The organism is Streptomyces sp. NPDC054932 (genome assembly GCF_053610205.1).
The window spans coordinates 1-54,150 of record NZ_JBSGXU010000037.1 but is presented as its reverse complement, the minus strand read 5'-3'; the positions used below and the strand labels follow the sequence as shown (position 1 = coordinate 54,150).

The following is a 54,150-nucleotide window of genomic DNA, read 5'->3' as shown; positions in this document are numbered from 1 at the left end:
AGCCGCCGTCCCAGTCGCCGGGTACGGTCGCGCCCCGCGCGGCAGCCGTGCTCAGGGCCGCCGGTGCCGGTGCCGGTGCCGGTGCCGGTGCCGCGGTCGCGGTCGCGGCGTCCGGCACGGCGGCGCGCCGACGCAGCCTGTCCCGCCATGCCATGCGTTCAACCGCCTTCGTTCACACGGGTGTTGATGCGAGCTATCTCGTTGACCCACTCCTGGCGCTCGCCGTGGGTCAGGTCGAGGATCTCGTCGCGTTGCCAGTGGAAGTGGTAGGCGATGTACGCGATCTCCTCCCTGAGCCGGGGGAGGGCGTACGTCACGATTCCCCCAGGCGCCCACCGGACAGGTCGACCTCGAAGCCGCCTTCGCAGTGCGGGCAGGTGACCGCAGCGCGGGTGTGCCCCTCGCTGTTGACGCGCCGGTAGAAGTCCTGGAGGAACGCGACGTCGGTCGCGTACATCCGTTCCACGATCCCGGCGTGCACGTCGGTGATGGTGCCGAGCCGGGTGATCACCTGGCTGAGCAGCACCACGCTCAGGTACGCCGGGTTCTCCTTGACCCGCAGGTCGATCTGGGGGCGCAGTTCGTCGCGGGCGGTGGCCAGGCGCATCGAGCCGTGCCGGTGCACCGTGCCCGCTTCGTCGACGTACCCGCGCGGCAGCTCGAACTCGAATTCCGTCCGCAGCCCGTGGTCCTCGCGACCCGCCGGAGCGGCGGCGGCCGGGGGTGCCGCCGCCTGCTCCGGGGCCGCCGCGGGCGCAGTGACCTGGAGGATCTCCTCCAGGCTGCCCGCCGTCACCGTACGGCGCCTCATTCGACGATGATCTCCTCGAACACGATGGTCACGGACTCGGTGGCCGCAGCGGACTCGCCGGCCTTCAGGGAGGGTCCCTCCCACTTGGAGGCCCAGCCCTGCATCAGCTGGATGCGGCGGACGGTCGCGCCCGTGGAGTCCTTGATCTCGATGGTGAGGTTCTGCCGAGCGGTGTCGACGGCCCCGTTGTTCAGGGTCTCCTTGATCCACTTGGTGAACTCGCTGCTCTTGTCGAGTCCCCGGGTGATCGTGACCTCGCCCGCCTGGCGTGCGCCGGGCTGCTTGCGGATGATCTGCTTGCCCTCCGCGCTGACCTGGCGGACCTCGACGACCTCTTCCTCGACGGTCAGACCGCTGATCTCCTGGATCGATTCGACCAGGTAGCCGCCGAGCTGGACGCCGAAGATATGGGTGGAAAGAGCATCGCCCTCTGCCATGACTGTCCTTCACCTTTCCTTGCTGCTGCCCCGGAGGGTCACTCGTCGATGAGGCTGGTGCTGTCGGAGAACTGGGCCAGCCGGAACACCACGAACTCGGCCGGCTTGACGGGCGACACACCGATCTCGCAGACCACGCGGCCCTGGTCGATCGACTCCTGCGGGTTGTTGTCCCGGTCGCACTTGACGTAGAACGCCTCCGCCGCCGTGCGGCCGAACAGTGCGCCGCGGCGCCATTCCTCGGTGAGGAACGCGGTGACGTTGCGCCGGATGCTCGACCAGAGCCGGTCGTCGTTGGGCTCGAAGACCACCCACTGGGTACCCAGGAGGATGGACTCCTCCAGGTAGTTGAAGAGGCGGCGCACGTTCAGGTAGCGCCAGGCCGGGTCGGAGGAGAGGGTGCGGGCGCCCCAGATCCGGATGCCCCGGCCGGGGAAGGCCCGTACGCAGTTCACACCGATCGGGTTGAGCAGGTCCTGCTCGCCCTTGCTCAGGCGCAGTTCGAGGTCCACCGCACCGCGGATCACCTCGTTGGCGGGGGCCTTGTGCACACCGCGCTCGGCGTCGCTGCGCGCCCACACGCCGGCGACGTGGCCGCTCGGCGGGACGGTCGTGTTGCGCCCGGCGGCCGGGTCGAAGACCCGCACCCACGGGTAGTAGAGGGTGGCGTAGCGGGAGTCGTAGCCCGCCTCGTCGTTGCGCCAGGTGCGCACCTGCTGCGCGGAGAGTCCGGGCGGGGTGTCCAGGACGGCCACCCGGTCGCCCATCTGCTCGCAGTGCGAGATCACCGCGAGCTGCACGGTGCGTACGCCCTCGGAGTCGATGTCGCCGCGCTGGTAGGCGCTCATCAGGTCCGGCACCGCGACCATGGTGATCTCGTCGATGGTCTCCAGGCCGGCGAACCCGGTGCGGGCGGCGGAGTCGCCGACGTACTCGGCCGGGTCGAGCCGGGCCACGCCGCCTCCGACGGCCGGTGCGGGCGACGCGGCGAAGGCGTCGGGCACGGCGACGGTCTGCCCGGCGGGCCGGGTCTGGGCGGCGCCCCGCTGCTCGGTGACCTCGATCAGCTTCGAGGCGCGGGCCTGGGTGACGAGGTAGCCCTTGACGTTCTTGCGGGCGGACACCTCGTAGGTCTCGGCCACCTGCTCGCCCTGGCGGACCAGGATCTTGAAGCGGTCCTCGGGCGGGTTCTCGCCGTCCGCGTCGGCGATCTCCACGGAGACTCCGGTGACGCCCGGCCGGGCCGCGATCAGGAAGCCGCCGAGCTCGACCGGCTGCGCGGCGCGGGGCTGGGGGACGGCGCCCGCGGCGGCCGGGGCGGAGGCGTCCTGGGCCGGCCCGCCGATGCGGACGACGTACGCGGCGCCGCCGCCGTTGGCGAAGTACCCGTAGACGGCGTGCGGCAGGTAGGTGCCCTCGGCGAACCCGCCGAACCGCTGGGAGTACTGGTCCCAGCTGGTGACCAGCGTCGGCTCGTGGAACGGGCCGCTCTGGGCGAATCCCACGAACGCGGCGACGGCGGTGCCGACCCCTTCGATCGGGCGAGCACCGGACTGCACCTCCTCCACGTACACGCCCGGGGTGAGGTACGTCGGCATGCTCGCTCCTTCGGGTTACGGCTTCGCAATCAGGTCTGACCACAGCCTTTCCGGCGGCCGCCGCCCGGGACAAGGGCGTTCGGACCTGGCCGGGGGCAAGTGCGCTGCCCTCCCGGTCGTCCCCGCCGGACCGGCCAGGCACCGCGCCCGGCCCGCCGGCGGCCGCCCGCCCGGGGCTCACACGTCGGTGACCCGGCCCAGGTACGGCCCGAACTCGCCCTCCAGGACCAGGCGGCCGAGCTTGCGGTACTCCTGGGCGACGGCCGTCACCACCTGGCCCATGGTCAGCGGTTCACCCGACGCGGCCGCGGAGTAGGCGGCCGTCACGGCGCAGGCCCGGATCGAGCCCCCGGCCAGTTCGAACCGGTCCGCGCAGAAGCCGAGATCGAGGTCGCCGGCCCGGGGCAGCCGATCGCCCAGGCACCGCTCCCACAGGGCCAGGCGCTGGGTGGCGTCGGGCACGGGGAAGTCCGCGACCACGTCCAGGCGCCGGGTGAACGCCTCGTCGAGGTTGGCCCGCAGATTGGTGGTCAGGATGGCGATGCCGTCGAACGACTCCATGCGCTGGAGCAGGTAGGCCGATTCCATGTTGGCGTGCTTGTCGTGGGCGTCCTTGACCTCCGAACGCTTGCCGAAGATCGCGTCGGCCTCGTCGAAGAGCAGCACCGCGTTGACGGCCGATGCCTCGGTGAAGATCCGCTCCAGGTTCTTCTCGGTCTCGCCGACGTACTTGTCGACGACCGTGGACAGGTCCACCACGTACAGGTCCATGCCCAGGTCGGCCGCCACCACCTCGGCGGACATGGTCTTGCCGGTGCCGGAGGACCCGGCGAACAGCGCGATCACCCCGCGCCCGCGCCCGCCGCCGGGCCGCATGCCCCACTGCCCGAGCACCTGGTCGCGGTGGCGGGCGCGCACGGCGAGTTCACGCAGCCGGCGGTGGGTGGGGGCGGGCAGCACCAGGTCGTCCCAGCCCACCGCGGGCTCCACCCGGCGGGCGAGGCGGGCCAGCCCCGCGCCGTTCTGGGCCCGTACGGCGGTGCGCAGGCCGTCGGGGGAGAGCGGGCGGCCGTCGAGCGCCGCGGTGCGCACCGCGGTGTCGGCGGCGCGCCGCAGCTGCCCGGCGTCGAGGCGGTGCGCGGCGACGGACCGGGCGAGCGCATCGGCGTCCGCGCCCGCGCCGTGTTCTCCGGCGGCCTCCTCCAGCGCGTGCCGCCAGCGGGTGACGTGCCGGTCGGGGGTGGGGGCCGCCACGGTCAGGGTGACGGGGGTGTCGGCCGCCCAGGCGGGTTCCCAGCCGCTCGTCCCGTAGGTGAACAGGGGGATGCCGCGCAGCGCGGTGCACAGCGTGCGCAGGACGCGGGCCCGTTCGTCGGGCCGGTCGGGCAGTTCCTCCAGCGGGCCCAGCAGCACACCGGCACCCGTCAGGCGGGCCTCGCGGGCGGTGGCGCGGGCGAGTTCGGGCAGTGCGCGGACGTGCTGGGCCAGTGCCGCCGCGTCCAGGGCCAGGGGGCCCGGCCCGCACGCGTGCAGTGCGGCGGCGGCCAGGCCCTGCGGATCGCCGCCGCGGGCCCGCAGGTGGACGTGGCGGGTGCCGCTGCCGGCCGCGGCGACGGCCCGGCGCAGCTCGGCCGGGTCGACGGCCGGGTCCTGGTGGGCCTGGCCGAGCACATCGGCCAGCCGCGGGTCGGGCGAGGGGTCGCCGAGCAGATGGGCGGTGACCCGGTCCGGGACGGCCAGCACCCGTGACAGGGGCGGCCGTTCGGGCTCGGTGACCTCCACCAGACCGCCGGTGACGAGCGGTGCGGTGGCGGAGAGCCGGAACCGCCCGGCGGCCGACCCGGTGCGGCCGCACAGTTCGAGGGCGAGGCCGACGGTGGGCCGGCGGCGGGTCAGGTCGTCGTTGAGGTAGCCGTAGAGCCGTTCGAACCGGGCGTCCAGGTCCGGTGCCACGGCCACCAGGAGCAGGTCCACGTCGAGCGGCTCCAGCGCGAAGCGCGTGGCGAGGACGTCGAGCGGCGAGCCGGGCGGTGGCGCGGCCGGTGCGAGCGCGGGCAGGTCGGGGCCGTGCGGTGCGTCCAGGATGCGGGCGACCGCCGCTGGCGTGAGGTACTGGCCCAGGTAGGGGTCGTCCGGGTCGGGATGGGCGGCCCGCCGGAGCTCCACGGCCAGGCGCACCCGCTCCTCGACGAGTCGCAGCCGCGTCCACAGGTATGGGGCGGTGTCGGCCGGGACCGCGGGTGCGGTCGCCGGCCGGACGGTGTGCGTCACGGCTGTCGTTCCCCCCGCCGGCGGCGCGCGGGGGCGCCCGGCCGTTCCCTGGATCCGCCGAAGCCCTCTGCTCCCGGCTCGCCCGTCCCGGTGTAGCGCAGCCGACGCCCGCCCGCGGCCCCGTCCGGTGCGGCCCGCGGTACGGAGTTCACGACGAGCCCCTCGGTGACCGGCGGGGCCGCGGCCCTGCTGATGCCCGCCAGCGGTGCCTTGACGCGCAGCCCGAGGGACGGCTTCAGTTCGCCGCCGAGCGCGGACCACACGTCGGAGGCGGCCGGTGCGTCCATGCCGGTGCCGCCCGCGTCCACGTCCACGAGCAGGCCGAGGTCGGCGAGCGTGCCGGTGAGCATGTGCGGGGGCAGCGTGTCGGTGTTCACGAGGCAGGAGAGCACCTGGGAGAGCAGCCTGTGCTCGTCCTGCGGCCGGCTCGCCCACGCGGTGACCAGGTACGTCAGCTCGAACCAGCGCGGCGGGGTGCGGCGCGCGACGACGAACCCGTCCGCGTCGTACACCTCGCCCGCGCCGCTGCCGCGGCGGGTGTGGTCCTCGCGGATGTCGTACAGGAACACGCAGACCGTGGGCGCGCTGCGGCGGGCCGCCCAGTCGCTGGTCGGGGCGTCGAAGACCACCTCGACGCCCGAGGCATCCAGACCGGACTCCGCCAGCAGCCGGCGCAGCCCCTCGTCGACTTCGTGGATCACCGGCGGGTCACCTCGTCGGGCGGCTGCACCGAGCCGTTGACCACGAGGAAGTCGGTCTGCACCGGCGAGAAGCCGGGACCGCTCGCGGTGATGACACGGGGGCCGGTCTGGTCCTTGGCCAGGATCAGCAGCTGGCCGATGAACGTACCGTCGCGCTGCGGGAAGGTGGGTGCCGCGGCGGCCGTGATGCCCGGCTTCCACGTGAACCGCACCGGCACGCCGGGCGGGAAGTCCTCGCCGCGCACCGAGGTGACGAAGCCGGGCTTGCCGATCGGCGGCACGGCGACGATGCGGGGCTGGAGGATGCGCAGTTGCTGCTGGGCGGTGTTGTCACCGGGGTCGGCGTCCGTGCCGGTGGTGGTCAGGGTGCCGGTCACCTGGGCGGTGAGCGCCTTGTCCGGGTTGAGGACGACCCGCAGGACGGTCCGGGCGCCCGGCGCCAGGTCCGGCAGTGCGCACTCCCCGTTCCGGTCACAGCCCGGCGGCGGCCCGGCGCTCGGCACGCCCTGCGGAAGGCCCATGCGCAGCCGCAGGCCGGTGGCCAGGGCGTTGCGGCCGTTGCGGACGGTGTACGTGACGACGACGCGGCCTCCCACGTAGCCGGGGTTCGGCTGCGCGGTGATGCTCAGCCCGGGGCCGGCCGGGGGCGCGGGCGGTTCCGGCTGCGGCGCGGGCGGCTTCGTCGGCGGGACAGGAGTCGGCGGGACCGGGGTCGGCGGGACCGGGGTCGGGGTCGGCGGGGTGGGGGTCGGCTTCGGGGGTACGGGCGCCTCGCGCACCGGCACCACGGTCCGTCCGGAGTTGTCGCTGGGGCGGGGGTCGAGCACGGTGCCGGTGACCGACCAGTCCACCGGCTGGTCCCCGGGGACGAGGCCGGTGAGGGTGACGGTCACCGGGACGGTGGTGCCCGCGGGCACCACGCCCAGGGTGCAGGTCAGCGCCGCCGCGTCACACGTGGCGCCGGGTGCGGTGAGCGCGGTGACGCTCACGCCGAGCGGGGGCGCGACGGTCAGCCGGGTGCCGGGCGAGGCCGCCGGGCCCTGGTTGACGACGTCCACCCGGACGGTGGCGGAGCCGCCGACGGTGAGCGGCGGGGCCTTCTCGGGTGCCCGCACCGCGAGGTCCACGGACTGCTGCACGCCGGGTTCCTTCTGGCGGCCCGGCAGGCCCGTGACGAGCAGGTTGTGGTCGCCGGAGGCCACGTCCACCAGCTTCAGCTTCTCCGGGCTGTTGGGGGCCCGTGAGCCGCGGGCGCTGAGCACCAGGCTCTTGCCGTCGGCGGTCCATGCGGCGTCGCGGGGCTGGAAGGGCCCCTTGGCCGTGGGCTCGGGCAGTTCCCGGCCGCAGGCCCCCGGTACGTCGCGGGCGGCGTCGGGCAGCAGCACCCGGCAGGTACCGCCGGCCGCGGAGGCGAGCAGGATGCCGCTGCGTTCGTCGACGCGGCCGCCGCCGTTCTTGCGGTTGAAGGCGATGGTGGTGCCGTCCGGTGAGAACGCCGGGCTGTCGTCGATGACTTCGCAGGCACCGGGACACAGGGTGGCGCTCAGGTCGCGCTGCCGGTCCAGGTGGTCCACCGGCACGGTCCAGATGTGCTTGTTGCCGCCCTTGCCGTTGATCACGAGGTTGCGGGTGAAGGCCAGGGTCGTGCCGTCGGAGGACCACGTGGGCTGGGCGTCGCCGAGCCGGCCCTGTCCGGCGGGCGGGGTGATCTCGCCGCGGATCGCGCCGGTGGCGGCGTCCGCGATCAGGATGCGCGCGACGCCCGCGTCACCGCCGGTGCCACCGGGCGAGGTGCGGGTGAAGGCGAGGAACCGGCCGTCGGGGGAGAACGCCGGGTCGGTGTCCCAGTCCTTGGGGCCGCGGCCCGCGAGCGGCAGGGCCGTGGGATTGGTCCCGTCGGCGTCCGCCATCCATATCCGCTGGATCCGGGCCTCGGGCTTGCCCTCGAAACGGGTCAGCACGATCCTGCGCCCGTCGGGCGTGTAGTTCTGCCGCTCGGTCCACGGGTCGGAGCCGGGGGCCGGCTGGAACAGCGGGTCCTTGGCCGGGTCGGTGTTGGTGTCGGCCGCCGGGTCCTCCTTGAGGATGTCCAGGCCGAGGTCGCGCGGGTCGGAGCCGTCCATCCGGACGTCCTGCAGGGTCACCACGTGCGGTCCGGCCGCCGAGGTCCGCTCGACCACGACGCCGCCGCCGGTCAGCGGGCCGAGCCAGGTGGCCGAACCGACCTCGCGGTCCTCGCTGAGCACCAGCTGGGGCGTGTCCGCCGAGTGCGCGGGCACCCGGAAGACGTGGTCCCAGTCGCCCTTGCAGTCACAGGTGCGGTCCGGGCTGAGGAAGAGCACACCGTTCCCGTCGGGCAGCCACGCTGCCCCGTGGGTGCGCCAGTTCGCCTGGGCGCCGGCCAGCAGCGGACCGCCGCCGCGGCCGTCGGTCCACCGCAGGCGGGGCCCGGCCGCCGCGGTGGCGGTGTAGGCGATCACGTCCCGGTTCGCCTTGTCGTCGACCGGGTTCCACACCGGTTCGGTGGCCGTGCCGTTGGCGGGGTCGGTGACGCGGGTGGCGGCGCCGCCCCGCAGGGGACGTACGTACACCTGTCGGCCGGCGGCCCGGTCGTCGTCGGAGGAGTACGCCAGACGTCCGCCCTCCGGCGAGACCGTGGGGTGCTCCTCGTTCGCGGGGGAGTCGGTCAGCCGGGTGAGGCCGGTGCCGTCGGTGCGCACCAGCCACAGGTCCCGCTGGGTGCCGCCGGACTCCGCGGGCTGGGCGGCGTCGAAGACGACCGACCGGCCGTCCGGGGTCAGCCGGGGGTTCGCCGCGTCCAGGCCGCTGGTCAGGCGGCGCACCGAGCCGTCCGCGGAGCGCAGGTAGACCTGCGCGGTCCGCTCGTCGCGGCGGCCGGCGAAGACCAGCTGGTCGCCCAGTGCGGCGGGCTGCGTGTCCAGATGGGCCGGACCCTCGCCGAACAGCGGGGTGCTGGACGTGCCGGTCGCCACCCGGCCCAGGCTGCGGTGGCGCGTGCCGGCGTACACGACCCGGCCGTCACCGGCGTCGGCCGCCAGGGGGCGCGCCTCGGCGTCGCCCGGGCCGGAGGCCGCCGTCACCGCGAGCAGGGGGACCAGCAGCAGCAGCGGCGCGCCGGCCCTCCCCCAGCGGCGTCGACGACTGCCGGAGCCAACCGTGCCCATTACGGTCCACCTCACAGTCAGGTACAGCATTCACGTATGACCCCGCCACCTTGCGGCCCGGCACGTGCGGCCGGCAGGGCCGTGGGGTCGCACCCGGGGGAAGCACCCGGTGCGCTTTCGGGCAGTGGGAGTGCGGTCGGGTCTGGCCGGCGGGCCCCCGGCTCCCGCCGCCGGGCCCCGCCGCCGGGCCCCGCCGCCGGCTCCCGGCGTACGGTCAGATCAGCCCGTTGCGCAGGGCGTAGCCGACCGCATGGGTGCGATTGCGCAGGTGCAGCCGCGTGATGATCTCGCTCAGCACGTTCTTGACGGTCCGTTCGGAGTACGAGGTCTTGCGCGCGATCTCCGCGGTGTCGAGGCCTTCCGAGACCAGGCGCAGCATGTCGGCCTCGCGCGCGGTCAGGGTGGACAGGGACACCGCGTGCGGGTCGAGGGGCGAGCGCTGCAGGCTGCCCACGTGGTCGAGGAGCTTCGCGAGCAGGTCGCCGGGGAGCACGCCCTCGCCGTTGGCTATCGCCAGGACCAGACGCAGGAGCCGGTCCTGGTCGGCCTCGCTGCGCCGCAGCACCGCGGTGACCCCGCATTCGATGGCGCGCTGCAGGGCGTCCCCGGATTCGAAGGTGCCGACCACGAGCCCGGTGCGCGTGCTGGAGTCGTGCCGCAGCCGGTACAGCAGGGCCGCCGTCTCGTCGTCCACGCTGTCCACGGCGACGAGCGACACCTGCGCGCCGTCGGCGACGTCGACGAGTTCTATCTCGGGGCGCTGGCGCAATTGGTGGACGACCCCGACGTGCAGGATCGGGTCCGGCGCGTAGACGGCCACGGTGACCCGTTCGCCGGCGCCGGACGAGGTGACGGGTCCGTTGTTCTGAGTCTGGGTCATGTGGCGTACCTGTTCCATGGTGCGTATGTGGGGTTACGGATGGAGAGGAATGATCAACGAGTGTTCGGGCACTCGTAGTTGATGAGCGTCCTTGGGGGCATCCGGGTTGCCCGGGGCGTTGCCCTCGCGTCCGTGGAGGTGGTGCGGGCGGCGGCATAGCGTCGTGGTGTGACATCCCCAGCAGCCTCTTCAAGCCCTGGCGCGACCGGCCTCGACATCCCGCCGGTGTCGGTGACACCGGGCGGCACCGCATCGACCACCCTGACCGTGCGCAACGACAGCGACATCGTCGAGGCGTACCGCCTGGAGGTCGTCGGCGACTGCGCTGCCTGGACCACGGTGGAACCCGAGCGCGTCTCGCTCTACCCCGGCACCTCGGAAACGGTGACGATCCGTCTGGCACCGCCCCGCTCACCGCAGGTACGGGCGGGCGACGTGCCGCTCGCCGTCCGTGTGCTGCCCACCGAGCAGCCCGAGGCCGTGCGGGTCCCCGAGACGACCGTGCACGTGGAGGAGTTCCGGGAGCTGCGGGCTGAGAGCGCTCCCAGAAGGCGCCGCGGATGGCTGCGCGGACGTTATCGGCTCGCCGTGCGCAACGAGGGCAACTGCCCTGTACGGCTGGGCTTCACGCCCGCCCAGCCGGGGGAGGAGCTGAAGTTCGCCTTCACCCCCACGGCGCTGAAGCTGGAGCCGGGGGAGTCGGCGGAGGTGGGACTGCGCGTCCGCACCGGCCGGCCGGTGTGGTTCGGTACCCCTGTGACCTGGCCGTTCACCGTGGCCGTGGACGAAGTCGAGGCCGAGGCCGGCGAGGGCGACGGCGGCGGTGATGGTGCCGGTGACCGGGCCGGTGAGGGCGGCAGGACGCGGCCGGAGCAGGAACCCGCCCGGGCCCCGCTGGACGCGGAGTTCGTCCAGATCCCGATCTTCCCGACGTGGCTGCTCGCGGTACTGGCCGCGCTGCTCGCGCTGCTGCTCGCCTGGTTCCTGCTGGTGCGTCCGGCCGTGCGCAGTACGGCCAAGGAGGCCGCCGACGAGGCGGTGCAGAAGAAGCCGACGCCCAGCGCGGACCTGAACGGGCAGAGCCCGGTGACCGGAGACGGCAAGCAGCCGGGCGGCGCCGGCAAGGGCACCCAGCCCGGTGCGGGCGGAGCCGGCACGGGAGGCGGTACCGGTGGCGGTACCGGAGGTGGCGGCGGCGGGGCCGGAGGGCAGCAGAGCTCGGCCACCATCGACCTGCAGACCGGCGGCGGGCAGAGCAAGACCGGTTCCTACACGGTGCCCGCCGGCAAGGCGTTCGGGATCACGGACATCGTTGTCGCCAACTTCCAGGGCGACGAGGGAGTGGTGACCATCGACTTCGGCGACCGAAAGATCACGACGATCGCGCTGGAGACGTTCCGCAACCAGGACTACCACTGGGTCACCCCCATCAGCATCACCGAGAGCCAGACTGTGACCGTCCAGGTGACCTGTGCCAAGCCAGGCACCCCGGCCACCGGCCGTCAGGCGCAGGAATGTCATGAGGTGCTCAACGTGAGCGGTGTGCTGAGCGACCTCCGGTGACCCGAGCGGCACGGACATAGTCGGTCAGGTTGTACGCCAGGGCAAAGGGGGCCTTTGCCCTGGCGTCCGGAAATCGGTACTCCCGAGGATCGATCGGGCGTTCCCCTCGCAACCGCACGCTTTCGTTTCGACAGTGCCTGGAACGGTTAACCCGGGTACGGACGGCACCAGTTGACGAAGCGCCAAAGTTGGCTTGAATTGGTCTCTATATTTTGGCCCGGTCGGTGCGTGGGGACGTGCGGCCGGACCAGCGGCCTCCCGGGCCGCGGCGGGCCGCCCAACACCGCGGGGCGGAGCCCCTCCGGCCCCTCCGGCCCCTCGCGCTCACGCCGGGCCCGGCGTGAGCGGCACGACGGACCGCAGGCCGCCCGCTCCGATGACGACGTCCCTGCCGGAGGCGTACGCCAGCCCCGGTCCCGACTACCACCTCGGCCGGGACATCCTCCTTCCGTGGCAGCTGCCGGACGGCAGGCCGAGCCCGTCCTGGTCCGGCTTCGCTGACCAGTTCGAGAAGATCATGCGGCAGGAAACACCTGGCGCAGGGCGCTCAACGCCCCCTGGTGCACGTAGCTGATGGGGGAGAGGGCATGTTCGCTGTCCTGCTGTGCTTGATTCCGTTCGTCCTGCCGGCTCTGCTCCTGAAGGGGATCCGGCTCGCGTCCCGTGGAGCCCGGGCCGGGGCGTGGACCGGGTCGGCCATGTGGGCCGGTTTCGCACTCACCGCGGGCGTTCTCACGATCTGCATGTACGCGATCGGTGCCTTCGCCGGCTGGGGCGGCATGGACAAGGGCGAAGCCTGCGGCGAAGACGCATACGACTCGAAGACCGACGCGTTGCATCAGAACGATCCGCCGTTCCCGCTGCACAACTGGTGCAACGCCGAGCTCGATCTCGTCCCCTCCTGGGTCAACCCGACTGTTGCGGGTCTCGCCGTGGCGTCCGTTGTCTGCCTGGTCATGGCCGTGGTGCTGGGTGTGGCCCGGGCCATCCGTAAGAAGAAGCGGCGAGAACACAGGGAATGAGCAAGTCCACGAATCCCCTGTCACGCCGCAGGTTCGTCGGGGCCGCAGCGGGCGTCTCCGGCGTGCCCCGGCCGCCTGACGGGCGGCTTCCGGGCAAGGCCCGGCAGCCGTCGCGGAGGGCCGCCCATCGGTGACGAACGGTAGGCCCGCTGAGGTCGCCTATCAACTGCGCGTGGCCGGCTATCCCGAGTACGAAGTCCCCATCGCCCCCGGCACAGGCAAGGGCACCACGCTGATGGTCGACGGCTTCCGCGACAGCGACGGGATGGCCGTTGAGGCCAAGTACGTCAACAACCCGGGCAGGAAGTGCTACCGGTCGCTCGAAGAGCTCCGCGCCAATCACCAGACGGGCAGGAAGGAGTTCCTCTTCGACCCCGACCGGAACGAGCTGCAGAAGTACGCCGCCGCACTGAACGACCCCCGCAACACCGAGATGCGCGGAGTGGAAACGGTCACCAACAATCCCGACTCCGTCGCCTACTGGCGCGTGATGATGGCGGCATACGGCGTCAAGGGCTATGCCCGCTACGTTCCCTGACCCACCCTGCACCGCCAAGGAGTACACCCGTGGACGCGTCCCAGCTCGCCGAACTGCGCACCATGTACGTCTTCACCCCCACAGAGGGGCAGACCTGGGGGCTGACGTACGAGAGCCTGAAGGCCAGGCTCCTGGAGCGTGATCCGGACGAGTTCATCCGGATCCAGGAGGGCGGGCAGATCCGAGGCTCGGCCATGCATTACGGCATCACCCTCGACGGCGAAGAGCTCGAAGGGTACGCACGGGTCCAGCCGGAAGGCATCTCGATCCTCGACTCCACCGCCCAGGCGGCTGCGAACTTCGTCGGCTGGCTCCGGGAGCACGTCGTCCCGGAAGGTGTGGCGATGACGTTCAACACCGCGTGGGGGCTGGAAGAGGATCTTCCTGACGCCGCTGTCCCCGAAGTGACGCGGCCCCGGCTCATCGCGGCCTTCCTTGCCCACCTTGAAGCCACCGGCCTGGAGTGAGTGCACCGAGGCGGTGCAGCTGTCCGCCGCGCACGAGAAGGGGCGGAGGGTGGGATCCGCTGGCCCACTGGGCGAGGTGGTGGGTGGTTTCGGATCAGGCGGCCGCCGGGCAGACGAGGCGGTCCTCTTCGTGGACGAGAAGGAGCGGGCGTACAACCGCAGCGTCTTCAACCAGGGGGTCTGGAAACTCGCCCTCACCGTGGCTGGCGTCATCCCGCCCCGCGAGCGCCGTGCGAAGTACCTCCAGTCCGCCCAGGGGGACGGGGCGCACGCCCTGCGGCACGCGTACGCGTCCGTCCTCCTGGACGCGGGGGGAGAGCATCAAGGCGCTCTCGGAGTACCTCGGGCACTCCGACCCCGGCTTCACCCTGCGTACCTACGCGCACCTGCTGCCGGCGTGCGAGACCCGCACGCGTAAGGCGATCGACGCGGCATTCACCGACGACGGCACCGAGGCGCAGGGCGCAACCGGGGCACATTCCTCAGCCGCGTGCCCTCAATGTGCCCTGGCTTCCTAATGCTGTTGTCAAGCCGGCGGAGTACGACTCATTGGCCCTGGTGAGTACGAGGGCACGTGCTCACCTGGCGCCCTCGTCTTCGGTCATGTCGTACTCGTCGACGCCGAGCTCCGCGCCAGTGGCACTGAGGAAGTTCAGGACCTTGCGGTCCAGGTGCCAACCGAAGAGGTTGGTGGCGTCAGCAGCGCCCGGCTGGGCTTGGTCGGTGTCGTTGAAGTAGCGCACGACGTTAAGCACTGATCCGCCGCCAGTGCTGGCCAGATGCCTGGTGAGGTCGGAGATGCGGTCCGTGTGGGGCTGGAGTCTGTCGAGAATGCGGGTGATCTGCTCGTCGACGCGCAGGCCAGGGTCACGGCATACGACCATCCACGAGTGGTCGACCGGGACCATTGCCGGTTCGGTGATCCGGCTGCCGCGAACGGTTACCTCGTCGGGAGTGATCCGTAGTTGCGAGGTCATGTCGTCTGCCGAGGTGTGCCGGCTGAACAGCGCGAAGTAGGCGTACTGGTGAAGTGGCATCCCGTGGAGGGTAGCCGCGCGGGAGGCGGGCCGCCGTGAATGTGCATGCCCCGACAGTCAGGCAGCCGCGGTGACCGGAGGCGTGACCTGGTAGAACCGACGGTCGCGGATCAAGGCCCAGATGACGTTGACGCGTCGGCGGGCGAGGGCGGGCACGGCCTGGACGTGCTTCTTCCCTTCGGCGCGTTTGCGGTCGTAGAACTTCCGTGAGTTCGGGTCGTAGCGGACGCTGACGAGCGCGGAGGTGTAAAAGACGCGCTGGAGTCTTCGGTGATGGACGAGCGGCCGGTGGAGGTTTCCGCTGACCTTGCCCGAGTCGCGTGGCGGCGGGGCGACGCCTGCGAAGGCCGCCAGGGCGCTCGTGGAGTCGAACTCGTCGAGGCTGCCGCCGACGGCGGCGAGGAACTCGGCGCCGAGCACGGTGCCGATGCCCGGGACGCTCAGGACGATGTCGGCGAGTTCGTGCTCGCGAAACCAGTCCTCGATGAGCTCGTCCATCTCGGCGATCAGCTTCAGCAGCTCGGGCTCGTCGTTGGCCACCCGCCGCGACAGGAGCGTCTTGCCTTCCGCGTCCAGCGCGAGGACGTGATGGTGGCCCTTGCCGCTGTCGATCCCCGCCCATATCCGGCTCATCGCGCTCCTGACGCGCTCGTTCGGACTCTTCGTGCCACGGACGATTTCGCCGGCATTGCTCTGCACAGCGACTTGCTCGCACTTCCTAATCGGCGGCCGAGTCGTCGTGGGGCGCTGAGCGGCGAAGCCAGGGAAACCACGAGACGGCAGCCGCCCGATAGCCACACCCAGCACCCCTGGGCGACCCAACCCTACGAATGGCTCGATCAACCCGACCAAGAAGGTAGAGCCGCCTGACGGGGGACTTCTGAGCGAGGCGGGGCAGCCCTCACGGAAGGCCGCCCACGGTGGGAGAAAGCCCAGTTCAGGGCCACACGAGGCAATAAGGCTGATGCCCGGCCTCGTGGAGGCGGTGACTGAAATCCTGCCACTCGTGGAGCAAACGACGGGCCCGTGCCCCTGACCTGGGGTTTCCCGGTGAAATGTGTGCTGACCAGCGAAAACGCTCCTCGGCAGTTCTCACTGCTCCGCGCCTCTTCCCGCGTTCATGTGCCCCGGATGTGCCCTCGTGCGGAGGGGGCGGGGCAGCAGACCGGTGCTGCCCCTGGCGCGATCTGGCCTGCGCCCATTCGCCGGTGCTCAGGAGAGTGTCGGCTCTGCGGGTGAGGCGCAAGCTGCCGGGGTGGGGGGCCTGGTCGTAGGTGAAAGTGCCGGGCTCTGGGTGCCGGCTGTGGTCATCGAGGTTGACCACCGTTCGCCGCTCCTGCTGGCATGTTGTGGCACGGCCTTCCGTCATCCGCGCCACTCGAACAGGACGAGCGACGCGTCGTCCGAGGTGGTTTCGCCGCGTGCCCTCTTGAGGGTGTGGGACAGGTCCCGGGCCACCGCGCGGATCCCGTGATCGGCCTGCTCCAGCTGGTTCACCCAGTCGATCAGCTGCTTCTCGCCGAACTGCTCCTGCCCGGTTTCGTGTTCTTCGATCAGGCCGTCGGTGAAGCAGAGGACGCGGTCGCCAGGCTCCAGCGCCACCGCGCTGACCTGCGGCTGGGCCCCTCCGAAGCCGACGGGGAGGGTCGTGGGGCTGTCCAGGCGGTGTACGACGCGGTGCGCGCGGATCAGCATGGGCGCGGGATGCCCCGCGTTGACCCACTGGAGGCGCCCCGTGTCCGTGTCCAGGCGCATCATCTGGGCGGTCACGAAGTGGTCCGGGTCGAACTGCTCCGCGACGGCCCGGTCCATGAAGAGGTAGATCTCGGACAGCTCGATGCTGATCCGGCGGGCGTGGCGGTACGCGCCGATGGCCACCGTGGCCATCGTGGCCGCGTCCAGGCCGTGCCCCATGGCGTCGACCATGGCGAGGTGGAGGACGTCGCCGTTCAGGGCGTAGTCGAAGCTGTCCCCCGCCACGGCGTAGGCGGGCTCCAGAACTCCGGCGACCGCGACGTGCGGCATCACCATCGACAGCGGTGGCAACAGGGACCACTGGATCTCCGCAGCCACGCTCATCGGTTCACCGCGGCGGGTCCGGAAGAAGAGGTCTGTGTAGCCGTTCTTGGTCTGCAGCAGGTCGGCCGCCAGGCCCGCGATCCTGCGCAGGAGGCGGCGGGTGTCGTCGTCGACCCCGTCCAGGGTGACCGCGAGCACCCCCACCTGGTCGCCGCCGTCCAGCAGGGGCAGGTGGACCCGTATGCCGTCGGACGTCAGGACTTCGACGGGGCGCGACTCCAGGAAGCACCGGCCGGCTTCGGACCGGTCGATGGGCTGCGGATCACCGGCGGCCCCGCCGTCGGCGGACAGGGGGACCAGCTGTTGCTGTCCGTAGTCCTGAAGCAGGATCTGCGGGTCACGTCCCCCCATGCGGGCCATCGTCTCCGCAACCAGCGGGCCGACCAGATGGGGTGGCAGCTCGTGCGCCCCGTCCAGGAGCACCCCGAGCAGTTCCTCCCCGAAGCTCTCCGAGCGGTCCGGGTCCGCGCGGCCTCCGACGGTCATCCTGTTGCCTCCAACCAGGCGGCGGGCGGCGTCCGGCTGCACGGGCGGCGTGGCTTCCAGGATGCTCCCCGGCGACCGGGCACGCCACACGGCTTCGATGCTCCGCCCTCGACGGCACTGCCGGGGCGCGCGCTGTCGCTGCCGCGCGCGCCCCGGCTCGCATCGGCTGATGATGGGAGTACGGCCGAACACGCGGAGCTGACCATGATGGGGTGGCGTGTCAGGGACTACACCCAGGACGATCTCGAATCGGTGCTTCGAGTCGACGCCGAGAGCGGCACGACCGAAGAGCCACCGCTCTTTCCGCTCTCGGACACCGTGGCGGCCCTCCAGGCCCTCCACCCGGCGGTGGTGGCCACGGCGGACGACGTGGTGGTCGGTGCCGCGGTGAGCAGGGTGGACGGTGACCGGGCGTGGATCTTGCGCATCAGCATGGCGCCCGCCTGGCGGCACAAGGGGCTGGGCAGTGACCTGATCACGGCCTTGGAGCACCGGCTGTTCGCCGGTGGCGTCCGAACGGTGCACGCGGTCCTGCCCGACGGCGAGACCGGTGCCGCCGCCCTGTACAACTGCGGCTTCGGCGCCCGTCCGGGCCTGGTCTTCTTCGAGAAGCGCGGGCGAGTGACCCCTCAGGCGGTCAGCATGCTCGCGTCGCTGGGAGCGGAGCTGCCGCCCGGGGGGCTGTGGCAGAGGGTCGCGGGCATGCAGCGGGAGAAGGAGCTCATCGAGCGGCGTCTGGTCCTGCCACTGGCCCATCCCGAAATGGCCGCCCAGCACGGTGTGGAGCTGCCGCGGGCCGTGATGCTGTTCGGGCCGCCCGGAACCGGCAAGAGCACGTTCGCGCACGCCATCGCCAGCCGCCTGCAATGGCCCTTCCTCGAACTGTTCCCCGCCCGGCTGGCCGCCGAGTACGGACTGGCGAGCGGACTGAACCGGCGCTTCGACGAGATCGCCGGGCTCGACCACGTCCTGGTCTTCATCGACGAGGTCGAGGAGATCGCCGGGACCCGGAGCGGCGCGGACGCGACCGCGGTCGGCGTCGTCAACGAACTGCTCAAGGCGATCGTCCGGTTCCGGGGCCAGGACGGGCGGCTGCTCGTCTGCGCCACGAACGACGTGACCACGCTCGACTCCGCGTTCCTGCGGCACGGCCGTTTCGACTACGTCTTGCCGATCGGCCCCCCGGACCACCGCGCGCGGACCGCGCTGTGGGAGAGCTACCTGGACCGGGCGGGCGCGAAGGCCGACACCGCGGCGCTGGCGGACGCCAGCGAGGGGTTCACCCCCGCCGACATCGCCCATGTGGCGCGCACCGTCTCCCAGATCCAGTTCGAGCACACCTTCGACACCGGGACCCGGGCCCGCCCCACCACCGAGGACTACCTGCGCACGATCGGGGAAACCAGGCCCACGGTCAGCGCGGCCATGGCACAGGAGTTCGCCCAGCAGACCGAGCAGTTCGCCCGCATCTAGGTGTGCTGCCCGGATCAGGCCGGGCCCGTGGCCGTCCCCTCCTCCTCCTCTGCTTCCAGGTGCCGGATTCCCTCGTGGGTGAGGGTGACCATCGCCGGGGTGTTGCCGGGGTCCCAGTCGACGGTGATCAGTCCTTCGCCCGCCAGGTAGGTGCAGGCGGCGGCCAGGTCCTGTTCCGGTACCTGAAGGTCGCGCCGCAGCTGTGCTCCGGTGATGCCGAGGAGGCGGTTGCCCTCGACGGCTTCGTACAGGACCCGGAGCACCTGGTCGCGGTAGGTCTTGCGTTCGCGCAGTGTGGCCATGACCGCGTCCTTTCGTGTGTGGGGTGGAGTGGGCTCCGGGGCCGGTCGGGGCTTCTCAGATCTCGTCGGAGTGCGCGCCGGTGCCGGCGGGGGTCCTGCTGGCGGCCAACCACGAGCGGGCGGGGCCGGCGGGTGTTGCCGTGTCTACGGTGAGGTGGAGGCGGGTGTTGCCGTCGAGGGCGGGGTAGCTGCGCTGTTCCGCGCCTGCGAAACAGCGGCGGAGCGCCTCCGCGACCGCTCGGGCGGCTTCCGGAGTGTGCGCGATGATCCGGACCTCGGCGTGCCCGAGTGAGGGCAGTGTCTGGGTCTCGATGTACTTCACGTAGGCGTGTTCCCTTTCGGAGTGGGTGAGGAGGCCGACGGAGCGGGGCGCCGAGGCGTCCCGACCGCTGCCCCCGGTCGGAGGAAGGTCTGTTCCTCACCGGTCGGCACCCGTGTGGTGGGCTCGACGACCGGTGTCGTCCGGCAGGCCGGGGGGCCTCGGCAGGGGGTCACTGAAGCGGTAGGCCTCGATCCGCGCGTCGTGCTGGGCGTTCAGCAGGTGGATCCAGCGCATTCCGATGCCGATCATGAGGATGATCACCGCGATGAGGATGATGGTCTCCACGGAGCTCACCTCCAGCCGTTTCCTGGCAGCGGCAGGGCGCTTCGTCCCATCGGCTCCCCGAAGGGGGACATGCAGGCCCCGCCCTCGCCCTCCCAGGTGGCTTCCCGGCGGCGGGCGTCGCGAATGCCGCGCCCGATGACGGTCTCGTTGGCCATCAGGACGTCTGCGGCCAGGACGCTGCCCGGGATCGCGGCGGCGGCCATCAGCCGGGCCGCGGCCGCGGCTCGGTCTCGGGCGGGATCACCAGGAGGTCCCAGCGGCCGACGGTGTAGGAGAGCAGGATCAGCTTGTCGGGGTCCTGTTCGGTGAACCAGCCCACGTGCAGCACGTGCCCGGCCACGGCAACCGTGCGCGGGACGACCGGCCAGCGGCTGGGGTTCACGCTGACGCGTGTGATGCGCCCCCAGGTCTCGTCCAGAGCGGCGGCGAGAGCGGCGAGCTCGGCTCCGAGGTCACGTGAGTACGGCCACCAGGCACCGTCCAGCCGGCCTGCGAGGGTGGTCTTCGGCGTAAGGGACAGGCGGGCCGGGCGCAGGGCAACAGCCGGCTGCGCAGCGCGGTCGAGGGTCGTGGTCATGTCGCGGACCCGTCCCCGGACCGTTCGCGAACGGCCCGGTGCAGTGATCGCCGGAAACGACGTCCGCGTGGGAGCGGGTGTGCGAAGTACTCCCGGTCCCTTCACCGTACTCCGGTTAGCGATCCAGGAAGCCGCTTCTGACCAGGTATTTTCCGGCGCAGACGGCGAGAGCGGCGCAGTCGGTTCCCCTCGCCGCACCGTGAGGGTGGGCGGAGTACCGTGAAATGACGGAGACGCTCCGAAGCTCAACAGCCTTTTCGACGCCGCTGCCGGCCGTCGAACGGGGTGCCGCCGCACCGCGAGACAGGTGGAATCACCATGGCCGCATCCGACAACCCCGACCCTTTGAAGCTCCTCCCGGACGCGATCCACCAAGCGGTCAAGCCGGGCGCCGCCCTGCTCCGACTGGAAACCACACGGTCCCGCCAAGGGCTCCTGGACGGCGCCTGGTGGCCGCGCTCCAGGGACGTCACGATCGAGCTGCCCGCACTGATCACGGCACTGACCGCGCACCTCGGACCCATCACGCGGGTTGGCCTGGACACCTCCGCCTGGCAGGACGTCCCGACCCGTCTGGTCATCGACGGCCAGGTCGTGCACCTCGACGCCGACCCCGTCGGCGACGACACCGTCCTCGTCACTCGCGGCCACAACGACCACTTCGCCCTGCTGGTGGTCCCCCCGGACACCACCGCCGACGCCGCCCGCGAAGCGATGGCCCGCGCCGTCCGCGCCGACAACATCACGCAGGCCACTCAGATCCTCATCGCCACCACACCCGAACCTGAGGACGGCGCCGAGGCGGCGGGCTGACCAGGAATCCTCAGTGGCCGAGCGGTGCGCCGGTCAGAGCCCCTCGTCGTGCAGGTCCTCTTCGCGCAGCAGGTCGTCCTCGCGGCGGCGCGAGGTCTCCTTCGGGCCGGACTTCCGTCCCTTCTCGCGGGACGCCTTGCCCGGCTGGGGCTGCGCAGGGTCGCCGGGACGATGGTGTTCCCGCGCCTCACGCCCCTTGCCCGGCTCCTGACGCTTGTCCTGCCTACCGTCCATGACGGCGACTCCTCTTGATGCGTGGGGTACGGATTCCCTCTCCGTTCACGCTGACACGCACCGCGACGGTCTGCATCATGTCGACCGCGAAGCGAGGCACACCTCGGACGCCCCTCCCCGGTGTGGCGGCGTCGGAAGGCGGGCCACCCCTTTTATGGGCCGAGGCTTGACGGGTTCGCGACGAGTATCCGGCCCAGCAAGGTGCCGGAGGAATCGCAAGGTCACACCGAAAGCTCCGCCTGCTGCCAGGTCCGCTCAAGGACGTCTTGGTGGTCGCCGCCGTGGCCATGTTGCTGGGTGCATACCAATCGATCGATGAACGTCGCGTCGGTCTCGGGCTGACCATCGACCCTGCCTCCAGTCAGAGGATCGCGGCCGGGGCGGCGCTCGAGACATTGGGACCCGGCCAGGCCGGTAAGGGCTGCGCGGAGCGCACTCGGTCCGTCGTCGGTGGGCTGACTGACGATCTTCTTCATCTGCTCGGGGATGATCTCTTGGAGCGCCTTCATCGCAGCCTGCGGGTCGCGGGATTGCTGACAGATGGCGGTCAGATCCTCAACCATCTTCTCGATGACCAACTCGCCGATCGGTGTGATCTCGCCGTCTTGGGCGACGAGGGCGTCCGGAGGGAGCGCATCGAGGTCGATGCCGGTGCCGGTCATCCGGCGATCGTTCTTCCCGTTCTTCAGGCTCACGCTCCGAAAATAGGGCCACGGCAGGGTCGGTAAAGGCTTGCGTCACGCCAACATGACATCGGGCCAGGTACGTTGCCCCCGTGGCTGACTTCTTGATCGTGATCACGACCGTGGACAATCAGGACGCCGCGCGGAAGCTGTCGCGCTCGGCGGTGGAGGCGAATCTGGCCGCTTCCGGGCAGGTGACCGGGCCCATCGAGACGACGTACCGGCACCTCGGAGAGGTCTCCGAAGGCACCGAGTTCCAGGTGACCTTCCGTACGGCCGGTGACCGGCGTGAAGCGTTGGAGAAGCACCTGGTGGACAACCACCCCTACGACTCGCCCGAGGTCATCGCGTTCACCATCGACGCCGGCCGCGCCGAGTACCTGGACTGGATCGCCCGGGCCACCCGCTAGCTCTTTGCGCGTTCCAGCAGCGCACCGACCGGGGCGAGCGATCGGTGAGGCTCCAGCCGCTTGACCATCAGGCGGGCCCGCCCCATCGGTCTGATCGACGCCAGTCCCTCGGAGAGGCCGAGCACCCGGGCCGTGATCGTGGTCGCGTGCTCGATCTCGCCGGCGTCCAGGTAGGCCGCGCCAGCCACGACAGGTACAGCGCCTTGTCGCGGGACCGGGAGTCGTCGTACCGGCCCAGGGCGTCCTCCAGTGCCGGGATCGCCCGCAGTGGGCGGTGCAGTTCCGACCAGCACCTGCCCGTCATGATCGCGATCTCGTCGCGGTCCACCCAGTACGCCCAATCGGGGCCCGGCTCGTCGGCGGCTCGTGGATCGCCTTCTCGGCGAGGCCCAGCGCGTAGTCCGCTTCCCGGGCGTTCCCGGAGGTCGCGTGCTGCCAGGCCAGTCGGTCGGCCAGCAGTGCCCGTACGACGGGCGCCGTCCCCGAACCCAGCGCCTCGTACGCGGCCGTGGCGAACCGGATCCCGGAGTCGCCGCCCACGGTCCATTCCAGGTACGCGAGGGTCCGCGATCCAGGGCTGGGTGCGCAAGCTCCAGGACGCGGACCTGGGAGCGTCGACGATCGAGGGGATCTTCGACATCCTCTCCAGCATCCTCGGGGCGGCCGTGGACGACGGGCTGCTGCCCAAGAACCCTTGCAAGGCGAGCTCGGTCAAGCTCCCCGCGGTAACCAGGAAGAAGGTCGTACCGTGGAGCCTGGAGCGGGTGCGCGCGGTGATCGCCGGCCTGCCGAATCGGTTCCAGGGCGGCGGAAAGCTGTTCCCGTCGGCCGCGGTCACCCTGCCCTGGGGCAAGCCCGACGGCGAGCCGAAGACGTTCCGGCTCCTCTTCGTGGACGAGAAGGAGCGGGCGTACAACCGCAGCGTCTTCAACCAGGGGGTCTGGAAACTCGCCCTCGCCGTGGTTGGCGTCATCCCGCCCCGCGAGCGCCGTGCGAAGTACCTCCAGTCCGCCCAGGAGGACGGGACGCACGCCCTGCGGCACGCGTACGCGTCCGTCCTCCTGGACGCGGGGGGAGAGCATCAAGGCGCTCTCGGAGTACCTCGGGCACTCCGACCCCGGCTTCACCCTGCGTACCTACGCGCACCTGCTGCCGGCGTGCGAGACCCGCACGCGTAAGGCGATCGACGCGGCATTCACCGACGACGGCACCGAGGCGCAGGGCGCAACCGGGGCACATTCCTCAGCCGCGTGCCCTCAATGTGCCCTGGCCGCCTGACGGGGGACTTCTGAGCGAGGCGGGGCAGCCCTCACGGAAGGCCGCCCACGGTGGGAGAAAGCCCAGTTCAGGGCCACACGAGGCAATAAGGCTGATGCCCGGCCTCGTGGAGGCGGTGACTGAAGTCCTGCCACTCGTGGAGCAGCTGGTAGACGTTGAAGGCGTCGCTCGGGCCGCCGCGGTCCGGGACCGTGGACCAGATGAAGGCCGCCGCGCCCACCGATTCCTCGCCGATCCCGCGCAGCGGGTCGACCACCGTCATGGGGAGCTTGACCACCGCGTAGTCGGGGTGGAGGACGACCAGCTCCAGCGGGGGCACCTTGTGCAGGGGTATGCCTTCGATGCCGGTCAGGACCATCGCGGCCACCGTCTCCGGCTTGATCTTGGTGAAGAGGCCGCCCATGCCGAGCTCGTCGCCGCCGAGCTCCTCCGGCCGCATCGTGACCGGCACCCGGGCCGCCGTGGCGCCGTCGGGGGCGCCGAAGTACTTGTACGTCACTCCCATGCCGCGGCCTCTGGGCAGGTCCTCTGACGGGGTCGCGGGCGCGGGTACGGCGTCGGCCGCCTCCATGCCCCGGCGGCGGTGCCTGCCCCGGCGGCGGGCCTCGCGGGCGCGCTGCGGATCGAGGCCGTCCGTTCCCTCGCCCGGTCCACCACCGCGTTGCATATCTCCACCCGACTGGTATTGCTTGCCCCGGCCCCGCGGCCCCCGCCACGCAGCCTGATCATCATGGCAGTGACCTCCCCCGCGGCGACGCGGTGAAACGCCCGTCCGCAAGTCTGTCGCGGCCTCTGAGACCATGGCTGGTGTGAGCTACCCGTACCCGTATGAAGCCCCAGTTTCGCAGACGCTCTTCGAGCGCGCCTCCCTCGTGACCCCCGGCGGCGTGAACTCTCCCGTGCGCGCCTTCCGCGCCGTGGGCGGTACGCCCCGGTTCATGGTGTCCGGGACCGGTCCGTACCTCACCGACGCCGACGGTCGCGAGTACGTCGACCTCGTGTGCTCGTGGGGGCCGATGATCCTCGGCCATTCCCACCCCGAGGTGATCGAGGCCGTCCAGGCGGCCGTCGCCCGCGGTACGTCCTTCGGTACGCCCGGCGAGGGCGAGGTGGCGCTGGCCGAGGAGATCGTCGCGCGCATCGAGCCCGTGGAGCAGGTCCGCCTGGTCTCCTCCGGCACCGAAGCGACCATGTCGGCGATCCGGCTGGCCCGCGGCTTCACCGGTCGCGCCAAGGTCGTGAAGTTCGCCGGCTGCTACCACGGTCACGTGGACGCGCTGCTGGCCGCCGCCGGTTCCGGTCTGGCGACCTTCGCGCTGCCGGACACCCCCGGTGTGACGGGCGCGCAGGCCGGCGACACGATCGTCCTCCCCTACAACGACCTGGAAGCGGTCCGGGCGGCCTTCGCCGCGCACCCCGGCGAGATCGCCTGTGTGATCACCGAGGCCGCCCCCGGCAACATGGGTGTGGTGACCCCCGCCGACGGCTTCAACCAGGGGCTCGCGGACCTGTGCCGGGAGAACGGCGCGCTCTACATCTCCGACGAGGTCATGACCGGCTTCCGGACCTCCCGCGCCGGCTGGTACGGCGTGGACGGGGTCAAGCCCGACCTGATGACCTTCGGCAAGGTCATGGGCGGCGGCTTCCCCGCCGCGGCCTTCGGCGGCCGCGCCGACGTCATGGGCCACCTCGCCCCCGCCGGGCCGGTCTACCAGGCCGGCACCCTCTCCGGTAACCCCATCGCCACCGCCGCCGGTCTCGCGCAGCTGCGCCTGCTGGACGCGGCCGCGTACGAGAAGGTCGACGCGGTCTCGAAGGAGATCCAGGGCCTGGTCACCGGCGCGCTCGCCAAGGAGGGCGTGGCGCACCGGCTGCAGACCGCGTCCAACATGTTCTCCGTCTTCTTCACCGAGGACGAGGTGCGCAACTACGACGACGCGAAGAAGCAGGAGAGCTTCCGCTTCAACGGGTTCTTCCACTCGATGCTGGCGCAGGGCGTCTACCTGCCGCCGTCCGCCTTCGAGTCCTGGTTCGTGTCCACCGCCCACGACGAGAAGGCGATCGAGCGCATCGCGGCGGCACTGCCGGCCGCCGCCCGAGCCGCCGCGGAGGCCACCGCATGAGCAGCAGCGCCACGCCCGCCACCCCCGACATCACCGTCGTGCACCTGGTGCGCCACGGTGAGGTGCACAACCCCGACGGTGTGCTCTACGGGCGCCGCGACGGCTACCACCTCTCCGAGCTGGGCCGGCAGATGGCGGACCGGGTCGCCGAGCACCTCAAGGGCCGGGACATCGCCTACGTGGTGTCCTCCCCGCTGGAGCGGGCCCAGGAGACGGCGGAGCCGATCGCCAAGGTCCACGGCCTGGACCTGGCGACCGACTCGCGGCTGCTGGAGGCGGAGAACGTCTTCGAGGGCAAGACCTTCGGCGTCGGTGACGGCGCGCTGCGCAAGCCCGGCAACTGGAAGCACCTGACGAACCCGTTCAAGCCCTCCTGGGGCGAGCCGTACGTCGAGCAGGTGGTCCGGATGATGAGCGCGCTGGAGGCGGCGCGCGACGCGGCCCGCGGCCGTGAGGCGGTGGCGGTCAGCCACCAGCTGCCGATCTGGATCGTGCGCAGCTTCGCCGAGAAGCGCCGGCTGTGGCACGACCCGCGGCGCCGGCAGTGCACGCTCGCCTCGATGACGTCCTTCACCTTCCAGGGCGACAAGCTGGTGTCGGTGGGCTACAGCGAGCCGGCCCGGGACCTGGTGCCGGCCCATCTGCTGGCCGGGGCCAAGCCGGTGAAGGGCAAGTCCAAGGCGTTCGGCGCCTGATCGACGGACTGTTACAGGTCGTTACGGTTTCGCCCAACTAAATGGAGGACGCGCGGGAATCACCGTGTCAGCACGCATGACTGATCAGATTGTCCGTTTATATGGATCTCTGGTCGGTGTGGGTGATCGACAGTGGGGACGGTGACATGCGCGACATCAGGGGAGTCAGCCGGAGGGGGTTGCTGGGACTGGGGCTCGGTGCGGCCGCCGCGATGGGAATCGCGGGCTGCGGCTCATCGGACAGGCCCGGCCCCGGCGCTCCCGGACCCGTCGGGAACCCGAACAACCCGAAGCCCGGCAAGAAGCCGGTGTCCAGGCCCATCGGTGACGGCTCCACCGCCGACACCGGCCCGCAGCCCAACCAGCCGCCCGCGCCCGTGCCGCTCCAGCCGGGCGAGACCCCGCCGCAGTTCGTCGTCTTCAGCTGGGACGGGGCGGGGGAGATCGGCAACGGGCTCTTCCCGCGCTTCCTCAAGCTCGCCAGGGATCACGGCGCGGCCATGACCTTCTTCCTCTCCGGCATCTATCTGCTGCCGGAGTCCAAGCGGCACCTCTACCGGCCGCCGAACAACCCGGTCGGGGCCTCGGACATCGGCTACCTCAAGGACGAGAACGTCCGCGCCACCCTCGGGTGCGTCCGCGAGGCGTGGCTCGACGGGCACGAGGTGGGCACCCATTTCAACGGCCACTTCTGCGCCGGCTCCGGCTCGGTCGGCAGGTGGACCCCGGACGACTGGCAGAGCGAGATCGACCAGGCCGTGTCGTTCGTCACCAACTGGCGCACCAACACCGGATTCACCGACCTCGACCCCCTGCCGTTCGACTACGGCAGGGAACTCAAGGGCGGGCGCACCCCCTGCCTCCTCGGCCGGGACGGCCTGCTGCCGACGGCCCAGCGGCTGGGCTGGCGCTACGACTCCAGCTCGCCCGGCGGCCTGCAGGTCTGGCCGGTGCGCAGGTCCGGAATCTGGGACCTGCCGCTGCAGTCGCTCCCCTTCCCCGGGCACTCCTTCGAAGTCCTGTCGATGGACTACAACATCCTCGCCAACCAGTCGAAGAGCACCACCAGGGGTGTGCCCGCGAACTACCCGGGCTGGCGCACCCAGGCCACGGCCACCTATCTCGGCGGCTTCCGGCGGGCCTACGAGACCAACCGCGCGCCCCTCTTCATCGGCAACCACTTCGAGGAGTGGAACGGCGGCATCTATATGGATGCCGTCGAGGAGGCACTCAAGGGCATGGCGGACAAAAGGGATGTACGGCTCGTGTCCTTCCGGCAGTTCACCGACTGGCTGGAGGTCCAGGACCCCGCCGTCCTCGCCAGGCTCCGGGGTCTCGGCCCGGGCCGGGCACCGGCCGGCGGCTGGAGCGCGTACATGACCGCTGCCTGACCAGGGCATTGACATCCCTCCGGGGGGCGCGGAAGATCCGCGAATTGCTCATGCGAAACTTTTCACATGAGCCTTAGCCGCGCGCGTATCCGCCGTAGTAGCCGCCGCTCGACCAGCGGCCGCGCCACCCTGCTGACCGTGGTGACCCTCGCGGGTGCCCTCACCCTGTCGGCGTGCTCGGGTTCGGACAGCGGCAAGCCCGCCACCGGGTCCGGCGGCAACTACGTCACGGGCGCGACCGGCATCTCCACCGTCGACCGGGCGGAGCGCACCGAGGCCCCCAAGCTCGACGGCGAGACGGTCGACGGGAAGACCCTCGACACCACCACCCTCAAGGGCAAGGTCGTGGTCCTCAACGTCTGGGGCTCCTGGTGCCCGCCGTGCCGCGCCGAGGCCCCGGCGTTCGCGAAGGTCTCCAAGGAGCTCGCCGAGGCCGGCAAGGACGTCGCCTTCGTGGGCATCAACACCCGCGACAACAGCAAGCAGAACGCGACCGCCTTCGAGGAGAGCTTCGGGATCACCTACCCGAGCCTCTACGACCCCGACGGCCGGCTGATGCTCCGCTTCCCCAAGGGCACGCTCAACCCGTCGGCCATCCCCTCCACCGTCGTCCTCGACAAGGAGGGCAGGATCGCCTCGCGCACCCTGGTCGCGGTCACCGAGGAGCAGCTGCGATCGATGATCGACCCGCTCCTCGCGGAGCAGTGACCTCGTGGTCGAGTACGTCCTCGCCGCAGAGGTCACCGGTGTGAACGAGACGGTCCTGAACGGGGCGCTGCTGCTGGCGCTGCCGATCTCGCTGCTCGCGGGCCTGGTCTCCTTCTTCTCGCCCTGTGTACTGCCGCTGGTCCCCGGCTACCTCTCCTACGTGACCGGCGTCAGCGGCGCCGACCTCGCCGAGGCCCGCCGCGGGCGGATGCTGGCGGGGGCCAGCCTGTTCATCGCGGGCTTCACCGCAGTCTTCGTCTCCACCGGCGCGCTCTTCGGCTACTTCGGCGCCGAGCTCCAGGAGAACAAGGAGATCATCTCCCGGGTCCTGGGCGCGCTGGTGATCGTGCTCGGCCTCTTCTTCATGGGGGCGATCCCGGGTCTGACGATGCGGGAATTCCGCTTCCACCGGAAGCCGACGGCGGGCCTGGTCGGCGCGCCCCTGCTCGGCGTGCTCTTCGGCGTCGGCTGGACCCCCTGCATGGGCCCGACCCTCGCCGCCGTCAACACCCTCTCCATCGACCAGGCGAGCGCCGGCCGGGGCGCGCTGCTGACCGTCGTCTACTGCCTGGGCCTCGGCCTGCCCTTCATCCTCGCCGCGATCGCCTTCCGCAAGGCGCTCGGCGCATTCGGCTGGGTGAAGAAGCACTATGCATGGGTGATGCGCATCGGTGGCGGCATGCTGATCCTGACCGGTCTGCTGCTCGTCACAGGAATGTGGGACAGCATCGTCAGCGACATGCAGAGCTGGACCCAAGGCTTCACGGTGGGGATCTGAGGACTAAAGGCACATGAGTACGACAGACAAAGCGACCACCGAGACATCCACCGGGACGTCCGACGAGGCATCGCCCGCGTCCGCCGCGGCGGACCCCACCGAAGCCGCGGCCGGTGCCCAGCTCTCCACCGCCCCGCTGGAGGACAGCCCCACCGGGCCGGCCGTCGGCATCGGCGTGATCGGCTGGGCCCGCTGGTTCTGGCGGCAGCTCACCTCCATGCGGGTGGCGCTGATCCTGCTCTTCCTGCTGTCCCTGGGCGCCATCCCCGGCTCCCTCGTCCCGCAGAACAACGTCGACGCGCTGAAGGTCGCCGGCTGGAAGCGGGACCACCCGTCCTGGGTGACCGTCGCCGAGAAGCTCCAGCTCTTCGACGTCTACAGCTCGGTGTGGTTCTCCGCGATCTACCTGCTGCTCTTCATCTCCCTCATCGGCTGCATCGTGCCGCGCTCCTGGCAGTTCGTCGGCCAGCTCCGCGGCCGCCCGCCGGCCGCCCCCAGGCGCCTCGACCGGCTGCCCGCCCACACCACCTGGCGCACCGAGAAGACCCCGGACGAGGTCCTCTCGTACGCGCGGACGGTGCTGCGCGGCAGCCGCTTCCGCACCGAGGCCGGCGCCGGCCACGTGGCGGCGGAGAAGGGCTACCTCCGCGAGGCCGGGAACCTGATCTTCCACGTCGCGCTGATCGTGATGCTGGTGGCCTTCGCCTGGGGCCAGTACTTCAAGTCCGAGGGCGGCAAGCTGGTCCTGCGCGGCAGCGGCTTCTCGAACACGCTCACCCAGTACGACGACTTCAAGTCCGGCGGTCTCTTCGACCCGGACGACCTGCCGCCGTTCAGCTTCACGCTGGACCGGTTCGACGCGACGTACGAGATGACCGGCCCGCAGCGGGGCACCCCGCGCGACTTCAAGGCGTACGTCACCTTCTCGGAAGGCGCCCACGGCACCCCGCAGAAGCGTGAGATCCAGGTCAACAAGCCCCTTGAGGTCGACGGCTCCAAGGTCTACCTGCTCGGCCACGGCTACGCGCCGATCGTCTCGGTGACCGACCCCACCGGCAAGGTGATCTTCAAGGACGCCGTGCCGGTGCTCCCGCAGGACGGCAACCTCACCTCCAGCGGAGCCATCAAGGTCACCGACGGCTACAAGGACAAGGACGGCAAGAAGGAGCAGCTCGGCTTCAACGCCGTCTTCGTGCCGACCTTCGCGGGCGAGGGCAAGGGCACGATGTTCTCGCAGTTCCCGGCGCTGCTCATGCCGCGGCTCATGCTCAACGCCTGGCACGGCAGCCTCGGCGTGGACGCGGGCCTGCCGCAGAACGTGTACGTGCTCAACACCTCCAAGATGGAGCCGTTCAAGGACGAGTCGGGCCAGCAGTTCAAGCAGAAGCTGGAGCTCGGCCAGACGATGACCCTGCCGAACGGCGCGGGCACCGTGAAGTTCGAGGGCATCGAGCGGTGGGCCACCTTCTCCGTCACCCAGCAGCCGGGCAGCGGCCTCGCCCTCGCGGGCGCGATCGCCGCCATCGCGGGCCTGGCCGGATCGCTGTTCATCCAGCGCCGCCGGATCTGGGTCCGCGCGGTGACCGGCAAGGACGGCGTGACCGTCGTCGAGATGGCGGGCCTGGGCCGCAGCGAGTCCACCAGGCTCCCGCAGGAGCTGGCCGAGCTCGCCGCCACGCTGCACCAGCAGGCGCCGACCGCGCCTGCGGCAATCGCCGAACCACGTGTTGAAGAAACCCCTGAAGGAGAGCGCGGATGACGCCGCTCGCAGCCGCAGCCAACGAGAATCTGGCTGAGATCAGCAACTACCTGATCTATTCGTCGATGGCGGTCTACATGCTCGCCTTCTTCGCGCACATCGCCGAGTGGACCTTCGGCAGCCGCAGCAAGGTGGCCCGTACGGCCGCCGCGCTGACCGGCGCCAAGGAGGCCGGAGCGGACCGGTCCGCCCCCGCCGTGCAGGTCCGCGGCAAGGGCGGGTCCACCGCAGTCCTCGACAAGCCCAAGGTCACCACCCGCTCCGCCGCGGGCACCCGCGACGTACCGGACGGCCCCGGCGCCGCCGGCGGCACCGTCCAGGGCGACCTGTACGGACGCATCGCGGTCTCGCTGACCGCGCTCGCCTTCCTCGTCGAGGCGGGCGGGGTGGTCGCCCGCGCCATGTCGGTGGAGCGGGCCCCCTGGGGCAACATGTACGAGTTCTCGATCACCTTCTCCACGGTGGCCGTCGGCGCCTACCTGCTGCTGCTCGCCCTGAAGAAGAACGTCCGCTGGCTCGGCCTGATCCTGGTCACCACCGTCCTGCTGGACCTCGGCATCGCGGTCACCTGGCTCTACACCGACAGCGACCAGCTGGTCCCGGCCCTGCACTCGTACTGGCTGTGGATCCACGTCTCCACGGCGATCTTCTGCGGCGCCGTCTTCTACATCGGTGCCGCGGGCGCGGTCCTCTACCTCTTCCGCGACACCTACGAGGGCAAGCTGGTCCGCGGTGCGAAGACCTCGCGGTTCACCGCCTCGATCATGGAGCGGCTGCCCTCGGCGGCCTCGCTCGACAAGTTCTCGTACCGCATCAACGCGGCCGTCTTCCCGCTGTGGACCTTCACGATCATCGCGGGCGCGATCTGGGCGGGCGACGCCTGGGGCCGCTACTGGGGCTGGGACCCCAAGGAGGTCTGGTCCTTCGTGACCTGGGTGGCGTACGCCTGCTACCTGCACGCCCGCGCCACCGCCGGCTGGAAGGGCCGCAAGGCCGCGTACCTCGCGCTCTTCGCCTTCGCCTGCTGGATCTGGAACTACTACGGCGTGAACATCCTGCTCAGCGGCAAGCACTCGTACGCGGGCGTCTGACCGTCCGGAGTGGGACGCTGGTGGCATGTCCCTCGTGAGCCGTGCCACCAGCGAGCAGCGGGGCGAGAACCACTGGCTGCTCCGCTTCGAGCTGCACCTGCCCCACGCCTACGAGACCCTGTGGCCCGCCCTGACCACGGCGGACGGGCTGCGCGGCTGGCTGGCCGAGGCGGACGTCCTGGAGCGCAGGCTCGGCGGGGCGGTCACGCTGCGCCGGCCGATCGGCGGGGCCGTGGCCACCGGGCGGGTGACCGCCTGGGACGTGGAGCGGGTCGTCGAGTACACGCTCTCCGGGGACGGGCGGATCCGCTTCCACCTGGAGCCGGTCGGGACGGATTCGACGGTGATCCGGTTCGTGAACGAGCGCGGCGGCCCGGAGGCCGAGCGCCTCGACGGCCTGGCGGCCTGGCACGAGCACTTCGAGCTGCTGGACTCCGCGCTGGCCGGGCGGCCGGCCGACTGGGCGGCCTGGACGGACACCCGCCGGGCGGCCCTGCGCGAGGCCTACGCCTCCCTCGCCCGCGCCTAGGCCACCCCTCCCGCGCGCGCCTCACCAGACCGGGCGCAGCGGCGGCAGCGGGCCCTCCCCGTGGAAGGTGCGCACGACCTGCCCGAGTCCCCGGCGCAGCGCGGTCAGGTCGGTTTCGCGGCCGAGTTCGGCCTCCAGCTCGTGCAGGATCCGGCCCGCGACGGCGAGGTGGTCCCGGGCCGCCGGGGTGAGCACCACCAGTTTGCGGCGGCCGCCCTCGGGATGCGGCTCGCGGCGGACGTAGCCGCGCTTCTCCAGGTCGTCGACGATCTGTCCGGCGGCCTGCTTGGTCACCCCGAGCCGCTCGGCGAGCTCGGTGGCGGTGGCGCCGGAGCTCCCGAGGGCCTGGAAGGCCATGCCGTGCACCGGGCGCAGGTCCGGGTATCCGGCCTCGGCGACGCGCCGGGTGAACTCGCCCAGCAGCATCTGGAAGCCCAGGCCGAGCAGGAACAGCAGCTCGACACCCTCGTTCTCGTCTCTCGTCACGCAAATATGGTGACACGGCAGAGTCAAGCTGCTTTACTCCCATCAAGTAAAGAAGCTTTACTCACTCGCGCAGAGAGAACGAGGAACCATCGTGCACGTGATCAGCGCTTCGCCCGAGAACGTCACCACCACCCCCAACGCCACCATGACCGGCCTCGCCGCCCCCAGCCGCGGCAGCGCCGAGCTCAGCAGCTGGCACGTCCTGATGCCCGCCGGCAGCGCCGGCCCCGAACACTCCGTCAGCCGCGAGCAGGTGTGGACCCTGAGCGCCGGCTCCCTGGAGGTCACCTGCGGGGGCCGCACCGAGACGGTCACCGCCGGCCAGACCCTGGTCCTGCCCCCGGACGTGCTGCGCCGGATCCACGCCCACGAGACCTTCGAGGCCCACGTCGTGATGCGCGCCGACGCAGTGGTGTCGGTCCCGGGGGAGGAGAACACCCGCGTACTGCCGTGGGCCCGGTAGGCGCACACGTACGTTCGGCGCGCAGGCCGGGCAGGACCGGCCGGGGCCCGGTCCGGCTCAGTCCTTGTCGTCCTTGTCCTTCTTCTCCTGCTCCTCGCGCAGCGACTTCAGGAACTCCGGATTGTCGTCGGGCGCCACCCACTGCGTCCGCCGCGTCCGGCCGCCTCCCGGAGCCACCCGCTGCTTGCCCGCGAACAGCCACACCACCGGCCCCACGATGGAGAAGAGCAGGATGATGATCACCCAGACCACCTTGGGCAGGTGCTTCACGTCCTGCTCCGGGGTGTTCAGGCAGTCGATGAAGGCGTAGATGGTCAGCGCGAGGATCAGCAGGAACGGCAGAAGGCGCAGCACGGTGTGGGACCGACTCCCAGTCAGTGACGGGGGGCCCGCGTCGGGCCCCGGTGACGCCTCCAGGGTAGTTGGTGACGGATACTGACCCCTATGGCTTACGACGATCTCCGCTCGCTGCTCCGGGCTCTGGAGCGAGAGGGCGACCTCAAGCGCATCAAGGCCGAAGTCGACCCGTACCTGGAGGTCGGGGAGATCGTCGACAGAGTGAACAAGGCGGGGGGCCCGGCGCTCCTCTTCGAGAACGTCAGGGGCTCGGCGATGCCGCTGGCCATGAACGTCTTCGGCACCGACCGCCGCCTCCTGAAGGCCCTCGGCCTCAAGTCGTACGGCGAGATCAGCGAGAAGATCGGCGGCCTGCTGAAGCCGGAGCTCCCGCAGGGCTTCATCGGCGTCCGCGAGGCCTTCGGCAAGCTCGGCTCGATGGTCCACGTGCCGCCGAAGAAGGTGAAGGGCGACTCCGCCCCCGTCCAGGAGGTCGTCCTCACCGGCGACGACGTGGACCTCGACCAGCTCCCGGCCCTCTTCACCTGGCCCAAGGACGGCGGCGACTTCTTCAACCTCGGCCTGACCCACACCAAGCACCCCGAGACCGGCGTCCGCAACCTCGGCCTCTACCGGCTCCAGCGCCACGACAAGCGCACCATCGGCATGCACTGGCAGATCCACAAGGACAGCCGCAACCACTACGCCGTCGCCGCGGCGAAGGGCGAGCGGCTGCCGGTCGCGATCGCCTTCGGCTGCCCGCCCGCGGTCACCTACGCGTCCACCGCGCCGCTGCCGGGCGACATCGACGAGTACCTCTTCGCCGGCTTCATCGCGGGCAAGCGGATCGAGATGGTGGACTGCAAGACGGTCCCGCTCCAGGTCCCGGCCAACGCGGAAGTCGTGATCGAGGGCTGGCTGGAGCCCGGCGAGATGCTGCCGGAGGGCCCGTTCGGCGACCACACCGGCTTCTACACGCCGCAGGAGCCCTTCCCGGCACTGAAGATCGACTGCGTGACGATGCGCAGGCGTCCGCTCATCCAGTCCATCGTGGTCGGCCGGCCGCCGACCGAGGACGGCCCGCTCGGCCGCGCGACGGAGCGGTTCTTCCTGCCCCTGCTGAAGATCATCGTGCCGGACATCGTGGACTACCACCTCCCGGAGTCGGGCGGCTTCCACAACTGCGCGATCGTCTCGATCGACAAGAAGTACCCGAAGCACGCCCAGAAGGTCATGCACGCCATCTGGGGCGCGCACATGATGTCGCTGACCAAGCTGATCATCGTGGTCGACAAGGACTGCGACGTCCACGACCTGCACGAGGTCTCCTGGCGGGCCCTCGGCAACACCGACTACTCCCGCGACCTCACCGTCGTCGAGGGGCCGGTGGACCACCTGGACCATGCCTCGTACCAGCAGTTCTGGGGCGGCAAGGCGGGTATCGACGCCACGAAGAAGCTGCCCGAGGAGGGCTACACCCGCGACGGCGGCTGGCCCGACATGGTCGAGTCCGACCCGGCCACGGCCGCCCTGGTGGACCGCCGCTGGAAGGAGTACGGCCTGTGAGCCCGATCGCCGTCGACGGCCCGGAACTCCAGATCGGCACCGCCGAGGCCTACGTGGCCCTGGTGCGCCCGGAGATCGACCCGACCCAGCCCGGCGTGGTCATCGCCGCCCGCGACGCGGGCGTGAGCCCCGAGGAGTTCGCGGGGACCGGTGACGTCTGGGCGCTGATGTACGACGTGGACGGCGAGGGCGACGGCTTCGAACTGCCCGGCGCGCGGGACGTGGAGGCGGACGCCTTCGCGGAGCAGCTGCAGCAGGCCCTGTCCGCGGCCGAGCCGTTCACCGTCGACGCCGGTAACTTCCTGCGCCTCGAAGCCCGCCCTGCGGGCGGCGACTGGGTGGTCACCGCCCGGGTCACCCCGCCCGAGGACGAGGAGGACGGCGCCGCCGCACCCCGGACCCTGGAGCTCGGTGCGCTCCCGGCGGCGGAACTGCTGGCCGACCTCGAAGAATTCCGGAGAGCCCTCGCATGATGACGACCGCCGACGAGGTGATCGGGCGGGACCCGGCGCCGCAGCCGAACGGCAAGGTCAAGGCGTTCCTGAGGCTCGTGCTGATCGAGCACTCGGTCTTCGCGCTGCCCTTCGCCTACATCGCGGCGCTCACCGCCATGTTCCAGCTCGACCGGCGGATGCACTGGGGCGAGCTGCTCCTCGTCACCGTCTGCATGGTGGGGCTGCGGACCTTCGCGATGGCGGCCAACCGGATCATCGACCGCGAGATCGACGCCCGTAACCCGCGCACGGCCGGCCGCGAGCTGGTCACCGGCGCGGTGTCCGTCCGTGCGGCGTGGACCGGCGCCGGGATCGCGCTCCTCGTCTTCCTCGGCTCGGCGGCCCTGCTGAACCCGCTCTGCCTGGCGCTCGCGCCGGTCGCCGTGATCCCGATGGTGGTCTACCCGTACGGCAAGCGGTTCACGAACTTCCCGCACGCCATCCTGGGGCTGGCCCAGGCGATGGGCCCGGTCGGGGCCTGGCTGGCCATCACCGGCGAGTGGTCCTGGGACGCGGTGATCCTGGGCCTCGCGGTGGGCGTGTGGATCGGCGGCTTCGACCTGATCTTCGCCTGCCAGGACGTGGCCGCCGACCGCGCGGAGGGCGTCAAGTCCGTCCCGGCCCGCTTCGGTGTCCCCGCCGCCCTCTGGGGCGCGCGCGGCGCGCACGTCGTGACCACGGCCCTGCTGGCCTGGTACGCGCTCGCCACGGACGCGGGCGCGCTGTTCTGGGCCGGCCTGGCGGTCGTCGTCGCCGCCTTCCTCTACGAGCACACGATCGTGAAGCCGCACGACCTGTCCCGCCTGAACCGGGCCTTCTTCACGGTCAACGGCTTCATCGGAATTGCCCTGTTCGTGTGCGCCCTGGCCGATCTTGCCGTGCGGGGTCTGACCTTCTGAGTAGCGTGCGGCCTACCATCGAGTGCATGGACAGGGAGGCCGACGTGACCGTCTCGGAGAGCGACCGCCTGCACTCACAGCTCAGCCGGTTCGGGGACATGTTCCCCGGGCACCGGATCGAGATTGTCGAGGGCGCCATCGTGATGAGTCCGCTGAAGCCGCATCACGCCAGGACCATCCGGCTGCTGTGGAACGCGCTGGAAGCCCAGATGTCGGCGGAGTGGGGCTTCATCAGCGACGTCGCGGTTCCGTTCGACGGGGACAACGAGTTCTGCCCGGACCTTGCCGTGATTCCCGGAGCGGAGGCAGACAAGAACCTCAGCGCTTATCCGCCCGACCTCATCGAGCTGGCCGTCGAGGTCGTCTCCCCGAGCAGCGTCCGCAACGACTACGAGGTCAAGGACCGGGCCTACGCCCGGCGGGGCATCCCGCATTACCTGATCTTCGACCCGTACAAGGCGCAGTGCACGACCCTGTGGAACCCGGGGCCGGACGGCTACCGGGGCCGCGACGTCATCCCGTACGGGGAGACAGTGGTCGTGGAGACCGGAATCGGCAAGGTCTCCGTGGATACGGCGGGCCTTCCGGTCGACCCCTCCGTCGTCAGCTGAGCGTGGGCTCGCGGCGCGGGAGGGCGAAGGCCATGGCCGCGCCCGCGACGAGGCCGAAGAGGTGGCCCTGCCAGCTGACGCCCGAGTCGTTCGGCAGGATGCCGAGGAATATGGAGCTGCCCCAGAGGGCGGCGATGACGACGCCCACCGCCACGCCCAGCGGCCGCCGTTCCACGAAGCCGCGGACCAGCAGGTAGCCGAAGAGGCCGAAGACCAGGCCCGAGGCGCCCGCCGTGATGCTGTTCGACGGGGAGACCAGCCAGACGCCGAGCCCGTCCACCACGACGACGGCGGCGCACACGAGCAGGAAGCGGCGGATGCCGCCGAGGGCCGCGACGAAGCCGAGGGCCAGCAGCGGGACGGTGTTGGCCGCCACGTGGTCGAAGCCGAAGTGCAGGAAGGGCGCGAGGGGTATCCCGGTCAGCCCGTCCGGCTCGCGGGCGATGATCCCGTACCCGTCCAGCGCATGGCCGGTGGCCAGGTCCAGCAGCTCGATCAGCCACAGCAGGGCCACCCAGCCGGCCATCAGCTTCCCGGCGGCCTTGGCCCGGTCGAGCTGTGTCCAGCCCTCTTCCACCGTCGTGCTCATCCTCGTCCCCTCACCGTGTCCCGTCACGGGAACGTGCGGACACCTTACTGAGTGCCCACCGGCGGTGGCCGGATAGTCTCGGAGGTATGACTGAGCGCAAGCGCACCCCGTGGGTGGTCGGGGTTTCCGGGGCGTCCGGGACGCCGTACGCGGCGGCGGTGCTCCGCGGGCTGCTCGCCGCGGGGGAGAGTGTCGACCTGGTGGTGAGCCGCGCCTCCCGCCTCACCCTGCTGGACGAGACCGGGATCGCCTTCCGCGACGCGCACTGGCGCGACGACCTCGCGGAGTGGCTGGCCCGGGGCGCCGACGGGAAGCCCGGGACCTTCGCGCGGCCGGAACTGGACGACGTCCGGTACTGGGGCGCGGGGGACCTGGCGGCCGGACCGAGTTCGGGCTCGTACCCGGTCAAGGGGATGCTGATCGTCCCCGCCTCCACGGCCTGTGTGGCGGGGGTGGCGCTCGGACTGTCGAAGGACCTGCTCCAGCGCGTGGCGAGCGTGACGCTCAAGGAGCGGCGCCGACTGGTGGTCGCGGTGCGGGAGACCCCGCTGAACGGGCAGACGCTGAAGCACCTGGTGGCGCTGGACGAGGCGGGCGCGATCGTGCTGCCCGCCTCTCCGGCGTTCTATGCGGGTGCGACGCACATCCAGGATCTGGTGGACTTCGTCGCGGGGCGGGTGCTGGACGCGGCAGGGGTGCCGCACCGGCTGTACCGCCGTTGGGAGGGGGAGCTGGGAGGCTCCCGCACTTCCCGGGAGGCAGGTGGCGGTGACTAGGCCTTCTTGGAGCCGCTCAGCGGCTTGCGGGCCTTGTCCACGCGGTGGGCGGCTGCGGGCTGGTGGGCACGGGATCGGTTGGCCAGCTCCTGGAGCTGTCGCATGTGCGCGTAGGCCATCTCGATCGTGAACACGGGGAACCACTCCTGAAGATCGTGATTGAGTTGTCGAAAGATTTCACAGGGTGTTGACCCTGTGTGCCTTAGATTCTATACCTAGACTTGCAGGATCGCCGAATAATGGAAGGCTCCACGTAAATGGACACGGTGGACAGGCAGCTCATCCAGGCACTCCGGGAAAACGGCCGTGCCTCGTACGCGGAGCTGGGCCGTCTCGTGGGCCTCTCCGGCCCCAGCGTCACCGACCGCATCAACCGTCTGGAGACGGCCGGTGTCATCACCGGCTACCGCGCGACGGTGGACTCGGCCTCGCTCGGCCTCGGCGTCACGGCGCTGATCGGCATCTCGCTCTCCGACGCCGCGGACCACGAGGACGTGGCCCGGCGACTGCGCGACCTGGCGGAGATCGAGGACTGCTGGTTCATCGCGGGCGACGACTCCTTCATGCTGAAGGTCCGCGCGAACGACGTGGACGGCCTGGAGAAGATCATCCGCAAGCTCTCCGGCACCAAGGGCGTCTCGCGCACCCGTACCACCATCGTGCTCTCCACCAAGTGGGAGAACCGGGTCGGGGAACTGCCCGAGGAAGCCTGAGAGTACGGTTGGGCAGGGTTTGCAGGACAGGCAGAGGCATCTAGAGGAGGCGACCGGTACATGGACGCTGGGCTCAAGCGTGAGCTGGAGGAGAAGGTCCGCTCCGGCGAGCGGCTGACCCGTGAGGACGGCATCGCCCTCTACGAGTCGGACGACCTGGCCTGGCTCGGTGGCCTCGCCCACGAGGTGCGCACGCGCAAGAACGGTGACGTCGTCCACTTCAACGTCAACCGGCACCTCAACATGACGAACGTGTGCACCGCCTCGTGCGCGTACTGCTCGTTCCAGCGCAAGCCGGGCGAGAAGGACGCGTACACGATGCGCATCGAGGAGGCCGTGCGCCTGGCCAAGGCCATGGAGAACGACAACCTCACCGAGCTGCACATCGTCAACGGCCTGCACCCGAATCTGCCGTGGCGCTACTACCCGCGCTCGCTCTCCGAGCTGAAGAAGGCGCTGCCGAACGTCTCGCTGAAGGCGTTCACGGCGACCGAGATCCACCACTTCGAGACGATCTCCGGTCTCTCGGCGTCCGAGATCCTGGACGAGCTGATCGAGGCCGGCCTGGAGTCGCTCACCGGCGGCGGCGCGGAGATCTTCGACTGGGAGGTCCGGCAGCACATCGTCGACCACCGGACCCACTGGGAAGACTGGTCGCGCATCCACCGGCTCGCGCACGAGAAGGGTCTCAAGACCCCGGCCACCATGCTGTACGGGCACATCGAGGAGCCGCGCCACCGCGTGGACCACGTGCTGCGTCTGCGTGAGCTGCAGGACGAGACCGGCGGTTTCCAGGTCTTCATCCCGCTGCGGTACCAGCACGACTTCGTGGACATGAAGGACGGCAAGGTACGCAACAAGCTCCAGGCGCGTACGACGATGGCGACCGGCGCCGAGGCGCTGAAGACCTTCGCCGTCTCGCGACTGCTCTTCGACAACGTGCCGCACGTCAAGGTCTTCTGGGTGATGCACGGTGTGCAGACCGCCCAGCTCGCGCTGCAGCACGGCGCGGACGACATGGACGGCTCGGTCGTCGAGTACAAGATCACGCACGACGCGGACAACTACGGCACCCCGAACAAGCTGGGCCGTGACGATCTGCTGGAGCTGATCCGGGAGGCGGGCTTCCGCCCGGTCGAGCGCAACACGCGGTACGAGATCATCCGTGAGTACCCCGGTCCGGACGCGAGCCTGCGCGAGAGCCCGCAGGCGATGCGCGTCTGACCCCTCGTCCGACCCTCTTCGCAGTGAGCCGAACCCCGAACCCCGGCCCCCGGGCCGGGGTTCGGCTGTGTCCGGACCGGCCGGACGGAGGGGTTAGTAATGGGTAAACTTGCAGAATGGCTCTTACGTTCACCCTGGACCCGGTCGTCGACCCCTCCCTGTGCGAGGGGATCCTGGCGCTGTGGGTCGACGTCAGCAACGCGGGCGGCGCCGTGGGCTTCGTGCCTCCGGTCACCTCCGGCGACATCCGCGCCTCGCTCGACAGCCACCTCACCGCCATCGCCGACGGGAGCTGCCGGCTCCTCGTCGGGCACGACGAGCACGGGGCCGTCGCCGCGACCGCGTTCCTCACCCACAACACGCACCGGCTGCAGCTCCACTGGCTGTGGGCCTACACGGTGATGGTCCATCCGCGCCACCAGGGCAAGGGCCGCGGGCGCGAGCTGATGGCCGCCACGGAGGCCGCGGCCCGCACCATCGGGAACATCGACGCCATCCGCCTCACCTGCCGCGGCGGTCTCGGCCTGGAGCACTTCTACGCCTCCTGCGGCTACAAGGAGGTCGGCCGCGTCCCCGGCGCCATCCGGGTGGCCCCGGGGGACGACCGCGACGACGTCATCATGCTGCTGCCGCTGCACTGACCGGCGGTCGCACCGGCGGTCGCCCCCGTGGTCGCGCCGCCCGTCGCACCCGCCGCCGTACCCCGGAGGGCGGCGGCCCGGTCCCGGCGTGCTTCACTGGACGGGCACCAGCCGCCGAACGACCACGACGAGAGAGAAGGGGTCACCGTGTCCCTCAAGCCGAGCGCAACGATCCGCTACACCGCGATGCGCCTGGGCATCTTCGTCGGATGCCTCGTCCTCGTCGCGGGTCTCGTCCGGCTCGGCTGGGTGCCCGCCGGGCTCGGGGACGCCAACGCCGCCTGGGTCGTCCTGCTCGCCCTCGTGCTCTCCGCCCCGCTCTCCTTCGTCCTCCTGCGCAAGCAGCGCGACGAGATGTCCACGCAGATCTCCGGCCGCGTCGCGGGTGCGAAGCAGAAGCTCGCCGCGAACCGCAGCCAGGAGGACCAGGTCGACGACGCCGCGCGCGTGAGCTCGTAACGCCGCAGTTGGGTTCATCACACATCGAACCGCCCCAGCACCGGGTATACCGCCCGTAACGCTGGGGCGTTCGTGTTTTCCGGCTTCGCGCAAGGGGGCCTCGTGCGCCGTTGTCTCAAAGCACCCCTTTGAGATTCCCAAAGGGGAAGTGTTAGCGTGTTCAACATGTTGACCACAGTTGCGCACCCCATGATCACGAGCGTGCCGCTCGTGATGCGCCTGCACGTCGACCTCTGCCGCCGTGCGTCCGCGGCCTGTTGCTGTTGAGCTGAATCGATACAGCAACCGTCGCGGCCGGCCCTTCTGGCTGCTGCCGCACCGCTTCACCACTGCAGTACTTCCCCCCTGTCTTCGTGCGCCACCTCCGGAGAGTGTCCGTGTCCGCGACCCCCCAGGCCCCTGCCAAGGCCTCGTTCAAGTTCCCCTTCTGGGCCCAGATCGTCGCCGGTCTGGCCCTCGGTGTCCTCTTCGGCTGGATAGCGCGCAGCCAGGACGTGAGCTGGCTCGGCACCACCCTGGAGAAGACCGGCGACATCTTCATCCAGCTGCTGAAGCTGGCCATCGCCCCGCTCGTCTTCTTCGCGATCCTGGTGTCGATCACCAACCTGCGGAAGGTGAACAACGCGGCACGCCTCGCGACGCGCACCCTCCTCTGGTTCATGATCACCTCGCTGATCGCGGTCGGCATCGGCATCGCCATCGGCCTGCTGACCGACCCCGGTTCGGGCACCGGCCTCACCGCGGCCGACGGCAAGGACCCCAAGCGGACCGGCTCCTGGATCGACTTCCTGACCGGCATCGTCCCGACGGACATCGTGACGCCCTTCACCGAGCTGAAGGTCCTTCAGATCGTCTTCCTGGCCGTCGTCGCCGGTATCGCCGCCCTCCAGCTCGGAGCCAAGGCCAAGCCCGTCCTCGACCTCGCCGAGTCCGCCCTGGAGCTCCTCCAGAAGGCCCTGTGGTGGGTCATCCGGCTCGCCCCGATCGGCACCATCGGCCTCATCGGCACGGCGATCGCCACCTACGGCTGGGACCTGATCGGCAAGTACGCCACCTTCACCGCCGACGTCTACATCGGCTGCGCCATCGTGATGTTCGGCGTCTACCCGCTACTGCTCGCCACGGTCGCCAAGGTCAGCCCGCTCCAGTTCTTCAAGGGCGCCTGGCCCGCCATCCAGCTGGCCTTCGTCTCCCGCTCCTCGGTCGGCACCATGCCCGTCACCCAGAAGGTCACCGAACGCCTCGGCGTCCCGAAGGAGTACGCCTCCTTCGCCGTCCCGTTCGGCGCCACCACCAAGATGGACGGCTGCGCCGCGATCTACCCGGCGCTCGCCGCGATCTTCATCGCGCAGATCTTCGACGTGCAGCTGGGCATCAAGGAGTACCTGCTCATCGTCTTCGTCTCGGTCATCGGCTCGGCCGCCACGGCCGGCCTGACGGGTGCCACCGTCATGCTGACGCTGACCCTCTCCACGCTGGGCCTGCCGCTGGCGGGCGTCGGCCTGCTGCTGGCGATCGACCCGATCCTGGACATGATCCGCACCGCCACCAACGTGGCCGGCCAGGCCCTGGTCCCGGTCATCGTCTCGGCCCGCGAGGGGATCCTGGACAAGGAGGCATACGCCAACGCCTCGGCCTCCCCGCTGGACGAGCCCGCCCCGGCCGCCGAGCAGGTCGCGGTCGCGGCCTGACCCGCAGCGCATCGCATCGCATCGCACCGCAGCGCACTCCGCTCGCCGCAGCCCCAGCCCCCGCCCGGGCGGGGGCTGCGGCGTTCGCCCGTCCGGCCCCGGGGTCAGACCGTCTGCGCGCGGAACCAGGCGAGCGTCGCCAGCAGGAAGGGGGCGGCGAACCACCACCGGCCCATGGTCCGCCGGTACACCGGGGTGATGGTGATCAGCAGTCCTATGAGGCACAGCACCAGGGAGCAGCCGGCCATGAAGCGGATGTCCTCGCGCAGCAGGTCGTCGCCCGGCTCCGGCCGCATCGCCAGGGCGCCGTAGCAGGTGAACACCGCGGGGACGTAGACGAGGACGAGCGGGATCCCGAGCACCCACTGCAGGCAGCCGCGGTCCTCGGGCAGGTCGATGTTCTCGCGGGGGAGCCTCATCCGAGCGTCGCGATACGCACCCACGCGATCACCCCCAGGACCACCGGCGGGGCGAACCACCACGGGCCCAGGGCCCGGCGGACGGGCGGGACGAAGGTGATCAGGATCCCGGTGACGCTGAGGAGGATGGCGAAGAGGGCCATCGCCGTCGTCCCGGCGTATCCCTGGTCGTCCCACTCGGCCGCCGGCCCGAAACGCACCGCCGAGTAGACGAGGAAGGCGTTGAGCAGGTGGAGGAGACCGAGCGGGATCCCGAGGAGCCATCTGAGGCGGCCCGGCTCCCCGGGCAGGTCGATGCTCTGCTGGGGGTGCGTCATCGCATTGCTTCCTTCACGTGGCCGAGCCCGTCGGTGAAGTCATCACCGTAGTTCTGGGCCTTCTGCGACTGCCAGTACGGGCCACCGTTGTAGCGGGCGGCGATCTCGCGCATCTGGGCGTCGGTCAACTGGTCGGCCGGCACGTCCGCGTACGCCGTCTCCGCCTTGATCTGTGCCAGGAAGCCTGCGGCGATGAAGGCGTTCTGGCGGTGGTCCTGGAGGGACTCCTCAATGAGAGCACGCTGTTCCTCGGTGAGGTGTTCCGGGTCGTAGCCGAGCACTTCGGCACCGCGCCGGAGCTGGATGGCGATCGGCCCGAAGGAGGTCTGGTCGGGCACTCCGCCGAGCCGGCTGGGCAGGTTCTCGGGCGTGACGGGGCTGAGGGGGAAGTCGGCCGTGTGCCGCAGGTGGTCGGTGATGTCGTCGGCGTACCCGGGCTGTCCGGCGATCTCGTTCCAGGCGATGCCCGCGACCAGTTCCTCCGGCAGTCCCGCGTGCTGGGCGGCGGCGCGGAGGATCTCCTTGTTGCGGGATATCCACTCGGCCTTCTCCCGGTCGCCCTCCGGCGGGTCCCAGTACCGGTCCTCGCCCTGCGGCAGGCCGGAGATGCGCATCCGGATGTCCTTCAGCTCCGGCGACATGTACGTCTCGCCGACCGTCCCGTGCATCTCCCGCTTCGGGCCGCCGCCCGGCAGGTGCGTCAGCGGGCTGGTGCGCGCCTCCTCGCCCTCGCGGCGCAGCTCCGCCATGGCGGCGTACAGGTCGGGGCGCTCGACGCCGCCCCGGATCCGGAGCTCGGGCATCAGCTCGTACGCCTGCTTCAGGGCGTGGACGCAGCTGTCACGGGCCTCCTGTTCCACCGTCCGCGCCAGGTGGAAGCTGCCGCCCGCGTCGTCGTGGAGGCGGTTCGCCTCGTCGCGGATGTCGTCCACGTCCATGGTGGCCTCGGCCAGGAAGTCGAGGACGCCGGTCGTGGCACGCATGTCCTCCCACTGGCGCATGGGTTCCGCTTCCTGCGCGGTCTTGGTGATCGCGACGCCCTTGGTGGCGATGAGCGCGGCGAGTGCCCGCTCCGAGCGGGTTCCGTTGCCGTAGTGGGACTTGGCCGTGGTGAGCGCCTGGGCGTAGGCGTGCAGGGCGCTCGCGGCCTTGTCGAAGCCCTCGGCCATGTGCGTCACGAGTGCGCGGGCGTCGGCGAGACGTGCCTTGTAGGTCGCGCTTCCCTCGCTGTCCCATTCGGTGTGCTTCTCCGCCCGCAGGGCGGGTTCCTCGACCTGGACGAGGAGTTCGCGCAGCCGGCGGAACTCGGCGGCATTGCGTTCGACCAGCGCGGGATTGCACTCCGCCAGGAACCGTACGTCCGCGTGGTGGCTCAGGCCGCTGCTCAACGGTCCTTGTCCTCCGGCTTCACGTACACGCCCGCCTCGACGACCGTGCGCAGGAACGAGGCCGCGGTGTCGTCGTCCACCCGGGCGAAGGCGGTGCCGGCGGTCTTCAGCCGGGTGGCCAGTCCGGCGAAGAGGGCGACGGTGTCCTTGAACTGGTCGTCGGCGAACCGGGCGAAGCGCAGGGCCTCCTTCGCCACGTCGTCGTGGGCCCGGGGTGCGCGGGCCATGGTGCTGGTGTCGCCGTCGGGCCGGCCCTCGTGCAGGAGCGCGGCGATCTCGATCAGGAGGTGGGCGTTGCCGTTGATGGAGGGGACCCCGGCGACCAGGCTCCCGGCCGGGCTCCCCGGCGCGCCGCCGTCGGCGGGTGCCCGGTTGAGTCTCATGACGGGTGACTGCTGTGCGAGGGCGGCGGCCTTGTGCTGCGCCCACTCCGCGTCGAACGACATGTATCCCCTGGAGAGTCGACTTCCGGACACGGCTGGATCTTTCGGTCATGTCCATGCTAATGCGGGGATTTCCGCACATGAAACCTCGCGGCGCCGATATGGAACGGAGACGCGGAGGGCGAACGTACGGTTCCGGGCGCCGGCGACCACCGGCGGCTGAAGGCGAGTTGCGAGGGCGGCGTGCTGCGGTCGTCCACACCGAACGCAGCGGCAGCGAGCCGGTGCACATCTGCACCCGCGCCTGACCGCGCAGCGAGCTCACCGGATCGCGGGGACCCGTGACACGGGGCTCGCGGATCTCCCTCGGTACCGCGTCGCGGGACGCCGCGATCCGGCCTGCCTCGACGCCTGAAAGACCAAAGAACCGGGTGAAAGAACCAACCAAACCCAACCCGACCGGCCCGGTTCGCTCGGTCGGGTGTGGTGCCAACCGGACTGGATTTCCTACTGGTTGGCGGGCATATGCTCGCCCCGACCATCGCAGACATGAGACGGCCCCCGACGGGACGGCGAATCCCGGTCGAGGGCCTGACCACAACAGGAAGTAACCCGCTTCCCCATGGCTTCTCAGAACCCTAGCGCGCCCCCGCGCGCCTCGTCGGCCGATCCCTCCAGGACCCCCCGATCCGGTGTCATCCACGTCAACACGCGGCACACCAGTCACTACACCGTGGTGGGCAACCACCTCCTCCAGCACGGCGCGTTGTCGGCGACGGCGATCGGTGTCGCGGCCTACATCCAGTCGCTGCCCGACGGGGCCCCGGTCGGCATCAAGGCCCTGACCGCACGGTTCCCGGAGGGGGAGATCCGGATCGGCTCCGCCCTGCGCGAGCTGGAGCAGCACGGCTACCTGGAGCGGCGGCGCGAGCGGCTGGGGACCGGGCGGGTGGTGACCCGGACGTACTCGTACAACAAGCCGCCGGGTGCCGACCCGGCCCGCCCCCGCTACAGCCCCCGCAGCCTCCGCCCCCGGAGCCTCCGCCCGCGCCGCAACCTCCGCCGCCGGACCGGGAAGCCGCCGCGGAGCCGGCCCCGGACGCCGCTGCCGCACCCGCGTCGCAGCACCTGCACCCCGGAGCGGTCGCTCTGCTCGCCGGACTGCGACGCCACGACCTGCGGCTCCTGCTGTCCGAGCACGACGTACGGCGGCTCGCACCCGACGTGTCGGCCTGGCTGGAGCGCGGGGCCGACCCCGAGGCGGTCGCGCGGGCCCTGTCCGCGGACCTCCCCGAGCGGATGCGGCGCCCCGCGTCCGTGCTCGCGTACCGCCTCGCCGCGCTGCTCCCGCCGTACGCGCCCCCGGCCCCGGCGGCCCGGAGGCGCGGACTCCCGGACCCGTTCCAGACCTGCGACGGCTGCGAACGCGCCTTCCGCGCCCCGCACCCGGGCCGCTGCCGTGACTGTCCGCCCGACCTCGGCAGGGTGGCCTGAGCGGGCCGGCCGCCCTGGGTCAGGAGCCGGTGGCGCGGGCCGAGCCGGTGGTGGGACCGCTGGGGTTGCCCAGGAAGCAGCTGATCTGGCGGTCACCGAGGAGCCAGGTGGCGGACTCCGGGTAGTAGTAGTAGCCCTCCAGCCCCGAGAGCTTCGCGTCCTTGCCCACGTAGCTGGAGAGGGCCGTGCCGGAGCACTTCTCCTCGGCCATCGCGACGATCTTCTCCGTGCCCGGGTACGAGCCGTCGTCCAGCTGGACGACGGCGAACGCCTCGCCCTTGTGCGGCTGGTCGCAGGGCACGATGCGCACCGACATCGCGGCCTTGCTGCCGTCCGCGTCGTGGTACTTGGACAGGTCGTCGCTCGTGTTGAAGCAGTCGCCCATGCGGATGTCGTTCACGTCACCGGAGACCGGGTCGGTGACCTGGCCGCCGGTGTCGCGCTTCGTCGGGGCGGCGTCGTCCAGCGCGCCGGAGAACCCGAGGATCAGGAAGATCGAGTAGAAGGCGATGGTCGCGCCGTGGATGACGATCGCCGCGATGGCGAAGCCCTTGCCCTTCTCGCCGCGGCTCTTGATCTGGGACAGGGCGACGATGCCGAGGACCAGCGGGACCAGCGGCAGCGCGCAGACGATCGACATGACGAACGCGACGATGGCCAGCGGGTTGGTCTTCTGCGACTGCGGCGGCGGGTACCAGCCCGGCTGGCCGCCGACGTACGGACCGGGCTGACCCGGCTGACCGTACGGGCCCGGCTGCCCGGGCTGGCCGTACGGACCGGGGGACGACGGCGGCTGCGGTGGTATGGACATGCGCGTGGAGCTCCTTGCTCAGAGGGTGAGACACGATCAGCAGCCGGGCCGGGGCCGCGCACAGCCGGCGGCGGGCGGCAACGAGACCGCTCACTGTCCGGCGTGGTCCCGGACGCCTTGGGCGGGCGGCAGCCCGAACGCACCGGCGCGTGCCTGCCGCTGGTGTCGTGTCGCGTACACGCTACCTGTCGCGGCCGACATCCCGCGGGCTGCCCGCCCCCCGCCCGGCGGCGGCGGCCCGGTGCTGTCCGGGGCGGGTCCCGTACACGCGGTGGAAGGCCACGCTCAGGCCGAACGCGCTCCCGTAGCCGACCTGGCGGGCGATCGACTCCACGGTGTCCTCGGTGCGCACCAGCAGGTCGGCCGCCAGGGCGAGGCGCCAGTCGGTCAGGTACGCCATCGGCGGCCTGCCGACCAACTCGCCGAAGCGGCGGGCGAACGTCGCCCGGGACACTCCGGCCTCCTCGGCGAGGGCCGCCACGGTCCAGGGCCGCTCGGGCCGGTCGTGGATCAGCCGCAGTGCCCGGCCCGCGACGGGGTCGCCGAGCGCGCGGTACCAGCCGGGCGGATCGGCCTCCGGGCGGGAGAACCACTCCCGGAGCGTGGACAGCAGCAACAGGTCGAGGAGCCGGTCCAGGACGGCCTGCTGGCCGGGATCGTCCCGGCCGATCTCCAGGGCGGTGAGGTCCAGGATGGGCCCGGGCCCGCCGTCGTGGCGCACGACGAGCACCCGGGGCAGTGCGCCGAGCAGCCGCTCGGAGACCCGGCCGCCGACCTGGTAGCTGCCGGTGAGCAGGACGTTCGGGCCGTCCGTGCTGTTCCCGCAGGTGCGAAGGCCCAGCAGGACGTCCTCGCTGATCTCCGCGCCGTCGGCGGTGGTGCAGCGGTCGGGCCCGTGCACCACCCACAGCGGCGGCGTCCGCACGTCCCCGTCGGCGGTGTCGGCGAGGGTGAACGGCCGAGCCCCCGTCACGATGGCCACGTCACCTTCTCCGAGCGCGACGGGCCCGTCGTCACCGCCGGGGACGATCCAGCCCGTGCCGCGCAGCATGGTGGCCAGGGCGATCGGGGCCCGGTCGGCGATGCGGACCGCCCACGGCGGGGCCAGGATGTTCCGGCTGAACAGGGCGCCGTCGGACCGCACTTCGTACAGCAGGCTCGCCAGCGCATCCATGCGACCCCAGCCTAGACGCTCGGACATGCATCTGAGCGGGACGGCCATTTCGGGCCCCGGCCGCCGCGGATTGACTGGCCGTATGGCGACGAAACCGATTCTGGTCCTGGGCAGCACCGGCAAGACGGGAAGCCGCGTGGCCGCACGGCTGCGGCGGCGCGGACACGAGGTCCGGGGAGCCTCCCGGAAGGGTCCGGCCCCTTTCGACTGGGCCGACGAGAACACTTGGGAGCAGGTGCTGGAGGGTGTCGGCGCGGCCTATCTGGTCGACTCGCAGCTCCCCGGCGCCGCCGAGTCGATGCGCTCCTTCAGCAAGCTGGCAGCCGCTTCCGGCGTGGAGCGGCTGGTGCTGCTGTCCGCTCGAGACTGGGCGGTGGAGGAGGGCGAGGAGAAGCTCCCGTGCGAGCGCGCGGTACGGGAGTCCGGTGCGCGGTGGACCGTCCTCAAGCCCTCCTGGTTCTTCCAGAACTTCAGCGAGGACCCGTTCTTCCGCGGGCAGGTCCGGCGCGGCGAGGTGGTGATGTCGACCGGGGACGGCGTCGAGCCGTTCATCGACGCCGAGGACATCGCCGAGGTCGCCGTGGCCGCCCTGACCGAGGAGGGGCACGGCGGGCAGGCGTACGAGCTGTCCGGTCCGCGGCTGATGGACCTGGGCTCCGTGGTCGACGAGATCGCCCGGGCCGCCGGCCGGGAGGTCGCCTACCGTCCGGTCCCGCCGGACGCGTTCGCCGCCCACGCCGCGCGGCACGATCTGCCGGAGGATTTCGCCGCCCTGCTGAACATGCTCTACGGCTGGATCCGCGAGGGCCGCTTCGCCACGCTCGCCGACGGTGTGCAGCGGGTACTCGGCCGTGAACCCCGTGACTTCGGTGACTACGCGCGGGCCACCGCCGCGTCCGGGGTGTGGGGTGGTGGCGTGGAGCGTCCGTGAAGAACGGCTCCAAGGGCTGGTCGCAAGGGGTTACCGCTACGTAAATTACCGCCGGTAACTGCTCGTGCCGAACCAAGGAGTGTGCGCCGTGGGAGCCGACCTGAGGCCGGCCGGGCCCGTAGAGCCGGTACAACCCGTCAAGACCGTGATCGACGGAGTGGTCCGCGAGGTGCGGGTCCCCGCACTGGTGGGACCGCCGGACCGGGGAACCCTCGGGGACCTCCCCTTCACCAACGCCTGGGAGGCCCCCGGCGAGGCGGTGCTCGCCCGCAAGGACCGGGACGGCACCTGGCGCGACGTGTCGGCCGCGGAGTTCGCGGCCGAGGTGCTCGCCGTCGCCAAGGGTCTGATCGCCGAAGGGCTGCGCGAGGGCGACCGGCTCGCCATCATGGCCCGTACGACCTACGAGTGGACCCTGCTCGACTTCGCCGGATGGGCCGCCGGGCTGGTCACCGTACCGATCTACCCGACCTCCTCCGCGCTCCAGGCGCGCTGGATCATCCAGGACTCCGGGGCCGTGGCCTGCGCCGTCGAGGACACCGCGCAGGCCCGGCTCATCAGCGCCGAACGGGGCAACCTGCCCTGGCTGGCGCACCTGTGGGAACTCGACACCGGCGCGGTGGCCCGGCTGATCAAGGCCGGGGAACGCATCCCCGAGGCGGTCGTGCACAACCGGCGGGCCGCCCGCAATCCGGACTCGGTCGCGACCCTCATCTACACCTCCGGTACCACCGGGCAGCCCAAGGGCTGTGTGATCACCCACGCCAACTTCTATGCCCAGGTGGACAATTCGGTCGAACTGCTGCACCCCGTCTTCAGATCCGTCAGCAAGGACCCCGCCTCCACCCTGCTCTTCCTGCCCCTCAGCCACGTCTTCGGACGCATGGTGGCCGTCGGCTGCATGCGGGCCCGCGTCAAACTCGGGCACGCGCCCAGCATCAGCACCGAGGACCTCCTCGCCGACCTCGCCGGCTTCCGGCCCACCTTCCTCCTGGCCATCCCGTACGTGCTGGAGAAGGTCTACAACACCGCCCGGGCCACCGCGGAGAAGATGGGCCGGGCCTCCTCCTTCGACCGGGCCGCCCGCATCGCACAACGCTGCGGCGAGGTCGCCGAGGGCAAGACCCCCGGCCCCGGGCTGCGCCTCGCCCGGTCCCTGTACGACCCGCTCGTCTACCGCCGGATCCGGGCCGCCCTCGGCGGCCGCGTCCGCTACGTCCTGAGCGGCGGATCACCGCTGGGCCGACGGCTCGCCGCCTTCTACACCGGCGCCGGCATCGAGGTCTTCGAGGGCTACGGGCTGACGGAGACCACCGGAGCCAGCACCGTGACCCCGCCGCAGCGGCCCCGCCTCGGCACCGTCGGCTGGCCGCTCCCGGGCACGGCCGTACGGATCGCCGATGACGGGGAGGTGCTCCTCGGCGGCGGCCACGTCTTCGCCGGGTACTGGAACGCCGCGCACGCGGCCCCGTACGGCAGCTGGCTGGCCACCGGCGACATCGGCGAGCTCGACGCCGACGGGTACCTCACCATCACCGGCCGCAAGAAGGACCTGATCATCACCTCCGGCGGCAAGAACGTGGCCCCGGCCCCGCTGGAGGACTGGCTGCGGGCCCACCCGCTGGTCAATCAGTGCATGGTCGTCGGCGACAACCGGCCCTACATCACCGCCCTGATCACCCTGGAACCCGACGGGCTCCAGCACTGGCGCCAGATGCACAAGAAGCAGAACGTGCCGATGCGCGAGCTGGTGCGCGACGAGGAACTGCGGGCCGACCTCCAGCGGGCGGTGGACGAGGCGAACCGGCTGGTCTCGCGGGCCGAGTCGATCCGCCGCTTCGCCGTCCTCCCCGGCGATTTCACCGAGGCGCGCGGCCACCTGACCCCGTCGCTGAAGCTCAGGCGGAGCGCGATCGCCCGTGACTACGCGGACCGGATCCAGGAGCTGTACCGGGGGCCGCGGGAGGCCTGACCAGCGGGCCGCGGCGGGGTCCGAGGAGTGGGCGGGCGGGGTCCGCGGAGCCGGTCTATCGTGAGGATGATGGGTTCGGGGGGCCGCCCGAGGAGGGTGCAGTGCACCGTTCCCCCGTCCGCGGCGTCCTCGCCGCCTGCGCTCTGGTCCTGGCCTCACTCGGGGCCGCCCCGACCCCCACGCCCACCGGAAGCGGCGAACCAGCCGACCCCCTGGCACGCTTCCACGCACAACAGCTGAGCTGGGGCGCCTGCCCCGACCCGCCCGTCCCCGCCGAGATGCGGTGCACGGTCATCCAAGTACCGCTCGACTACGCGGCCCCGGGCAAGGGCACCGTCGAGGTGGCCATGGGCAGGATCCCGGCCACCGACCCGAAGAGGCGCCTCGGCTCGCTCCTGCTGAACTACGGCGGCCCCGGTGGCCCCGGCATCGAGAGCCTGGCCTTCGACACCGAGCTCGCCGACCTCAACGAGCGGTACGACCTCATAGCCTTCGACCCGCGCGGCGTCGCCCACAGCGACCCCGTCACCTGCGAGGACGGCACGGATCCCGCCGAGGGCGTGGGCGAGGACTGGGCCTCGCAGCTGGCCGCCCTGCGCGCCGCGGTCAAGATCTGCGAGCGCGCCTCCGGCCCGGTCCTCCAGCACATGGGCACCGTCGACGTCTCCCGCGACATGGACGTGATCCGCCGGGTCCTCGGTGACGAGAAGCTCAACTTCCTCGGCTTCTCCTACGGAGCCCGGCTCGGCGCGGTGTACGCCGCACAGTTCCCGCACACCACCGGCCGCATGGTCCTCGACGGCGTCGACACCCTGACCGAACCGCTGACCGAGCAGGCGCTCGTCACGGCGCGCGCCCAGCAGCGGGCCCTGGACAACTTCCTCACCTGGTGCGCCCACCAGAGCGACTGCGTCTACGGGACCAACACCCGTACCGCCAGGGAGAAAGTGAACGCCCTGGTGACGCGGCTCGACGAGAAGCCGCTGGTCGGCGAGGACGGGACCCAGCTGACCGGGCTGGACGCCGTCCAGTCGATCAGCTCGGCCCTGTACTCACCGCAGCTGTGGCCCTCGCTCGCCGAGGCGCTGGAAGCCGCCGAACGGGACGGCGACCCGGCCGGACTGATCTTCCTCGGCACCGAGCCGGAGCTGCCGCCCCCGACGGGCACGCCGGAGGCGACGCAGGACGCGACCGCGACGGAGCGTTTCGACCCGGTGCCCGCCGACAACCTGGCAGCCGCGCTGGAGGCCGTGAACTGCGCCGACGACCCGGACCGGCCGCTGGACAAGGCCGGCCCGGCCGAGATCGAGAAGCAGATCCTCGCGCTGGAGGACGAGTTCCTCAAGGCCTCGCCGATCTTCGGACCGGTCCAGCTGGGGACCGTGCTCTCCTGCTACGGCCGGCCCGACGGTACCGACTTCATCCGCAAGATCGACCATCCGGGGGCCCCGCCGATGCTGCTGGTCGGCACCCGCGGCGACCCGGCGACCCCCTACGAGTGGACGGAGGAGACGGCCGAACGGCTGGACTCGGCGGTCATCGTGGACCACAAGGGCGACGGCCACACCGGCTACCAGTCCTCGTCCTGCGTAAGGAACTACGTCGCCGACTTCCTCCTCGACGGGCAGCTGCCGTCGGGTACGCGCTCGTGCCCGGCGGAGGAGTGACGGGGGCGGGGGAGGGGGCTCCGGGGCGGGGTGGGCGGGGTTTCGGTGGGGCGGAATCAGGGATGTGTATGGGGGTTTCCCGTCAGTCCCAACCTCTCTACCTGTGGGGCCGGCCCCACA

At 71.1% G+C, this 54,150-nt stretch carries 59 protein-coding genes and 4 pseudogenes (1 of these 63 only partly in view); 32 read left to right on the top strand and 31 right to left on the bottom strand.

Annotated features, from left to right (window positions below):
- The 9 genes and pseudogenes from ACWGE1_RS13515 to ACWGE1_RS13475 form a co-directional block, all read right to left on the bottom strand.
- A pseudogene (locus tag ACWGE1_RS13515) lies at window positions 1-154 on the bottom strand (hypothetical protein) (its annotated part extends 453 nt beyond the left edge of the window); the annotation flags it as partial.
- Window positions 155-158: 4 nt separating this feature from the next.
- Window positions 159-317 carry a DUF6760 family protein gene (locus ACWGE1_RS13510; protein ID WP_184791610.1) on the bottom strand — a complete coding sequence of 53 codons (159 nt, stop codon included), beginning with the start codon at window positions 315-317 and terminating at the stop codon, window positions 159-161.
- Window positions 314-811, bottom strand: a complete 498-nt coding sequence (locus ACWGE1_RS13505) for a hypothetical protein (RefSeq protein WP_453420645.1) — start codon at window positions 809-811, stop codon at window positions 314-316. The genes ACWGE1_RS13510 and ACWGE1_RS13505 overlap by 4 nt, the downstream gene beginning before the upstream one ends.
- Window positions 808-1,248 (bottom strand): phage tail protein, encoded by a 441-nt coding sequence (locus tag ACWGE1_RS13500; RefSeq protein ID WP_030388073.1) that lies wholly within the window; start codon window positions 1,246-1,248, stop codon window positions 808-810. Before ACWGE1_RS13500 ends, ACWGE1_RS13505 begins: the two co-directional genes overlap by 4 nt.
- A 38-nt stretch (window positions 1,249-1,286) precedes the next feature.
- Window positions 1,287-2,846, bottom strand: a complete 1,560-nt coding sequence (locus ACWGE1_RS13495; protein ID WP_453420644.1) for a phage tail sheath family protein — start codon at window positions 2,844-2,846, stop codon at window positions 1,287-1,289.
- 177 nt (window positions 2,847-3,023) lie between these two features.
- Window positions 3,024-5,117 carry an AAA family ATPase gene (locus ACWGE1_RS13490; protein ID WP_453420643.1) on the bottom strand — a complete coding sequence of 698 codons (2,094 nt, stop codon included), beginning with the start codon at window positions 5,115-5,117 and terminating at the stop codon, window positions 3,024-3,026.
- The gene (locus tag ACWGE1_RS13485; RefSeq protein WP_453420642.1) at window positions 5,114-5,818 is read right to left on the bottom strand and encodes a DUF4255 domain-containing protein; all 705 of its coding nucleotides are present in this window, start codon (window positions 5,816-5,818) and stop codon (window positions 5,114-5,116) included. Before ACWGE1_RS13485 ends, ACWGE1_RS13490 begins: the two co-directional genes overlap by 4 nt.
- Complete coding sequence (locus ACWGE1_RS13480) at window positions 5,815-9,003, bottom strand: hypothetical protein (protein ID WP_453420641.1); 3,189 nt, start codon at window positions 9,001-9,003, stop codon at window positions 5,815-5,817. Before ACWGE1_RS13480 ends, ACWGE1_RS13485 begins: the two co-directional genes overlap by 4 nt.
- Window positions 9,004-9,217: 214 nt before the next feature.
- Window positions 9,218-9,883, bottom strand: coding sequence for a response regulator transcription factor (locus tag ACWGE1_RS13475; protein ID WP_453420640.1), 666 nt, complete (start codon window positions 9,881-9,883; stop codon window positions 9,218-9,220).
- A gap of 168 nt (window positions 9,884-10,051) precedes the next feature.
- Between ACWGE1_RS13475 and ACWGE1_RS13470 the strand changes: the two genes are divergently transcribed.
- From ACWGE1_RS13470 to ACWGE1_RS13450, 5 genes and pseudogenes are all read left to right on the top strand, one after another.
- Window positions 10,052-11,446 carry a COG1470 family protein gene (locus ACWGE1_RS13470; RefSeq protein ID WP_453420639.1) on the top strand — a complete coding sequence of 465 codons (1,395 nt, stop codon included), beginning with the start codon at window positions 10,052-10,054 and terminating at the stop codon, window positions 11,444-11,446.
- Between the two features lie 587 nt (window positions 11,447-12,033).
- Window positions 12,034-12,468 (top strand): hypothetical protein, encoded by a 435-nt coding sequence (locus ACWGE1_RS13465; protein WP_453420638.1) that lies wholly within the window; start codon window positions 12,034-12,036, stop codon window positions 12,466-12,468.
- Between the two features lie 130 nt (window positions 12,469-12,598).
- Window positions 12,599-13,006, top strand: a complete 408-nt coding sequence (locus ACWGE1_RS13460) for a restriction endonuclease fold toxin-2 domain-containing protein (RefSeq protein ID WP_453420637.1) — start codon at window positions 12,599-12,601, stop codon at window positions 13,004-13,006.
- Window positions 13,007-13,035: 29 nt separating this feature from the next.
- The gene (locus ACWGE1_RS13455) at window positions 13,036-13,473 is read left to right on the top strand and encodes a hypothetical protein (protein WP_453420636.1); all 438 of its coding nucleotides are present in this window, start codon (window positions 13,036-13,038) and stop codon (window positions 13,471-13,473) included.
- A 121-nt stretch (window positions 13,474-13,594) separates the two neighbouring features.
- Window positions 13,595-13,991: pseudogene (locus ACWGE1_RS13450) on the top strand (tyrosine-type recombinase/integrase); the annotation flags it as partial.
- Between the two features lie 60 nt (window positions 13,992-14,051).
- On the opposite strand, the gene ACWGE1_RS13445 reads toward ACWGE1_RS13450, so the two are convergent.
- From ACWGE1_RS13445 to ACWGE1_RS13435, 3 genes are all read right to left on the bottom strand, one after another.
- Window positions 14,052-14,510 carry a DUF4279 domain-containing protein gene (locus tag ACWGE1_RS13445; RefSeq protein ID WP_453420635.1) on the bottom strand — a complete coding sequence of 153 codons (459 nt, stop codon included), beginning with the start codon at window positions 14,508-14,510 and terminating at the stop codon, window positions 14,052-14,054.
- A 57-nt stretch (window positions 14,511-14,567) separates the two neighbouring features.
- A complete protein-coding gene (locus ACWGE1_RS13440; protein WP_453420634.1) occupies window positions 14,568-15,143 on the bottom strand; it encodes a transposase in 576 nt (191 codons plus the stop codon).
- Window positions 15,144-15,875: 732 nt separating this feature from the next.
- Window positions 15,876-17,075, bottom strand: coding sequence for a PP2C family protein-serine/threonine phosphatase (locus tag ACWGE1_RS13435; RefSeq protein WP_453420633.1), 1,200 nt, complete (start codon window positions 17,073-17,075; stop codon window positions 15,876-15,878).
- A 204-nt stretch (window positions 17,076-17,279) separates the two neighbouring features.
- Here ACWGE1_RS13435 and ACWGE1_RS13430 point away from each other — a divergent pair, with 204 nt between their 5' ends.
- A complete protein-coding gene (locus tag ACWGE1_RS13430; protein ID WP_453420632.1) occupies window positions 17,280-18,548 on the top strand; it encodes an ATP-binding protein in 1,269 nt (422 codons plus the stop codon).
- Between the two features lie 14 nt (window positions 18,549-18,562).
- Here ACWGE1_RS13430 and ACWGE1_RS13425 read toward each other — a convergent pair whose 3' ends face one another.
- The 4 genes and pseudogenes from ACWGE1_RS13425 to ACWGE1_RS13410 all read right to left on the bottom strand — a co-directional run bounded on the left by ACWGE1_RS13425 (window position 18,563) and on the right by ACWGE1_RS13410 (window position 20,034).
- The gene (locus ACWGE1_RS13425; RefSeq protein WP_453420631.1) at window positions 18,563-18,850 is read right to left on the bottom strand and encodes a hypothetical protein; all 288 of its coding nucleotides are present in this window, start codon (window positions 18,848-18,850) and stop codon (window positions 18,563-18,565) included.
- A gap of 55 nt (window positions 18,851-18,905) precedes the next feature.
- Window positions 18,906-19,172 carry a hypothetical protein gene (locus tag ACWGE1_RS13420; protein ID WP_266603592.1) on the bottom strand — a complete coding sequence of 89 codons (267 nt, stop codon included), beginning with the start codon at window positions 19,170-19,172 and terminating at the stop codon, window positions 18,906-18,908.
- 96 nt (window positions 19,173-19,268) lie between these two features.
- Complete coding sequence (locus ACWGE1_RS13415; RefSeq protein ID WP_453420630.1) at window positions 19,269-19,457, bottom strand: hypothetical protein; 189 nt, start codon at window positions 19,455-19,457, stop codon at window positions 19,269-19,271.
- Between the two features lie 5 nt (window positions 19,458-19,462).
- A pseudogene (locus ACWGE1_RS13410) lies at window positions 19,463-20,034 on the bottom strand (DUF5994 family protein).
- Window positions 20,035-20,352: 318 nt separating this feature from the next.
- On the opposite strand from ACWGE1_RS13410, the gene ACWGE1_RS13405 reads away from it, so the two are divergent.
- Window positions 20,353-20,847, top strand: coding sequence for a DUF5994 family protein (locus tag ACWGE1_RS13405; protein ID WP_453420629.1), 495 nt, complete (start codon window positions 20,353-20,355; stop codon window positions 20,845-20,847).
- Between the two features lie 33 nt (window positions 20,848-20,880).
- Here the strand turns inward: ACWGE1_RS13405 and ACWGE1_RS13400 are convergent, their stop codons facing one another.
- Together ACWGE1_RS13400 and ACWGE1_RS13395 are read right to left on the bottom strand one after the other, a co-directional pair.
- On the bottom strand, window positions 20,881-21,081 hold the full coding sequence (locus ACWGE1_RS13400) for a hypothetical protein (RefSeq protein WP_453420628.1): 201 nt from the start codon (window positions 21,079-21,081) through the stop codon (window positions 20,881-20,883).
- A gap of 221 nt (window positions 21,082-21,302) precedes the next feature.
- Window positions 21,303-21,776, bottom strand: a complete 474-nt coding sequence (locus ACWGE1_RS13395; RefSeq protein WP_453420627.1) for a hypothetical protein — start codon at window positions 21,774-21,776, stop codon at window positions 21,303-21,305.
- 80 nt (window positions 21,777-21,856) lie between these two features.
- On the opposite strand from ACWGE1_RS13395, the gene cutA reads away from it, so the two are divergent.
- Window positions 21,857-22,174 (top strand): divalent-cation tolerance protein CutA, encoded by a 318-nt coding sequence (cutA, locus tag ACWGE1_RS13390; protein ID WP_452791959.1) that lies wholly within the window; start codon window positions 21,857-21,859, stop codon window positions 22,172-22,174.
- On the opposite strand, the gene ACWGE1_RS13385 is transcribed toward cutA, so the two are convergent.
- Both ACWGE1_RS13385 and ACWGE1_RS13380 read right to left on the bottom strand, forming a co-directional pair.
- A complete protein-coding gene (locus tag ACWGE1_RS13385) occupies window positions 22,171-22,362 on the bottom strand; it encodes a hypothetical protein (RefSeq protein ID WP_453420626.1) in 192 nt (63 codons plus the stop codon). The two genes, cutA and ACWGE1_RS13385, sit on opposite strands and share 4 nt — an antisense overlap.
- Window positions 22,363-22,474: 112 nt before the next feature.
- A complete protein-coding gene (locus ACWGE1_RS13380) occupies window positions 22,475-22,714 on the bottom strand; it encodes a hypothetical protein (RefSeq protein ID WP_453420648.1) in 240 nt (79 codons plus the stop codon).
- Between the two features lie 23 nt (window positions 22,715-22,737).
- Between ACWGE1_RS13380 and ACWGE1_RS13375 the strand changes: the two are divergent.
- A pseudogene (locus ACWGE1_RS13375) lies at window positions 22,738-23,452 on the top strand (tyrosine-type recombinase/integrase); the annotation flags it as partial.
- A gap of 67 nt (window positions 23,453-23,519) precedes the next feature.
- On the opposite strand, the gene ACWGE1_RS13370 reads toward ACWGE1_RS13375, so the two are convergent.
- The gene (locus ACWGE1_RS13370) at window positions 23,520-24,119 is read right to left on the bottom strand and encodes a hypothetical protein (protein WP_453420625.1); all 600 of its coding nucleotides are present in this window, start codon (window positions 24,117-24,119) and stop codon (window positions 23,520-23,522) included.
- A 133-nt stretch (window positions 24,120-24,252) separates the two neighbouring features.
- Here ACWGE1_RS13370 and hemL point away from each other — a divergent pair, with 133 nt between their 5' ends.
- The 8 genes from hemL to ACWGE1_RS13330 all read left to right on the top strand — a co-directional run bounded on the left by hemL (window position 24,253) and on the right by ACWGE1_RS13330 (window position 32,526).
- Window positions 24,253-25,575: a glutamate-1-semialdehyde 2,1-aminomutase gene (gene hemL, locus ACWGE1_RS13365; protein WP_453420624.1), complete on the top strand. Its 1,323-nt coding sequence runs from the start codon at window positions 24,253-24,255 to the stop codon at window positions 25,573-25,575.
- The gene (locus tag ACWGE1_RS13360) at window positions 25,572-26,270 is read left to right on the top strand and encodes a histidine phosphatase family protein (RefSeq protein ID WP_453420623.1); all 699 of its coding nucleotides are present in this window, start codon (window positions 25,572-25,574) and stop codon (window positions 26,268-26,270) included. The genes hemL and ACWGE1_RS13360 overlap by 4 nt, the downstream gene beginning before the upstream one ends.
- A gap of 155 nt (window positions 26,271-26,425) precedes the next feature.
- The gene (locus ACWGE1_RS13355) at window positions 26,426-27,661 is read left to right on the top strand and encodes a hypothetical protein (RefSeq protein WP_453420646.1); all 1,236 of its coding nucleotides are present in this window, start codon (window positions 26,426-26,428) and stop codon (window positions 27,659-27,661) included.
- A 66-nt stretch (window positions 27,662-27,727) separates the two neighbouring features.
- On the top strand, window positions 27,728-28,369 hold the full coding sequence (locus tag ACWGE1_RS13350) for a TlpA family protein disulfide reductase (protein WP_453420622.1): 642 nt from the start codon (window positions 27,728-27,730) through the stop codon (window positions 28,367-28,369).
- Between the two features lie 4 nt (window positions 28,370-28,373).
- Window positions 28,374-29,147 carry a cytochrome c biogenesis CcdA family protein gene (locus tag ACWGE1_RS13345; RefSeq protein ID WP_453420621.1) on the top strand — a complete coding sequence of 258 codons (774 nt, stop codon included), beginning with the start codon at window positions 28,374-28,376 and terminating at the stop codon, window positions 29,145-29,147.
- A gap of 13 nt (window positions 29,148-29,160) precedes the next feature.
- Complete coding sequence (resB, locus tag ACWGE1_RS13340) at window positions 29,161-30,906, top strand: cytochrome c biogenesis protein ResB (protein ID WP_453420620.1); 1,746 nt, start codon at window positions 29,161-29,163, stop codon at window positions 30,904-30,906.
- A complete protein-coding gene (ccsB, locus tag ACWGE1_RS13335; RefSeq protein WP_453420619.1) occupies window positions 30,903-31,997 on the top strand; it encodes a c-type cytochrome biogenesis protein CcsB in 1,095 nt (364 codons plus the stop codon). The genes resB and ccsB overlap by 4 nt, the downstream gene beginning before the upstream one ends.
- Before the next feature lie 25 nt (window positions 31,998-32,022).
- On the top strand, window positions 32,023-32,526 hold the full coding sequence (locus ACWGE1_RS13330; protein ID WP_453420618.1) for an SRPBCC domain-containing protein: 504 nt from the start codon (window positions 32,023-32,025) through the stop codon (window positions 32,524-32,526).
- Window positions 32,527-32,547: 21 nt separating this feature from the next.
- Here the strand turns inward: ACWGE1_RS13330 and ACWGE1_RS13325 are convergent, their stop codons facing one another.
- Window positions 32,548-33,012 (bottom strand): MarR family winged helix-turn-helix transcriptional regulator, encoded by a 465-nt coding sequence (locus tag ACWGE1_RS13325; protein WP_453420617.1) that lies wholly within the window; start codon window positions 33,010-33,012, stop codon window positions 32,548-32,550.
- 97 nt (window positions 33,013-33,109) lie between these two features.
- Between ACWGE1_RS13325 and ACWGE1_RS13320 the strand changes: the two genes are divergently transcribed.
- Complete coding sequence (locus tag ACWGE1_RS13320) at window positions 33,110-33,475, top strand: cupin domain-containing protein (RefSeq protein WP_453420616.1); 366 nt, start codon at window positions 33,110-33,112, stop codon at window positions 33,473-33,475.
- Between the two features lie 57 nt (window positions 33,476-33,532).
- On the opposite strand, the gene ACWGE1_RS13315 is transcribed toward ACWGE1_RS13320, so the two are convergent.
- Complete coding sequence (locus ACWGE1_RS13315; RefSeq protein ID WP_453420615.1) at window positions 33,533-33,829, bottom strand: PLD nuclease N-terminal domain-containing protein; 297 nt, start codon at window positions 33,827-33,829, stop codon at window positions 33,533-33,535.
- Window positions 33,830-33,919: 90 nt separating this feature from the next.
- Between ACWGE1_RS13315 and ACWGE1_RS13310 the strand changes: the two genes are divergently transcribed.
- From ACWGE1_RS13310 to ACWGE1_RS13295, 4 genes are read left to right on the top strand one after another with little or no spacing between them, the layout of a single operon-like run.
- Window positions 33,920-35,377: a menaquinone biosynthesis decarboxylase gene (locus ACWGE1_RS13310; RefSeq protein WP_453420614.1), complete on the top strand. Its 1,458-nt coding sequence runs from the start codon at window positions 33,920-33,922 to the stop codon at window positions 35,375-35,377.
- Window positions 35,374-35,850, top strand: a complete 477-nt coding sequence (locus tag ACWGE1_RS13305) for a hypothetical protein (RefSeq protein ID WP_453420613.1) — start codon at window positions 35,374-35,376, stop codon at window positions 35,848-35,850. The genes ACWGE1_RS13310 and ACWGE1_RS13305 overlap by 4 nt, the downstream gene beginning before the upstream one ends.
- Window positions 35,847-36,770, top strand: a complete 924-nt coding sequence (gene mqnP, locus ACWGE1_RS13300; protein WP_453420612.1) for a menaquinone biosynthesis prenyltransferase MqnP — start codon at window positions 35,847-35,849, stop codon at window positions 36,768-36,770. The genes ACWGE1_RS13305 and mqnP overlap by 4 nt, the downstream gene beginning before the upstream one ends.
- A gap of 26 nt (window positions 36,771-36,796) precedes the next feature.
- Window positions 36,797-37,381, top strand: coding sequence for a Uma2 family endonuclease (locus ACWGE1_RS13295; RefSeq protein ID WP_453420611.1), 585 nt, complete (start codon window positions 36,797-36,799; stop codon window positions 37,379-37,381).
- On the opposite strand, the gene ACWGE1_RS13290 is transcribed toward ACWGE1_RS13295, so the two are convergent.
- Window positions 37,374-37,970 (bottom strand): rhomboid family intramembrane serine protease, encoded by a 597-nt coding sequence (locus ACWGE1_RS13290; protein WP_453420610.1) that lies wholly within the window; start codon window positions 37,968-37,970, stop codon window positions 37,374-37,376. The genes ACWGE1_RS13295 and ACWGE1_RS13290 overlap by 8 nt on opposite strands.
- Before the next feature lie 86 nt (window positions 37,971-38,056).
- Here ACWGE1_RS13290 and ACWGE1_RS13285 point away from each other — a divergent pair, with 86 nt between their 5' ends.
- Entirely contained in the window at window positions 38,057-38,746 is a 690-nt protein-coding gene (locus ACWGE1_RS13285) for a UbiX family flavin prenyltransferase (protein ID WP_453420609.1), read from the top strand.
- Here ACWGE1_RS13285 and ACWGE1_RS13280 read toward each other — a convergent pair.
- Window positions 38,743-38,880, bottom strand: a complete 138-nt coding sequence (locus ACWGE1_RS13280; RefSeq protein WP_453420647.1) for a hypothetical protein — start codon at window positions 38,878-38,880, stop codon at window positions 38,743-38,745. The two genes, ACWGE1_RS13285 and ACWGE1_RS13280, sit on opposite strands and share 4 nt — an antisense overlap.
- 123 nt (window positions 38,881-39,003) lie before the next feature.
- Between ACWGE1_RS13280 and ACWGE1_RS13275 the strand changes: the two genes are divergently transcribed.
- The 5 genes from ACWGE1_RS13275 to ACWGE1_RS13255 all read left to right on the top strand — a co-directional run bounded on the left by ACWGE1_RS13275 (window position 39,004) and on the right by ACWGE1_RS13255 (window position 43,474).
- Window positions 39,004-39,459 carry an Lrp/AsnC family transcriptional regulator gene (locus tag ACWGE1_RS13275; RefSeq protein ID WP_030009228.1) on the top strand — a complete coding sequence of 152 codons (456 nt, stop codon included), beginning with the start codon at window positions 39,004-39,006 and terminating at the stop codon, window positions 39,457-39,459.
- A gap of 60 nt (window positions 39,460-39,519) precedes the next feature.
- A complete protein-coding gene (mqnE, locus tag ACWGE1_RS13270) occupies window positions 39,520-40,683 on the top strand; it encodes an aminofutalosine synthase MqnE (RefSeq protein WP_453420608.1) in 1,164 nt (387 codons plus the stop codon).
- A gap of 116 nt (window positions 40,684-40,799) precedes the next feature.
- Window positions 40,800-41,324: an N-acetyltransferase family protein gene (locus ACWGE1_RS13265; RefSeq protein WP_453420607.1), complete on the top strand. Its 525-nt coding sequence runs from the start codon at window positions 40,800-40,802 to the stop codon at window positions 41,322-41,324.
- Between the two features lie 147 nt (window positions 41,325-41,471).
- The gene (locus tag ACWGE1_RS13260) at window positions 41,472-41,783 is read left to right on the top strand and encodes a DUF4229 domain-containing protein (protein ID WP_453420606.1); all 312 of its coding nucleotides are present in this window, start codon (window positions 41,472-41,474) and stop codon (window positions 41,781-41,783) included.
- Window positions 41,784-42,154: 371 nt separating this feature from the next.
- Window positions 42,155-43,474 (top strand): dicarboxylate/amino acid:cation symporter, encoded by a 1,320-nt coding sequence (locus tag ACWGE1_RS13255; RefSeq protein WP_453420605.1) that lies wholly within the window; start codon window positions 42,155-42,157, stop codon window positions 43,472-43,474.
- A gap of 104 nt (window positions 43,475-43,578) precedes the next feature.
- On the opposite strand, the gene ACWGE1_RS13250 is transcribed toward ACWGE1_RS13255, so the two are convergent.
- From ACWGE1_RS13250 to ACWGE1_RS13235, 4 genes are read right to left on the bottom strand one after another with little or no spacing between them, the layout of a single operon-like run.
- On the bottom strand, window positions 43,579-43,893 hold the full coding sequence (locus ACWGE1_RS13250) for a hypothetical protein (protein ID WP_453420604.1): 315 nt from the start codon (window positions 43,891-43,893) through the stop codon (window positions 43,579-43,581).
- Window positions 43,890-44,210, bottom strand: a complete 321-nt coding sequence (locus ACWGE1_RS13245; RefSeq protein ID WP_453420603.1) for a hypothetical protein — start codon at window positions 44,208-44,210, stop codon at window positions 43,890-43,892. The genes ACWGE1_RS13250 and ACWGE1_RS13245 overlap by 4 nt, the downstream gene beginning before the upstream one ends.
- A complete protein-coding gene (locus ACWGE1_RS13240) occupies window positions 44,207-45,598 on the bottom strand; it encodes a hypothetical protein (RefSeq protein WP_453420602.1) in 1,392 nt (463 codons plus the stop codon). The genes ACWGE1_RS13245 and ACWGE1_RS13240 overlap by 4 nt, the downstream gene beginning before the upstream one ends.
- Window positions 45,595-46,044 (bottom strand): hypothetical protein, encoded by a 450-nt coding sequence (locus tag ACWGE1_RS13235; protein WP_453420601.1) that lies wholly within the window; start codon window positions 46,042-46,044, stop codon window positions 45,595-45,597. Before ACWGE1_RS13235 ends, ACWGE1_RS13240 begins: the two co-directional genes overlap by 4 nt.
- Window positions 46,045-47,205: 1,161 nt before the next feature.
- On the opposite strand from ACWGE1_RS13235, the gene ACWGE1_RS13230 reads away from it, so the two are divergent.
- Complete coding sequence (locus tag ACWGE1_RS13230; RefSeq protein ID WP_453420600.1) at window positions 47,206-47,475, top strand: hypothetical protein; 270 nt, start codon at window positions 47,206-47,208, stop codon at window positions 47,473-47,475.
- A gap of 19 nt (window positions 47,476-47,494) precedes the next feature.
- Here ACWGE1_RS13230 and ACWGE1_RS13225 read toward each other — a convergent pair whose 3' ends face one another.
- The gene (locus tag ACWGE1_RS13225; RefSeq protein ID WP_453420599.1) at window positions 47,495-48,286 is read right to left on the bottom strand and encodes a DUF4190 domain-containing protein; all 792 of its coding nucleotides are present in this window, start codon (window positions 48,284-48,286) and stop codon (window positions 47,495-47,497) included.
- A gap of 181 nt (window positions 48,287-48,467) precedes the next feature.
- Complete coding sequence (locus ACWGE1_RS13220) at window positions 48,468-49,460, bottom strand: AraC family transcriptional regulator (protein ID WP_453420598.1); 993 nt, start codon at window positions 49,458-49,460, stop codon at window positions 48,468-48,470.
- An 82-nt stretch (window positions 49,461-49,542) separates the two neighbouring features.
- Here ACWGE1_RS13220 and ACWGE1_RS13215 point away from each other — a divergent pair, with 82 nt between their 5' ends.
- The 3 genes from ACWGE1_RS13215 (at window position 49,543) to ACWGE1_RS13205 (ending at window position 54,030) form a co-directional block, all read left to right on the top strand.
- A complete protein-coding gene (locus tag ACWGE1_RS13215; RefSeq protein WP_453420597.1) occupies window positions 49,543-50,391 on the top strand; it encodes an NAD(P)H-binding protein in 849 nt (282 codons plus the stop codon).
- An 88-nt stretch (window positions 50,392-50,479) separates the two neighbouring features.
- On the top strand, window positions 50,480-52,363 hold the full coding sequence (locus tag ACWGE1_RS13210; protein ID WP_453420596.1) for an AMP-dependent synthetase/ligase: 1,884 nt from the start codon (window positions 50,480-50,482) through the stop codon (window positions 52,361-52,363).
- 101 nt (window positions 52,364-52,464) lie between these two features.
- Window positions 52,465-54,030 (top strand): alpha/beta hydrolase, encoded by a 1,566-nt coding sequence (locus tag ACWGE1_RS13205; protein WP_453420595.1) that lies wholly within the window; start codon window positions 52,465-52,467, stop codon window positions 54,028-54,030.
- Window positions 54,031-54,150: the final 120 nt, after the last annotated feature.

Excerpts from the sequence above, each read along its gene's own strand:
- ACWGE1_RS13505 (WP_453420645.1), bottom strand. The coding sequence starts at position 811 with ATGAGGCGCCGTACGGTGACGGCGGGCAGCCTGGAGGAGATCCTCCAG.
- ACWGE1_RS13500 (WP_030388073.1), bottom strand. The coding sequence starts at position 1,248 with ATGGCAGAGGGCGATGCTCTTTCCACCCATATCTTCGGCGTCCAGCTC.
- ACWGE1_RS13495 (WP_453420644.1), bottom strand. The coding sequence starts at position 2,846 with ATGCCGACGTACCTCACCCCGGGCGTGTACGTGGAGGAGGTGCAGTCC.
- ACWGE1_RS13480 (WP_453420641.1), bottom strand. The coding sequence starts at position 9,003 with ATGGGCACGGTTGGCTCCGGCAGTCGTCGACGCCGCTGGGGGAGGGCC.
- ACWGE1_RS13475 (WP_453420640.1), bottom strand. The coding sequence starts at position 9,883 with ATGACCCAGACTCAGAACAACGGACCCGTCACCTCGTCCGGCGCCGGC.
- ACWGE1_RS13465 (WP_453420638.1), top strand. The coding sequence starts at position 12,034 with ATGTTCGCTGTCCTGCTGTGCTTGATTCCGTTCGTCCTGCCGGCTCTG.
- ACWGE1_RS13445 (WP_453420635.1), bottom strand. The coding sequence starts at position 14,510 with ATGCCACTTCACCAGTACGCCTACTTCGCGCTGTTCAGCCGGCACACC.
- ACWGE1_RS13440 (WP_453420634.1), bottom strand. The coding sequence starts at position 15,143 with ATGAGCCGGATATGGGCGGGGATCGACAGCGGCAAGGGCCACCATCAC.
- ACWGE1_RS13435 (WP_453420633.1), bottom strand. The coding sequence starts at position 17,075 with ATGACCGTCGGAGGCCGCGCGGACCCGGACCGCTCGGAGAGCTTCGGG.
- ACWGE1_RS13430 (WP_453420632.1), top strand. The coding sequence starts at position 17,280 with ATGATGGGGTGGCGTGTCAGGGACTACACCCAGGACGATCTCGAATCG.
- ACWGE1_RS13425 (WP_453420631.1), bottom strand. The coding sequence starts at position 18,850 with ATGGCCACACTGCGCGAACGCAAGACCTACCGCGACCAGGTGCTCCGG.
- ACWGE1_RS13405 (WP_453420629.1), top strand. The coding sequence starts at position 20,353 with ATGGCCGCATCCGACAACCCCGACCCTTTGAAGCTCCTCCCGGACGCG.
- ACWGE1_RS13400 (WP_453420628.1), bottom strand. The coding sequence starts at position 21,081 with ATGGACGGTAGGCAGGACAAGCGTCAGGAGCCGGGCAAGGGGCGTGAG.
- ACWGE1_RS13370 (WP_453420625.1), bottom strand. The coding sequence starts at position 24,119 with ATGCAACGCGGTGGTGGACCGGGCGAGGGAACGGACGGCCTCGATCCG.
- hemL (WP_453420624.1), top strand. The coding sequence starts at position 24,253 with ATGGCTGGTGTGAGCTACCCGTACCCGTATGAAGCCCCAGTTTCGCAG.
- ACWGE1_RS13360 (WP_453420623.1), top strand. The coding sequence starts at position 25,572 with ATGAGCAGCAGCGCCACGCCCGCCACCCCCGACATCACCGTCGTGCAC.
- ACWGE1_RS13350 (WP_453420622.1), top strand. The coding sequence starts at position 27,728 with ATGAGCCTTAGCCGCGCGCGTATCCGCCGTAGTAGCCGCCGCTCGACC.
- resB (WP_453420620.1), top strand. The coding sequence starts at position 29,161 with ATGAGTACGACAGACAAAGCGACCACCGAGACATCCACCGGGACGTCC.
- ccsB (WP_453420619.1), top strand. The coding sequence starts at position 30,903 with ATGACGCCGCTCGCAGCCGCAGCCAACGAGAATCTGGCTGAGATCAGC.
- ACWGE1_RS13330 (WP_453420618.1), top strand. The coding sequence starts at position 32,023 with ATGTCCCTCGTGAGCCGTGCCACCAGCGAGCAGCGGGGCGAGAACCAC.
- ACWGE1_RS13310 (WP_453420614.1), top strand. The coding sequence starts at position 33,920 with ATGGCTTACGACGATCTCCGCTCGCTGCTCCGGGCTCTGGAGCGAGAG.
- mqnP (WP_453420612.1), top strand. The coding sequence starts at position 35,847 with ATGATGACGACCGCCGACGAGGTGATCGGGCGGGACCCGGCGCCGCAG.
- ACWGE1_RS13295 (WP_453420611.1), top strand. The coding sequence starts at position 36,797 with ATGGACAGGGAGGCCGACGTGACCGTCTCGGAGAGCGACCGCCTGCAC.
- ACWGE1_RS13290 (WP_453420610.1), bottom strand. The coding sequence starts at position 37,970 with ATGAGCACGACGGTGGAAGAGGGCTGGACACAGCTCGACCGGGCCAAG.
- ACWGE1_RS13285 (WP_453420609.1), top strand. The coding sequence starts at position 38,057 with ATGACTGAGCGCAAGCGCACCCCGTGGGTGGTCGGGGTTTCCGGGGCG.
- ACWGE1_RS13275 (WP_030009228.1), top strand. The coding sequence starts at position 39,004 with ATGGACACGGTGGACAGGCAGCTCATCCAGGCACTCCGGGAAAACGGC.
- mqnE (WP_453420608.1), top strand. The coding sequence starts at position 39,520 with ATGGACGCTGGGCTCAAGCGTGAGCTGGAGGAGAAGGTCCGCTCCGGC.
- ACWGE1_RS13265 (WP_453420607.1), top strand. The coding sequence starts at position 40,800 with ATGGCTCTTACGTTCACCCTGGACCCGGTCGTCGACCCCTCCCTGTGC.
- ACWGE1_RS13250 (WP_453420604.1), bottom strand. The coding sequence starts at position 43,893 with ATGAGGCTCCCCCGCGAGAACATCGACCTGCCCGAGGACCGCGGCTGC.
- ACWGE1_RS13245 (WP_453420603.1), bottom strand. The coding sequence starts at position 44,210 with ATGACGCACCCCCAGCAGAGCATCGACCTGCCCGGGGAGCCGGGCCGC.
- ACWGE1_RS13235 (WP_453420601.1), bottom strand. The coding sequence starts at position 46,044 with ATGTCGTTCGACGCGGAGTGGGCGCAGCACAAGGCCGCCGCCCTCGCA.
- ACWGE1_RS13225 (WP_453420599.1), bottom strand. The coding sequence starts at position 48,286 with ATGTCCATACCACCGCAGCCGCCGTCGTCCCCCGGTCCGTACGGCCAG.
- ACWGE1_RS13220 (WP_453420598.1), bottom strand. The coding sequence starts at position 49,460 with ATGGATGCGCTGGCGAGCCTGCTGTACGAAGTGCGGTCCGACGGCGCC.
- ACWGE1_RS13215 (WP_453420597.1), top strand. The coding sequence starts at position 49,543 with ATGGCGACGAAACCGATTCTGGTCCTGGGCAGCACCGGCAAGACGGGA.